Here is a 44,279-nt window from a genome sequence, read left to right as displayed (position 1 = left end):
TGCAGGGCGTGTTCACCGGAATGGTCCGGGCCTCCCTGTATCTGCTGCCAGCGGCCCTGTATCTGCTGACACTGGACTTCACGGCCCGCATGGGCATGGAGATGCTTGGCTCGATTTTCCGGCTGACCGGCCTGATGGCCCTGGCCCTGATCCCGCCTCTGATCTTCGGCGTGGCCGTGTTGCGATTCAGGCTGCACCAACCCTTCAAGACCCTGGTCAACCGATTTCTGCCCATGATCCTGCTGGCCTTTTCCACCCGGAGCAGCGTCGTGGCCATGCCTCTGGGCATGGACGCGCTGCGTGGGCTTGCCGACAGGCAGCCCGGGATGCCGCCCGGACTCGATCAGGACCAGGCCATGGCCGCCTTCCCTCTGTTTTTAATGGCCTGTCATTGCGGGTTCACCATCTTCTTCTGCCTGGTTCCAATATTTATCGGCCAGGTCTTCCAGGTGGAGTTCACGCTTGCCCAGTACGCGTTCATCGTCTTCGGCGCGGCCCTCAGCGCCGTGGCCGCCACCGGGGCCCTGGCCATGTCCCATGTTCTGCTTCTGCCCATCATCTGCGACCCCCTGGGCCTTCCGGTGGAGCCCGCGATCCTAGTGGGCTACGCCCTGCTGACCGTCATGACTCCGTTCTCGGCCGCGGTCCAGACCTTGTTCAGCAGCGGCCTGACCGCCCTCGTCGTTGCAAACCAGACCGCATCAGTCGATTCCGCCAACAATGGCGGCAATGCCAATGAAATGGGCGCAAACAGTGAAGCTTGAAAAGGTTGGCTTTTTTCACAATATATTGGAATAACATTGTTTCTTGCATGGCATGGATCGTGCTATATAGGAAACATCATCACCCAATTCAACCATGGAGGAACGTCATGAGGAAAACGTGGAGAAAGCTTTATGGAACAGCGGCAATGGTCTTCCTGCTCTGCCTGACCGGACTGATCATGTCCGCAACAGCCTTTGCCCAGCAGTGCGTGGACAACGGGGATGGGACCGTGACGGATAAGGCCAATCGACTTGTTTGGCAAAAGGAGACGGCTGGACCAATGGATTGGAATGCTGCCATGAGTTATGCTCAAAGTCGTCCACAGGGTGGGTATTCAGACTGGAGATTGCCGACCAAGCAGGAATTGACGGGACTGTTTAATTCTCCATGCAAGGATTTATTGACCGTACTCAAAGACCCATACTGGTCGTCGACTACCGAAACCAATGCAATCAGCCGCCTCGTGGCCTGGCTCGTTCACTTCAGGGATGGACAATCCGACCTTATCTGGACTGAGTATTCGGTCTACTATGCCCGTGGCGTACGTACAGCGCGGTGAGGGATGCGGTATGTTATGCGGATGAGAATTTCGAAAGCCTACACCCTTTAACCATTCAAAGAGACAGGAAATGAGGAAACTGACCCTGACCGCCACCCTGGCCCTGCTGTTCATGGCAACGCCCAACCTTCATGCCGCGACCGGCACCTACATCGACTGCATCCACGGCTGTCCGGATCTGTTCGTCTGCATCGACTGCTGCAACGAGAAGTTCAGCAGCATTCTGGAGACCTGCGACGCAAACCAGGACAATTGCGAGGATCTGTGCCCTCCGGGGAACATGGACTGTCTCGACGCATGCATGACGGCCAGAAACTTATTGCCTCAAGCAGGACAACCGGGATTTCGACTGCCCGCACTGGAAGGCCGGCGGCCCGCCGCAGGGTATGACGAAGACATCAGAGTGCAAGGAATGTCATGAGGATGACCGTTAGAGTCATATCGATATTTGAAAGACATTCTTCGGCATCGCCTCGCGATCGAATGAAAAGCATCATGGCGTGACATCGTGTTTCAGTACTGGGGGCCTACCCAGGGCATTCAAACAATTAAAAAGTGGTGGTTCAACCACTGAACCGGAGGAAATGATGGGAGAAAAAAAACTGATTAACGGTATCTTTTGTTTTGTGTCAGGTATGCTCTTTGCCTCAATTGTCTTGTTCTGTGTGCTCACTGTGCCAAAGGCCGATGCCGATTCCGGAATGGACTGCATGAGAACTGACCTGCGTGCCTGGGGATGCAGAAACGCAATACCCAACCCGACCGTTGATATTGCTTATGAGATTCCAGGCTGTATAAGAAGCTATGGTTACACTATAAATAATGTTTATATCCAAAATGGCATGGTCGTGGTTAACTACACAATGCCGAGTACCAAATCGAAAGACATGGGTACCGGAGATACGACGAGCGGCATTGTACCCTTTTAAGAGGTCAGTGCATTTTTTTTGATCCGAACCAAATGCCTTATGGACTTCCGGCAACATATTGTTTTACTAGGGCACTAGCCACTCAACACTGACCACTGCTTGGTGCAAAAAAACACTTTTTGCACCAAGCTCCTCAAACACTTGAATTTTTGCACTGACCTCAGTACCTGCTCAATAACTACGGGCAAGTGAACCACACCAAAACACCTGAACCCCGGCCTGCGCCGGGGCGACTACTGCGGTAAATCGCCAACACGGCAATCCATTCCGTCATACCGGCGAAGGCCGATATCCAGGCAGCACAGTATCCTGATGCCATGGTGCCCGTGCTTATTGAGCAATTACTGACCTCATTCAACAACGATATAGCGATTATTACAGCTACCCGTTGCTATAACAGACGAGCTCTCTTGCGCTAAAAAACCATCCGGAGATGACGGAGTGATCAACTTCCCTGCTTCCCAGGCGCACATGATGAACCTGGTGGACCTGTCCGGCATTCCCGTGCCTGAAGACACGCCGGAGCAACGCTCGGTTCAGGCCCGGCTCGCCCCGCATGTCGGCGTCAGCGCGTTCGTGCCTCAGTCGGGGGATTCAGTCGCGGAACTGATGCCCCTGGCGATTGCCCGGCACGGCGACGCTCGCGGCGGACCGGGCAATACCAGCGGTCGCCATGTACCGCGCTTTGCATCTCCGGTGCCGTCTGCCCGGTGTCATCTGGTCCTCCGCGGCTAGTACGGCACACGGGAGGAGCCGCGCTGGTGTCCCTGCCAAAGCCTTTTCGGCGGCAGGGCCGGTCGGCATAGGGGCGTGGATCTGGCGGCCCCGGCGGGTACGGTCGTGCACGTGCCACTGGACGGTCTGGCGGAGTTCAACCCGCTGTGAGACGATACGTCGCGGGGCAATCATCTGTTCGCATTCATCCCGGCCAATCCTCCCCTGGGCCAGCCGGGCCGGGATCAAAAGACAAACTCATTTCCAGGCATGAAGGTGAAAACGTGTCGCCACGCTGTTTCATCACCGCCATCTATCCTGCTGGCAAGTTTCGTGACGGCCACGCCGCCCTGGTCGGTGCAAGCCGGACCGTGCCAGCCGGACCGTGCCAGCCGACCCCGCCAGTAATGTTGGCACTGCCAACGCAATAGGCGCAAACAGTGCGCTGTGAACTGGTTGGCAACTTTTTGCAACATACTGGAATTATGCTTTTTTGTTGTGGCTTGGATCGTGCATTATATACAGAAGAACATCAACAACAAACCACGGAGGTTTCTCCTGAACATCTGGAGCAGAAAGATTTGGGCGATAACGGCTATGGCGGCGCTGGGTTGCCTGCTGACCGTCGGGCAGGCCGGGGCGTGGGATCACGCGGATCTGAAAAAGCTGCGGGATACGAATGCCTGCAGTGGCTGCGAACTGGCCGGGGCCCCACTGAGTGATGCCAACCTGATCGGAGCCGACCTGTCCGGGGCCAACCTGGCCGGGACCAACCTGAAAGGAGCCAACCTGTCCGGGGCCACATGGACCGACGGCAGGCAGTGCGCCCAGGGCTCCATCAGCGAATGCAAGTAATTGCATCTTAAGGACTTTTCAACACCCAAACAGGAGAAAACGAACATGCAACACAGCATCAAAACGTACACGAAAATCGTGGCCATCACATTGACGCTCTGCCTGGTCGGGATGGGCATGTCCGGCACGGCTTTTGCCGAGCGATGTGTGGACAATGGAAACGGGACCGTGACGGACAACGGCGCTGGACTGGTATGGCAAAAGAATACGGACCAAACCCATGACTGGTGGGGCGCTGAGAAGACTGCATCTCATTTTGCACCGGACGGGCACACCGGGTGGCGCCTGCCGGACGGACAGGAATTGCTGGGCCTGTACGATTCACCGTGCAAGAATTTAATGACGGTGGCGCCTTATTGGTATTGGTCATCTACTATCTACGCACACGAGACAGGCGTTGCACTTGCCGTAAATTTTTCAGGCGGAAATTTTTGGCAGCCTCGTGGGAATGGGTACTATGTACGGGCCGTGCGTCAAGCGAAGTGATGTGCTTGTTTTCTTCATTTTCATAAGAATGAAACGGATATATAACACTACAGCGAAAGTTATCCGGAGTACGCGATTTTTTCGTAACATATTCGTTATTATTTGCATATTGTAATTGTATATTTTTTGTTTTGGAATGGATAGTGATTTTATAGCAGAATAATATTAAAATCAACAACGGAGGAATATCATGAAAATGTGGAGACTATTTTTCGGAAAAGCAGCACTGGCCTTTATGCTTTGCCTGACAGGGCTGGTCATGTCCGGCGAGGCGTATAGCCAGCACTGGTCTGGCGGACCTGACAACACAATCAACTGCGAGGTCATCGTGAATGATACGTATGGCTTTGGTCTGAATTGGGGCGAGTGGTATAAGATCACGGTCAATTACTGGATAGCGGACCAAAGAGCTAATGACTTGCGGTATATATGCGAATCAATGCTTCATCAAAATGATATAGGTGCCAAATTTTTGTGCAAAAAGGAAATAAACGGCACAGGGATCAACTCGCCATTGCACGGCTTTCCTTTAGTAGGCCTCGACCTATATGCCGGGGTGAGTCAAGGACAGGCCTGCGCAATGCTCTTCGAAAAAGGAAAAATTGAGTACCGCTGAAGCGTTGTCTCGCCAATATTGTTGATATTGTTGACGTAGCTACCAAACACAACCCAACATGTTAAATCATAAAATTTTTATTACCAGCGCCAACAAAATGAGTGCAAACAGTGGAGCTTAAACTGGCTGGCGCTTTTTACAAAAATACTGGAATTATTTATTTTTTTAGCATGGATCGTGCATTATAACAGAAGAACATCATCATTCAACCACGGAGGTTTCTCATGAACATCTGGAGCAGAAAGATTTGGGCGGTAACGGCTATGGCGGCGCTGGGTTGCCTGCTGACCATCGGGTCGGCCGGGGCGTGGAAGCAAGAGGATCTGGACAAGCTGCTGGACACGAATGCGTGCAGTGGCTGCGACCTGTCCGGAGCATTGCTGTATGGGGCGGATTTGTCCGGGGCGAATTTGGCGGGGGCCAATTTGTTCGGGGCGCAGTTGCCTGGGGCAAACCTCTCCGGGGCCAACCTGACCCGCGCAAATCTGCATCAGGCCAACCTGGACGGCGCAAACCTCTCCGGAGCCAACCTGACCGGCGCAAACCTGGTATGGGCCACGTGGACCGACGGCAGACAGTGCACCAATGAGTCCATCGGCGAGTGCAAGTGAGTGGAACTTGTCGTCAACAAGCAAACCATGGGAGAAAACGAACATGCAGCGCAACATCAAAACACACACGACAATCGCGGCCATCACATTGACGCTTTGCCTGGTCGGGATGGTCATGTCCGGGACGGCTTTCGCCCAGGGGTGCGTGAATAATGGAGACGGGACACTGACGGATGCAAAAAACAGGATCATGGTTCGGGAAGCATGCTGGCCGGATATCTGGGAAAGCTGCATGCAAGTTACTTCCAGCCTGGTCATTGCCGGGTATAGCGACTGGCGAGTCCCAAGCAATGATGATTACTATGCCCTGGTTAAATCTCCCTGCTTAAAAGAGTATCCATTGAATGTGCCAGTATGGACATGGTCTTCGACTACAGACCCTCATGATGATACTTATGCCTATACAATAGATCTTAAAAATCCTGGACCTATGCCGATTGAACGTAAAAATGATACTAATCAATGCATAGCCATTCGCAACTTTTGATTGATGACTGGATACTTTTTTCACGTGATAATATAATTTTTCCATAAAGGATACATGCCATGATCAAGTTGAATACATCCCTGCTTGCAATTATTGTAATGGCTATACTGCTTTGCCTGCCAAACTCCTTCATCCATGCGCAAAATGCGGATTCACCACAGGAAAGGACCCATTGTGAACTGTGTTACGAGTCTTGTTATTTGGTGTGGCCAAATGATCGCAAAAAATGCAAGAATTCGTGCGAGCGCTTCTGTTCCGCTCCCCAGTCCGACCTGACCAAGAGTGTAACCATTCCACCGGAAGACCCGTGCCAGACCTGCATGTGGGCATGCAAGCAAAAGTCGCCTTTACACATGCCGCAGCCAGGAGACAAAAATTGTATGGAAGAATGCTTTAGGAACGCCTGCAGCGAATAACACGAGACCTGGTGCAAAAGACATTTTGCACCAGGCAATTGCAAACAAAAATTGGTTGGCAGCCAGTGTTTAGAGGCCGGGAAGTTAAATTTGTGGTTTGGAGTTCAAAAGATACTTTATTCAGCAGACGGTATTTTTGCACTGACATCATCAACAATTGTATTATATAAAGGATACTCTTATGCGGACAACTGCATCTATTACATTTGTACTATTATTATTTTTTTTCACTCATAGTTTGGCGATTGCCTTGAGCGATGAAGACAACGAATACTGCTCTAAAATTTGCGGTTTAAGTGTGCATAGTTTCGAGTGCCAACGTTGCTGTAAGGCGGAAACTTGTGAACAGGTTTGCTTCGAACTTAAAAGGATGAAATTATATCCAGGGAGCAACGATGATTGCATTCGTGAATGCTCTGATCAACCAAGACCAAGACATTTCAGACTTCAATACTGTACGGGTAGATCCACCGGTCCGTGGTGATCTGATTTTCCCTGGTGTATGTAATCACCGCGTAAACAATCCGTTGAAAAACTCCCAAGGCAAGGATTGAGCCCGGCATGCTCTAATGGCCGGACATCATCAATCTTCAACACTTTCGAGATGAAACCGAAAGGAGAACCATCGTGAATACGTGGAGCAGAAAAATTTGGGCAATAACGGCACTGGCGGCATTGGTCTGTCTGCTGTCCATGGGCCAGGCCGGGGCGTGGGTCGAAGAGGATCTGGCAAGGTTGCTGAACACGAAGGAGTGCGAGGAGTGCGACCTGTCCGGAGCCGACCTGTCTGGCACGAACTTGCACTACGCCAAGCTTTCCCGGGCCAATCTGTCCGGGACGAACCTGTCCCGCGCCAAACTCTACCGCGCCAATCTGTATAACGCCGACCTGAGCGGAGCTGATCTTGGAAGTGCGGAGCTGATCCACGCAAGCCTGCTCGCCGCAAACCTGCGGGACGCAAAAAACGTGGACAGCGCGAATTTCGCGAACGCCGACCTGAGCGCAGCCACATGGACGGACGGCAGACGATGCAAGCCGAAGTCTATGGGTGAGTGCAAGTGAACATATTTTATCGACAACAATCAAGCCACGGGGAGGTTAAGCGCGCACGGCATCATCAAAACATCCATGACAATCCTGACCATTACATTCATGCTCTGCCTGGCGGGGTTGCCTGTTAAAGGTGTAGAGCCAACATTGGCCTGAGAGAAACGACAACACCAAACAAAAATGAGGAATACCATCATGCGCTTTTTCACACCAATTCTATCAATCATTTTTTACAATCTTCGTCTATTCTGCAGCAATTGCATACAGTGATCAAGAAAAAAATGCTTGTCTTGCTCAATGCAGCACAAGACCATATTGCAATTTATGCTGCACAAGCGAAAATTGTGAGGAAATTTGCAAAGATCTTATAAGGCATTCTGCATATGAAAACTCTCGACACTCTCAAGATGTAATGTATTCTTGCATATTTGATTGTCAAAAAGCTTCTTCGCACTTTAGATATATGAATTGCAGATAATATTTTTTATATATTTTGATTTTTTTTTGCACAAGGAGATTTATATGCGAACCATTATGATTATTTTCGCGGCCCTATTTCTCACGTTCACCCTTGCTTCACCATCTTCAGCCATGACGGAAAAACAGAAAGCTGAATGCCGATTAGCATGTGGAATGTCCGTCGCGTGCAAAGAATGCTGTGAGGGCGGATGCGAGCATTATTGCGGATATCTTGTGAATGTTTTGAAAAAATATAATGGCGACCTTGAAGGATGCATCAGATCTTGTGGATACAATCCAGCATATTTTTACATGGATGCTTGTGTGAAAACGCCGAAAAACTAGGCCCGTGAAGACCACATTGTTCCCAAACCCAATCTCGAAAGCAGGAAGGATACAACCACCATGCCCGACAGCAAAAAATCCGTAATAGTCCATGAACTCAAGGAAATCGGAAAATTTATTCTCGGCTTCCTACCTTGGATACTTTTCCTCCTCTTACCCACGGACGGCTGGGAACCGTTACGCAGAGCCGTTCTTGTTTGTCTGGTCGTCGCAACGGTGACCTCATTGAAAGATCTACGTAAAGGCTTCATATTAACCTGGGGAACGTGGCTCTTTTTCCTTTTTTGCGTGGTATCCTTCTACGGGTTCAACTGGTATTGGCTGGCCACGCACATGGCTGTCATCGCCAACGCCTTCCTGGCCGGCATTGTCTGGTTCACCATTATTATCGGCAAACCCTTCACGTTACAGTACGCACGAGCCGAATTGCCGAAAGAACGATGGAATGATCAGGGGCTTATCCGTACTTGCCGATCCATAGCTATTTTCTGGGGCATCCTGCTCCTTGTGCCGACTTTCCTGAATGCCTTTCGACTCTACTATCCATCCTTGCTTCCGGATTATTTCTATTTTGATATGAGTCTGCTCTGCATTGCCGTCGGAACAGCGTATACAACATATTTCAAACACAAAAAGCGTAAAGAGCGTGAAGCAGCAATCAATAACTGAATTTGAGTTGTTCGCCAGAAATAATTTCCTCATACAGGAAATACGGGATTTCCGTTTCCCGCAGTGGAATGATGGTGGTCCGCAGCCGGGCCTGACAAAGTCCGGCAGGTGTAGTCGCAATTGCCACGAATAGGCTCTTGGCATCAACTTTACGAAAAAAGACCTACGCCAGCCACGTGCCCCGTCCGTGCCGGGTAGTGAGGTGAGACGCTCCCTGGGGCCGCACCAGTTCGTGGCCGCGATGAATGCGGGCCAACCCCCAACGCTCAGAGCTTATGACCCACATTCGCTCAGATAAACTGACCCATACACGATGAGCACCGATAGCCTTGCTCCCTTGCGGGAAATGACCGTTCTCCTGGCCGAGGATGATGCGGAAGCACGGGCGTCGCTGACGCGAACCTTGGGCATGTTCTTCAGCAGGGTGCTGGAAGCCGGGGACGGCAGCCAGGCCTTGGCCCTGTTCGCGGCCCAGGCCGTGCATCTGGCCATCCTGGACATCACCATGCCCGGACCGAGCGGCCTGGAGGTGGCCGCCTTGATCCGAAAGACCGACCCGGACCTGCCCGTGCTGATCCTGACCGGTCACGCGGAACCGGCCTTCATGCGCCAGGCCGTGCAATTGCGGCTGATGGACTACCTGATCAAGCCGGTGGAACTGGACGCTTTACAGGATGCCCTGATTCGATGCGTTGAAGAGATGCGCAACCGGGATCGCCTGGAGGTGCGTCTGGCCGGGGGAGTCGTTCTCAATCCAGCCACAGGAGTGGCCCTGGTCCGGGAAAACGCCGTGCAATTGACCTCCAAGGAGCGGCAGTTCCTCAACTATCTGCTACGCCGCCGCGGCATACCCGTTGAGCCGTATCGGATCTGCCACGAAATGGCCCCGGGTGAGGAACTCAGTCTGGACGCCCTGCGCAATCTGGTCAGCCGGTTGCGGGCCAAGATCGGGCATCAGACCGTGGTCAGCTCCAGGGATTTGGGCTACATGCTGCCGCAAGCTGAAGAGGAATCGACATGATCGGACGGCCTTCGCTCCACCGCGCCGCATCGAGGCGGCTTTCCTTTTTTTCGCGAAGCTGCCTGGACTGCTTCCTGGGCAGCTTCCGGCCCTACATTCTGGCCGTTGCCGCAACCGTTCTCATGAATATTGTTCCAGCCAGCGGCACGGCCCTGGCCGCGCCCCCTGGCTTTGATCTGGCCGACCTGGAAGACACGGCCCCTTTGCTGAACTGGATGGATACCTTGCCGGACCCCGAATCCGGACGGACCTGGCAGACCGCCCTGACCGCCGAAGAGTGGCAACCATTGACCATGCCCCGGCCGGGGTATCTCCAGCATCCGATCTGGACTCGGCTGGAACTGGTCAATTCCGGCCCGCTGCCCAGGACGGTCATCCTGTACAACCAGCGGCCGCTGCTCGCGCATCTGACCGTGTTCGTCCTGGTCGGAAACGAACTCCTGGAACATCGGGATCTGGGCTTTTTCGAGCCAAGGGATCCGCGCCGGGACATCATCCACCGCCTGGCCAACATGCCCGTCACCCTGGCTCCGGGGGAAACCCGGACCATTCTCGCCCGCCTGGAAACCGCGGGATTGATGGAGGCGGACTGGATCGCGGCCACCGAGGCCGCTTTTGCCCGCAAGACCCTGCGCGAATTCATGATCCTGGGGCTGTACTGCGGCGTCATGCTGGCCCTGATGGGCCAGATGCTGTTCTTCTGGCTGACCTACCGCAAGCCGTGGTTCCTGATCCTGGCGGCCTACGCCCTGTGCTTTCTGCTCTATATGCTCATCGTCCACGGTAGCCCCCGGATCGCCGACCTGGGGATTCCGGCCCAGGTATGGGTCGCCGCGGCCGGAACGTTCGTTTTCCTGGCCGTCGTGTGCCTGATTTCCTTTTCCATCTCCTTTCTGGACATGGCCCGGACCATGCCGTGGGTCCACCGCTGGCTGCGCGGGTTGCAAGGCGTGCTGGTCGTCGCGGTGGCAACCAATGTCCTGGCGGCGTGGTGGCCGGAACTGATCCGATTCAGCCCGTTCTGGGGCGCCGTGGGCAGAGCCGCGGGCGCCACGTTCCTGGTGGCGGGCATTCTGGCCGTGATCCGCAAGCTCGATCACGCCTGGCTCTACCTCCTGGGTCATGTCGTTTTTTTCCTTGCCTCCGCCACGCTGGCCTCGATGTTCCATAAAAACTACATCCACGACCTATCCTCCATCATCCTGCTGCATCCCCTGGTAGTGATTCTGCATATGACGGTCCTGGTCCTGTCCCTGGGCATGCTGGCCCGTCATGATGTGCAGCGACTGGCCCGGCTTGATTTGCTGCTGCTGGAACAGTCCCGCTTTGCCGCGATAGGTCGTACCATCGGCATGTTGGCCCACCAATGGCGCGCTCCGTTGGCTCGTCTGGGAGCCCAGCTGACCGAGCTGCGCACGTACTTTCGCTTTGCCCCGGACATCCGGGACCATGCCCCCGTGATCCGTGATGACCTCTTGCCCGCCATGCAGAACGGCCTGCGGCACATGACGGACACGGTGCGCGATTTTCAGGATTTTTTCTCTGCCGACCACCCTGGCGAAGACTATGACCCAAGCCGTGTGCTGGACCAGGTTCTGGACATGCTCAACGGGCAGATCGTGTCCACATGTGCAACGGTTGATCGCCACGACCACCCCGGACCGCTCTCGCTCACCGGGCACCCGTCGGCCCTGGCCCACGTGCTGATGGTTCTCACCGGCAACGCCCTGGAGATGTTCAGCCTGCGCGACATCCAAAAGCCCCGAATGGCCATCACCCTGGAACACGACGCCACCGCGGACCAGATCGTGCTGCGGGTCGAAGACAATGCCGGCGGCATAACCGCCCGGCCCCTGGAACGGATCTTCGTTGACTTCTACAGCGAAAAAGGCCGCTACCATACGGGCATGGGCCTGGGCATCGCCAAAAAGCTGGTGGAAGAGCGCATGGGCGGGAGCATCGACGTGAAGAACATTGAACAGGGAGCCCGGTTCACCGTCAGGATCCCACGCAAAGGTGGTCCGCCACATAAAGCCCCAACGTTTCTCTCCTCCGGTCTCTGAGCCTGCCCGGCGAAGACCAGTGCCTCATCCCTCATCCCTCTCACCCATCTCCCCATCCAACATCTCCCTTCCTCAATCCCAATACCTCAATTCCAGTATTCCAGCATCTCCCTTCTTCAACCCCATTTCCTCAATTCCTCAATTCCTCAATCCCCCCATCCCAGCATCATCTTTTACCTTCCCACTTTCCCACCTTCCCCCCAAAATTTTTTTTCACATTTCCCTGTTTTGATATGTTCGTGACATTTTCGCCTGATACAGACAGTACTCTATCTCGTACGAATTTCATCTCCGTCAGCCCAGTGTTCTTCGGCTACCGAACTGCCAATCGACGAAGGAGTTTCCCATGCGACAAGTCCTGCTCGCCATCCTGCTGTCCCTGTCTTTCCTGTTGTCCGCGGCCCCGTCCATGGCCCAGACCGCCACGCCGCCGGCGCCGGGGGGTGAAGGTACGGAGAGGTTTCCGTACGAGATCGCCACGCTGGAAAATCTTTACTGGATTGCGGCTCCTGAGTCGGTGGTGCCCACGCCAAGCCTCGCCTGGAGAATGAACGCGCACTACATCCAGACCGCGGACATTGACGCAGCACCCACGCAAGGCTGGGTTGACGGGGGCGGCATCGGAGGCTGGACGCCCATCGGCGCCACTGTCCCGTTCGTTGGCCACTACGATGGCCAGGGGCACACCATCAGCAATCTCTTCATCCATCGGCCCGGCGCGGATAATCAAGGCCTTTTCGGAAGCACGGCCGGCATTCGATACGCCTCGGGGATCGGCATAACGGATTATTATGCCGGTCACGGCCGCATCGAGAACCTTGGACTGATCGATGTCGACATCACCGGCAGAGATTATGTCGGGGGGCTCATCGGATTGAATGTTGGCAGCTATGGCGCTGATGTCGTCAACAACTACACCACGGGCCGGGTGCACGGCCGAAATATCGTGGGAGGGCTGATTGGAAAGAATGACGGTCTTGTAATGCAATGTCACTCCTCCGCCCACGTAACCGGAGACAATGCACTGGGCGGGCTGGTGGGAGACAATGACCGCGGGTCAATCATCAACAGCTATGCCACGGGCGCGGTGAGCGGCGGAGCCGCGATCGGGGGACTGGTGGCCAGGAATGCCTACAATTTGACCAACGTTTATGCCACCGGTGCGGTGAGTGGAACCAGCATGGTCGGCGGTCTGGTGGGGCTTAGTGAAGCAGCAACTCCGGAAGGGACAGTGTTGGAAAATGCCTATGCCACCGGAGCGGTGACGGAAGGCACCAACGTCGGCGGTCTGATCGGACTTGTTCACCATCCTCATAAAACCAGAATAAACAACACATTCTATGATCAATCGACCACGGGACAGAGCGATACCGGCAAGGGAACGCCCAAAACCACAGCGCAGTTGAATCAAATCTCCACCTTCAACGACACGGGAACGGATGGGCTTGCCACCTCCTGGCTTATTGTCGATGGATGGTGGGAGGAGCACAACAGTGAATTCCTTCGTTGGGGAGACTGGTGGGTGGAGGAGCCATCCAAGTTCGTGAGGACCAGATGGACAGGTGGTCGAGTCCTGCTTGGTCATGAAGGCTGGTGGGTGGGGCAAACCAGTAATGTCTGGGGCATCTGCGAAGGCGTTAACAACGGCTATCCCTTTTTGTTGTGGCAGTTCGAGGAGTCGCCGTGTTCAGGGGACCTCCCCGCCGTGTCCACCCAGGCGGTGCAAGACAGCGTTGCCGATGGCGGCCGGGCGCACGGGAGCATTGATGGGCTGGGCAAATCAGCCATTGCTTCTCACGGGTTCTGCTGGGCAACTTCGCAGGAATCGACCCTGCCGACCCTCGAGAATACCTGCCACGATCTTGGTCCGGCCGGGGGCGCCGTGAGCTTCTCGGCGCAGATGACGGGTTTGTACCCGGACACGCCCTACCATGTCCGCGCCTTTGCCCGTAACAAGGCAGGCGTCCAATATGGCCCGGCCGTCAGTTTCACCACGGCCTCGGGCTATACGGTCAGCTATCACGCCAATGGGGCCACCAGCGGCACGGCGCCTGCGAATCAGACCAGCTCCCCCGGCCAGGATCTGACCCTGGCCACGAACAGCGGCGATCTGGCCAGACACGGATTCAGCTTTGCCGGGTGGAATACGCAGCCGGACGGCACCGGCGTCCAATATGCCGCGGGCGCGACCTATACGGCACAGACTTCAATCACGCTTTATGCCGAATGGACGTTTACAGCCCCCACCTACACCGTGACCTTTGACCTGCAAGGCGGCCGAAGCGACAGCAACAGCGTCACCGCAGTGGCCGGTTCGCCCATGCCTGCCGCCGCCCCGCCGGTGCGCTTCAACCATGTTTTTGGCGGCTACTTCACGCAACCCCATGGTCGCGGCACGCAATACTACACCTCGGGCATGAAGAGCATCAGGGATTGGGATCTGAACGCGAATGCCACCTTCTATGCCTATTGGCTGAACAAGCACACCGGCGAGCCGCCGTCAGCAGGGGACGGCACTCCGGAAAATCCCTATCAGATAGCCACGCTGGGCAATCTATACTGGATAGCAGCCGACGATTACCATGTGCCCACTCCGAACCGTGACGCGAGATGGTCGGCACACTACGTCCAGACGGCCGACATCGATGCCTCGCCCACCAGGACGGACGTCACCCTCCTCTGGAGGGAAAAATGGATTGATAATTTCAAGGACGGCTGGCGGCCCATCGCAAATTTTACCGGCGTTTACGACGGAGGTGGACACACCATAAGCGAGCTGTTCATCAACCGCGCCAATTTTTGGTATCATAAATATAGATCCGATGACATAGAAAATACCTTTTATACACCCCAAGGCATGTTCGGAACCCTGTGGAACAACGCCAGCATCAAAAACCTCGGCCTGATTGATGTAGATATTGAAGCAGAATCAGATATTGGCGCACTGGCGGGTAGAATTGTAACTGATAGTACGGATAGAACAGAAGGCATGATAACAAACTGTTACGCAACAGGTAAAATTTGGGCAAATCCACGATACGACCGCAGTTTTAGTAAAAGCATTGGTGGGCTTGTGGGAAATATAGAGAATTTATATCAATACCCCCCATTAGTTTCTGTGAATCGTTTAATGATCAGCGATAGCCATGCCGATGTAACGGTGAGTGCTCCTGATAGCCTTTTTGTAGGCGGATTGATCGGTTCTTCATACATGGCATTTGTAAAAAACAGCTATGCCACAGGTGATGTTACTGGTTTTCAAAACGTCGGTGGCCTGCTTGGTCATGCTGATTACTCCGTTTTTTTAAGGACACATGCAACGGGTTCAGTGACAGGGAAAAGTAGGGTTGGTGGTTTGGTTGGAATTTGGGAATCCCATTTGTTGATAAACAGCTATGCTACCGGTCATGTTACTGGATATTACCGGGTTGGTGGATTGGTAGGAGAAAATTTTAGGAACACCCGTTCCAGAGTGTTTGCAAGCTACGCTACTGGGAACGTGACAGGTATTGATGACCCTGATGATTTATACAGTAGGCCAATTCTAGATGGACTGTCACCTTCACAATTTACTCCGGGTGTGGGCGGATTGTTAGGTTACGGTGAAGGCTGGGCGGATAGTTGCTATGCCACCGGTGCAGTCACTGGGCAAGAATCTGTAGGTGGTTTGCATGGTGGTTTTGATACTGGTGGTTGGCAACATCCAACGCATAGCTACGCTATTGGCCGAGTCATAGGACAAGCAGATTCTACCGGCGCGATTCATGGCCGACACGCCCTCATTCCTTGGCTTGATTTCTTTCCTCCCAATAACATCTGGAGTGTGGAAGACAGCGGTACGAGCGACACACTTGGTTTTGCAAAAAGTCCGGAAGATATGCGCAAATTCAGTACATACAGCAATGCCGGATGGAAAATTGTCGAAGGATGGACTGAAGGTCCTGAGATCACCATTGAGCTTTTGAATGATTTTCCGTACCTTCTTTGGAGACAACATTATGCACAAATGCCCGAAGGCCCCTACTGGGGCATCTGTCCTGGCGTCAATGACGGGCTTCCCTTTCTGTTGTGGCAGTTCGATGAGAATCCGTGCCTCACTCCCGGCGTAGCGACCCGGCCCGTGCAGAATATCCTCTCGAATCGGGCCGGAGGTCGCGGCCGGATCGACGGCTTAGGCTCCAGCAATCCCACGGACCACGGCGTGTGCTGGGCAACCACGGAAAATCCTACTGTGGCGGATACCTGCAATCGCCTGGGGCCAATCACGCAACTCGGGAACTTCACGGCCCCCATGTTGGAGTTGGAGCCGGGCACGACCTACCATGTCCGGGCCTTTGCCACCAATGAGCAGGGCACCGGGTACGGCCAGAACAGGACCTTCACCACGGCCTACCGGGTCAGCTATGACGCCAACGGAGCGACCAGCGGCACGCCGCCGGAGGACCAGCCCAAGGTTCAGGGTGTTGACCTGACTTTGGCCGGAAACACCGGCAACCTGGCCAGAACCGGCCACACCTTTGCCGGCTGGAACACCATGGCCGATGGGAGCGGCACGCAGTATGACGCCAGTGCGAGCTATGCCGAGGATGTTTCCCTGTTCCTGTATGGCAGGTGGATCGCCAACCAGTACACCGTAACCCTGGACCATCAGGGCGGCAGCAGCGACGGTAACAGCGTCACGGCCGTTTACGACGCAGCCATGCCCGCAGCCGCCATCCCCACGCGGCCCTGGCACACCTTTCACGGCTACTTCACGGCCCCCAACGGGGGTGGCACCCAATACTACACCGCAAGCATGGCCAGCGCCCGAAACTGGGACCTGACCGAAGGCGCCACCCTGTATGCCTGGTGGACACGCGGCGCCTCACCGGCCGAAGGTAACGGGACGGCCGAAAATCCCTACCGCATTGCCGGACTGGAAAACCTGTTCTGGATCGCCGCGGATGCAGGCAGGTGGGATAAGCACTACCGGCAGACGGACGATATCGACGCCACTCCCACCTTCGAGTGGGAGAACGGCGGGTGGACGCCCATCGGCAACAGCACGACGCCTTTCACCGGCGTCTACGACGGTCAGGGATATGCCATCGACGGACTGTTCATCAACCGTCCCGACTCCAATCCCGACTCCAATAATCAGGGGTTGTTCGGTGTTGCGGGAGCGAGCGCAGAGCTCCGCAACCTCGGCCTGACCCATGTCAACATCACCGGCAATGAACGTGTCGGCGGGCTGGTGGGCATCAATGAGGGCACTGTCAAAAACAGCCTCGTCACCGGTGCAGTGGCAGGAAATTCTGCTGTCGGCGGACTGGTGGGACGAAATGCAGGCACCGTCGAAAACAGCCATGCCACTGCGACGACCAAAGGGAACAACAGGGTCGGCGGATTGGTGGGCAACAATTTGGCCGGCGTCGTGACCAACAGCTACGCCGTCGGCAATGTCACCCGAACCAGCGGCAGCACCCAAACAATGATTGGCGCATTCTGCGGCCTGAATAATGGCGGCACGATCCGAAACAGCTACAGTACCGGAAGCGTGTCTGTACAGGACGGCGAGGCCCTGACGGCAAGCGGTTTTGTCGGCAGCACGGAGGGTTCCGTCACCTGTGCCGATAATTTCTGGGACAGCGAGGCGTCGAACCAGACCAGCGCCATCTGCGCCACGGCCAAGCTCGGCGATGCGATGAAAAACATCGCCACCTATGACGACACGGCCACGGAAGGGCTTGACGCGGCCTGGCCCATTGTTCTTGGCTGGAATGCGTTCAATCCCCCCGCCGCAATCTGGGGCATCTGCCTGCAGGCCAACGGCGGCTATCCCTTCCTGTTGTGGCAGTTCGATGAAAATCCATGCGAAGATAAGCCCATCGTGGCAACCCGGTTCGTGCGAAACATCGGCCCGGACTGGGCCGGCGGGCGCGGCAGGATCGACAACCTGGGCGTGGACTCCCCCACCCAGCACGGGCTGTGCTGGGCGACTTCGGAAGATCCCACTGTGGATGATACCTGCAGCAGACAGGGGCCGGTCTCCGAAACTGGGCTTTTTTTCCACCGAATGGAGCCATTGGAGCCGGGCACGACCTATCATGTCCGGGCCTATGCCACCAATACGGCGGGCACAGGGTACGGCCAGAACTCGTCCTTCACCACGCTTCACGAATATACGATCAGCTATAACCCCAACAACGCGACCAGCGGCACGGCGCCCGATAACCAGACCAAGGTCGAGGGTCAAAACCTGACCTTGGCCGCCAACACCGGCAGCCTGGCCAGAACCGGCCACACCTTTGCCGGCTGGAACACGCAGGCCAATGGGAGCGGCACGGATCATGCCGCCGGCGAAGTCTATACAACGGATGCCTCATTAACCCTGTATGCCAGGTGGATTGCCAACAGCCACACCCTGAGCTTTGACAGCGCGGGCGGTAGCGAGATCTCCCCCATTACCCAGGATTATGGCACAGCGGTAACCGCACCTGCCAATCCGACCAGAGTGGGCTACACCTTCACGCACTGGAACCCGACGGTTCCGGCCACCATGCCGGCGGAAGACCTGACCCTGGTGGCGCAGTGGACTGCCATCACCTCCACCGTGACCTTCGACCGTCAAGGCGGCAGCGGCGGCAGCGCCGGCGTCACCGCCACCTTCGATGCAGCCATGCCGGCAGCCACGGCCCCCACCTGGGTCGGACACACCTTTGGCGGCTACTTCCTCGATCTCAACGACGAGGACACCCAATACTACACGGCGGCCATGGCCAGCGCCCGAACCTGGGATCGGACCGAAGCCACCACGCTCCTGGCCAAATGGACGACCAACATCACGCAACCCGCTGGGGCTGGCACGTCGGAAGAGCCCTACCTGATCGCCACGCTGGAAGACCTCAACTGGATCACGGCTTCCAATGACAAGGTGCCGTCTCCGGACCAGAATGAACGCTGGGCCGCGCACTACCGGCAGACTGCCAACATCAACGCCGCTGCCACCAACGGCTGGGCCGACGGCGACTGGACGCCCATCGGAAACATCTCGATCCCGTTCAGCGGCCTCTACGACGGCGACGGTCATACCATCGACGCGTTGTTCATCAACCGGCCCGACGACCATGAGCGGGGGCTGTTCGGAGTCACGCAAAACTCCCTCATCAGGAATCTCGGCCTGACCAACGTGAATGTCACCGGGAATCAGCGGGTCGGCGGCCTGGTGGGACAGAACCAAGGATCCATTGCCAACAGCTTCGTCACCGGAACAGTAACAGGATCCACTGCCGTCGGCGGTCTGGTGGGCCGCAATTTCAGCGCCATCGCGGACAGCCACGCCACCGCGACGATTACGGGAACCAGCCGGGTCGGCGGGCTGGTGGGAAGGAGTTCGGGCGACATTACAAGCAGCTACGCCACTGGGACGGTTACGGCAAACAGCCGGGCCGGCGGCCTGCTGGGCAACAGCGACGGGGGCTCCGTGACCGACAGCTACGCCACCGGCGATGTCACCCGGGCGAGCGACTTCACCGGAACGACGTTTGGCGGATTTTTCGGCCAGAACCTGGGTGGCACAATCACAACCAGTTTCAGCATCGGCAGGGTGCTTGTAGAGGACGGCGACGCCCTGACGGCCAACGGTTTTGTCGGTGCTGACGGCAATGATCCGACCTATGCGGATAATTTCTGGGACAGCGAGGCATCGAACCAGGTTTCGGGCATCGGCGCCACCGGAAAAGTCACCGCAATGATGCAAAGCATTGCCACCTTCACGGATACTGCCACCGAGGGGCTGACAACCGCGTGGGATTTTGACGGCATCTGGGCCATGGACGGGGTCACCAACAGCGGCTACCCGTATCTCAGGGGCGGAACGCGGACTGACGTTCCCCTGGTGACCACCCAGGCAGTGACCGACGTCACCCCGACCACGGCCACGGGCCATGGCAACATCACCAGCCTGGGTGCTCCCGATCCCAGCCAGCACGGCGTGTGCTGGAGCACAACCAGGAACCCTGCCATTGGCAGCGCCACGTGCACGGAAGGCGGGGAGGCCACGGCCACCGGGGCCTTCACGGCCGGCATTACCGGATTGACCTCGGGCACGACCTATTACGTCCGGGCCTATGCCACCAATGACGCGGGCACGGGATACGGGGGCGAGGTGGAGTTCGTCGCACGCGAAACCTTCACCGTGACCGGCACCACCGAAGAAGGCGGGAGCATCAGTCCCACAACCCATACCGCGGACTATCTGGAGGAGGTCAGCTTTACGGTCACCGCCGACGCCGGACACTCCATTGCAGAGGTCACCGGTTGCGAGGGATTACGGCTCGGAAACATCTATCGCACTGGGGCGATTACCGAATCGTGTACTGTAACCGCCACGTTCAGCGCAAACCAGTACACCATTTCCTTTCTCAGCGCCGGCGGCACCCTGATCGACTCCATCACCCAGACCCCCGGCACACCGGTGACCGCACCCGCCGACCCAACCCGCACCGGCTACACCTTCGCCGGCTGGCACCCGGCCGTTCCGGCAACCATGCCGGAGGAAAACATAGCCCTGGTGGCGCAGTGGACGGCCATCACCTCCACCGTGACCACCGGCGTCGTAACGGACATCGGCTCAACCACGGCAACGGGCAACGGGAACATGACCAGCCTGGGCAGTTTCAACCCCACGGCCCACGGTGTGTGCTGGTCCACCACGGAAAACCCGACCACGGCAGACACCTGCGACGATAAGGGCGCAGCAACGGCCACCGGGGCCTTCACTGCCAGTATTACCGGATTGACTCCGGGCACGACCTATTATGTGCGTGCCTTTGCCACGAATGCGGCAGGGACGGCGTATGGAGAGAATCAGCAGTTTTCAACGCTTCAAACGTACACAGTATCCGGCACCGCCGGCACGGGTGGAAACATCGATCCGGCCAGCCGGACCGTCGCCCACGGAACTGTCACCACGTTCACCGTGACACCAAATGCCGGGTTCAGGATCCGTGCTGTTTCCGGATGTAATGGGAGCCTGGCCGAGAACATCTATACCACGGGTTCCATAACCTCGAACTGCACGGTGCAAGCCGTATTTGATCAGGAATACACCATTACGCCAACGGCTTCTCCAGTGGAGGGTGGTACGGTCAGCGGCGGCGGAGTACATGTCCATGGCAGCCAAGCCATGGTTCGGGCCAATGCGGCAACTGGCTGGGTGTTTACGCACTGGCTGGCAGGTTCGGTCGTGATTTCGCTGGACCCAATGTACACCTTCACGGTTACGGGCAATCTCAACCCCGTGGCCATGTTCAGCGAGGCCCAGGAGACCTACGAGATCTTGGTCCTGGCGGACCCGGAACAGGGCGGCACGGTAAGCGGCGGCGGAGAATACGACCATGACCAGCCCGTGACGGTTCATGCAACAGCCCGGAATGGCTACATCTTCACCAGATGGACCGAGGCCGGCATACCTGTCTCCACCAACGCCCAATACACCTTCCCGGCCCATCGCGACCGGAACCTGACCGCCCACTTCCGCAAGGCGGCCGGCCTTCCCGGCGTGTTGATGCTGCTGTTGAGCGATGAGTAGTTCACGTCGCCCCGTTATCGGGGCCATGAAACGTCAAAGGACGGAGAACGGGCAGAACTGTCCCCTGCAATGATACCACATGGAGCGGTCTCCGCACACCGCACGGAGGCCGCTCACTTTTTTGGCAGCAGTCAAATGCGGGGATTGTTCGCAATTGGTTGACAATTTTCAGCATGGGAAAACCAGCCCAACCCCATTTTTACGGAAAAAAAGTGTCAACCTGTTTCGCCAGCAATATGAACCATCCCGGCCCCTGGAACAGATTTTTGTGGACTTCTATAGCGAAAAGGGCCGCTACCACACGGGCATGGGCCTGGGTATCGCCAAAAAGCTGGTGGAAGAGCGGATGGGCGGGAGCATCGAAGTGGAGAACATTGAACAGGGAGCCCGGTTCACGGTCAGGATTCCGCGCAAAGGCGGTCCGCGGAAATAACGGCCCTGGTCCATATCGCATGTGCATGGGGGGTGGCTCGACTGAATCGAGCCGTCCCCATTTTTTTCGCATTTTCCCGTTTTAATATGTTTGTGATATGTTGGCTTGCTATGCTACTCTTGCTGCATGGGTAATCGGCCACGCAGCCCAGGCCTGAAAGGCTGATTTATTGGATCATTCCAACATCAAAGAGACATCAAGGGGGGGGCGACATGATTTCCGTCGTTTTGGCTCGTGGAACACGTCTTCTGGTTTTGACGATTGGTTCCCTCTTTTTCATCAGCGGCTGTCTAACCAGCGATAGCTCCTCGGAACACCGGAATCTCCCTGATTTCATTGAAAACAAGGCCCAGCTTCTGATATCTGATCTGACGGAGCAAGGATATGAAGTGCAGCGTGGCTACCTCAAGCTGTATACCATTGACGACTGCAAATATTCATATCGCGTGATGGAAAACTGTTATGGAAACAATCCGGCGGCCCCGTATGTGCTGCCCGCTGTTCCGTATTGGGAAAATGAGTTCAGAGACGCGGCGACGTATAATGCATTCGGTCCAAGCAAGGATGGATATGGGGCGACATTTCGCTTCGACAGGTCGGAAGCAATCCTCATCTTTGGCATTCTTCCTCCACCAGCCGCCTATTTCGGATTTCAGACCTATCTTTTTTCACGCCAAGGAACGTATAACACGAACAGCTTTCCGTACAAATTTTTGGCATCGACTGCACCTTTTCGACTTCCAACCTTCTTTGGGACCATCCCCAAGAACCCCAAGCGTGTTCAGATTTTTTCCAGTCTGAGCAACAGCATCAACCACGTCGTGATTGAAAGACAGTCCGGCGCTGCTTTTGATCAGGAGCGCTATTTCATCGTCACCCCGGACAGGAACATGGACGCCGCGGTCCGGGCGGCCCTGGGGCGCGGCGCAACGGACAACGCGCACGTCTTTACCGAGCCGCTGCCACCCACGGTCCGGACGGGGGTCCACGAACAGGCCGACGATTTCATGATCCTGCTGCGCTATTCCATGCCGTTCGATACCGGTAGACCCGGTACGCGTTCGGATACCTGGAGAAACAGTCCACCTCTCGCCGTGCTCCGTATCCGGGACGCCAACCAGACCCGGAACCCCGCCCCCTACCCGCCGGTGGTCCTTCAAAACAGAACCGCGAATCGCGAGGACTGGTTGAAGCCTGAGATGAACAGGCTTATGGCCGAGGTCGGCCATAAGTGGGGCCAGCCCTGCGCCGCGGCCGACTGTTCGGATCGTTCAGCGACTATTCAGGATTTACAGGTTCCTCCCATGAATCTTGTCGGGCCGCTGTGCACCGAGATCGGAATGAATTGTCTCGGTGATACGCAGGACACCACATATCATTTGGGCCCCCCCCTTACTTTGGACAATGGAGAGGTTTACGCCGTCGTGGGGACGTTGGGCACGCGAACCGGAAACGCATCATATACGGGGGTGTCGATCAACGATTCCCTTTTCAAGAAAGGCATCGCAAACATCAACGACGCCCAGCTTCGGGACACGGCTCAGGAGTACGCGGGCAAGGTCAGGAATGCCGACAAGCTCTACGTCTACTACATCACGCGGAATTGTTCCGGCCTGGAAGCTCTGACCGGTGGGCATTGCCTGTCGGTCAAAGAAAGCATGATCCCCCCCTGCTCGCCGGAAGCCGCCGCAGCCTGTGGTTACGCCGTAGTCGTGCAACGGAATTACATTCGCCCCGGCACCCAACGCGGGCCGGATTCAACGCTGGTTCTGGCGCCAAAAAATCTCAGGCTGCAAAGACCGTAATTGGAGCGAACCGGCACTTTTAATGGTTTCTGACCGTTGACCAGAAGGAGCAACGTATGCAAATTTTCTGGAAATGCCTCTTGTTGGTGTTGGCCATGGGCATGGCGGCTGCCCAGGCGTGTGGACCTGCTTTTGCGCGCGTCCCTCCCAAGCCGGCCACCGAGGTCACCCGGGCGGCCAATGCCGCAGTGTACCAACAATTGCCTTTTGCCGACACGCAGGACTTTGAGGATGCCCAACGCGGGTTCATTGGCCGCCCGGAGACGTTGACCATCCGGGACGCCACCGGAAAACTGGTCTGGGATCTGGAGAGCTACAAGCAGTTCATCACGCTGGAAGCCGAAGCTCCCGACACCGTCAATCCAAGCCTGTGGCGCATGTCCCAGCTGAACATGCTCTACGGGCTGTTCCAGGTTACGGATCGCATCTACCAGGTCCGGGGCTACGACATTTCCAACATTACCTTCATCCAGGGCGATACGGGCTGGATCGTCATGGATCCGCTGATCACCACCGAGATGGCCCGCGCCGCGTTGGAGCTGGTTACCACCCATCTGGGAGAACGCCCCATTACCGGCATCATCTACAGCCACCCCCATGTGGATCACTACGGCGGGGCGCGAGGCATCGTGGACGAGGCCACCGCGGCGCGGATTCCCATTGTGGCCCCGGAAGGGTTTATGGAACATGCGATCAGCGAGAACGTGATCGCCGGCAACGCCATGAGCCGCCGGGCCATGTACATGTTCGGGCCGTTTCTGCCGCGTAATGCCCAGGGCGGGGTAGGGTCCGGACTGGGGATGACCACTTCCACCGGTTCCCAAAGTCTGATCCCCCCTACGATTTCCATCGGGACAACGGGCCAGGAACTGGTCATCGACGGGGTGCGCATGGTCTTCCAGATGACCCCGGACACCGAGGCCCCGGTGGAAATGAACACGTGGTTTCCGGATCAGAAGGCCATGTGGATGGCCGAAAACGTGACCTCCACCATGCACAACATCCTCACTCTGCGCGGCGCGCAGGTCCGGGACGCCCTGGGCTGGGCCTGGTATCTCAACGAGGCCATTGAGCTATTCGGTTCGGAAATGGAGGTTGTCTTCCAAAGCCACCACTGGCCGGTCTGGGGCAACGCCCGAGCCGTGGACAAGCTCAGGAAGCACCGGGATGTTTACAAATACATGCACGACCAGACGCTCAACCTGATGAACAAGGGCTATACGGGCGAGGAAATTGCCGAGATGCTGGAATTGCCTCCGGAGTTGGAACAAAACTGGTCCACCCGCGGCTATTACGGAACCCTCAGACATAATGTCCGGGCCATTTACCAACGCTATATGGGCTGGTACGACGGCAACCCGGCTAATCTGAACAACCTACCGCCGGTCCCGGCAGCCCGCAAATACGTCGAGTACATGGGGGGCGAGGCGGCTATTGTGCAGCGGGCCCGGGCCGACTTTGCGCGAGGGGAATACCGCTGGGTGGCCGAGGTTCTGAAGCACGTCGTCTTCGCCAACCCGGACAACCAGGAGGCCAGGGAGCTGCAGGCCGACGCCTTTGAGCAGATGGGCTACCAGGCTGAATCCGGTCCCTGGCGCTCCGTGTACCTGCAAGCCGCCCAGGAGTTGCGCGACGGCATTCCGAACATTCCCGGCGGCAGCGCCACAAGAGGCCCGGACGTACTCCGGGCCATGACGCCAAATATGCTTTTCGACTACCTGGCCGTGCGGCTCAACGGGCAGCAAGCCATGGGCAAGACCATCGGCCTGAACATCACCTTCACCGACATGGCTCCGGGAAGCCAGGCCGCCTTCGGGCTGACCGTGAACAACGCGGTCCTCAACTACGGTCAGCCCCTGGGCGCTCCCGACGCCTGTCTGACGCTGAACAAGTCCACCCTGGCCGCCATCATGCTGGGCCTGATGACCATGGAACAAGCCAAGGACCGGGGCCTGCTCGTCTTTACCGGACGTCTCGAAGCCTTTGTCGATTTCATGTCCCTGCTGGACACCTTTGCCCCGTTATTTCCCATCGTCACGCCCCGGGATGAGGACTGTGGATAAGGACTTTTTCAACACTCAGGTAAGTCGACCTGGTGGGTCGGTTGATGATTTCGTCAACAAACTCCCTCTCACAGCCACCATAAGGAGAACAATCATGCTTTGGCTCAAAAATTCGCTTGCAACCTCGGCTTTGGCCATATTTCTTTTGCTGGGCTTGAGTGCGCAGTCTAACGCGATGGACAACCTGGAGGCCATCGACACGGTCCGAATGAACTTCAATGCCGCCTCCATGGCGTCCGACGCCTTGGCCGTGGCGGATCTGTTGGACAAAGACGCTGTCTGGGTGCCGGCCGGCCAGGTAGCCATTCTCGGGAGAGAGGCCATCAAGGCCTTTTACGTCAATCGTTTCACGGACAAGAGAACGGTCATCACCCTGCATCCGGGCGCGATCCAGTTGATGGGCGACTGGGCCGTGCTGCACTCGACCTTTTCCAGGCTCGACGCCGACCGCCTGAACCGGGAAGAGCAGACATACTCGGGCAACTACCTGTGGGTCCTGCGAAAACAGCCGGACGGCAACTGGAAAGTGGCTTATGATATCTGGAATGAGGTTGCTGACGAGTAGCAGTTGGTTGTATGCGTTTCGGGCAGCTGGCTCGCCAATGTTTTTTCCATTCTGTTCCTGCCTAAACCATACCTATGAAATTCGCCATGATCGTTTTCTCAAGCCCCACTATCCAGCCCCGCGCCCTGAACCGACGCGTCTTTGTCGGGCAGGGCTCTTCGCTCTTGCATCGTCCCCTCGTCCAGCTCTTCCCGGTCCTTTCCTCGGTGCCGTTCCGGGCTCTCGCGGCACTGCTGTGCTGCCTGTTGTGCGCAATCGTGCCGGAGGCGGCGAGGGCTGAAGAGACGGCTTCACGCCTTGTCCGGTTCATCCCCCACTGGTCGCCCCAAGCCCAATTCGCCGGGTACTACGTGGCCAAGGACAAGGGGTTTTACGCTCGCCGGGGGCTGGAGGTGGAGCTGCTGCGCGGCGGTCCGGACAATCCCGCCGGCCCGGCACTGGCCCAGGGCCGGGCCGAGTTCGCCTCCATGTTCCTGTCCGGGGGGCTGGAATTGCGTTCCCGAGGTGTTCCGGCAGTCAACATCGGGCAGATCGTCCAGCGTTCCGCCCTGATGCTGGTGGCCAAAAAAAGCAGCGGCATCCTTTCGCCCATTGACCTGGACGGCAAACGCGTCTCGGTCTGGCCGGACTTCCAGGCCCAACCCCTGGCTTTTTTCCGGCGCTACCACATGAACGTGACCGTCATCCCCCAAGGCTACACCCTGGATTTGTTCCTGCTGGGCGGCGTGGATGCGGCCTCGGCCATGTGGTACAACGAATACAACACCCTCATCCATGCCGGGATCAATGAAAACGAGCTGAGCGTGTTCTTCCTGGCCGACTACGGGGCCAATTTTCCGGAGGACGGGCTGTACTGCCTGGAGAGCCTAGTGCGCGCCGATCCGGACCTGGTCCGGGATTTCGTCCGGGCCTCCCTTGAAGGCTGGCTGTACGCCTTCGACCACCCGGAAGAGGCCCTGGACGCGGTCATGCGGCGCGTCGAGGAGGCCAATCTGCCCACCAACCGGGTGCATCAGCGCTGGATGCTGGCCCGGATGCGGGACATCATCCTGCCCGAGGGCGGGAACATCCCCCTGGGCCGGCTGGAAGAGCAGGATTACGAGCTGGTGGCGACCGAGCTGTTCGAGACCGGTGTGATCACGCATATCGCGCCCTTCAGGAGTTTTTATGACCCGCGTTTCTCCGCCGAGTAGAAAACAGCGCCTGTCCTTTCGCCTGGCCCTGTTCATCCTGACCAGCACGACCCTGATTTTCCTGGTCGCCTTTGGCTACAACTACAATTATTCCAAACAACTGGTGCTGAAGAACGTCCAGGAGAACGCCGCCAACCTGACCCGCTCCCTGGTGCACCAACTGGAAACCACGCTCAGCGGGGTGGAGCGCATGCCCCGCTTTCTGTCCCTGCGCCTGGAACACGGCCAGTTCACGGAAACCGAACTGCTGGCCATGCTTCGGGACGCCATGGAGGCCAACCCGGATATCTTCGGGACCACGGCGGCCTTTGAGCCCCACGCCATGGACCCGGACGAACGGTATTTCGCCCCTTATGCGTATCGGGACGAGTTCGGCGAGTTGGTGCTCACCAGCCTGGGTGGAGAGTCTTACCAGTATTTTGACTGGGACTGGTACAGCATCCCCCGACATCTTGAACGACCGGTGTGGAGCGAACCCTACTTTGACGAAGGCGGCGGCAATGTCCTGATGTCCACCTTCTCGGCTCCGTTTTACCGGCAAACCGAAGCCAGCCGGGAGTTTCGCGGCGTGGTCACCGCGGACGTCTCCCTGGAAGCCCTGGTGGAACGGATCTCCAGCGTCTCCCTGTACGACACCGGGTATGCCTTTCTGATCAGCCGCAACGGCCGGTTCGTGGCCCATCCGGATCAGCACCGGATCATGCGTCAGAGCGTGTTCAGCGTGGCCGAGGAAATGAACCTGCCCGAGCTGCGCCTGATCGGGCGGGATATGATTCAGGGCCGGGAGGGATTCGCGGATTTCACCAGCGTGCATACGGGCCGGATCTCACTGCTGTATTACGCGCCGGTGCCGTCCAGCGGCTGGTCCGTGGGGGTGATGATTCCCAGGGACGAGCTGTACGCGGACATCCTTTCCCTGAACCATGTGGTGCTGCTCATCGGCGCGGCGGGGTTTTCCATCCTTCTGCTGGTGGTGGTGGCCATTTCCCGGAGCATCACCAAGCCGCTGCGCACCCTGGTCGGGGCGACCAGGGAAATCGCCAAGGGCAATCTGGACGTGCCCCTGCCCAAGGCCCGGGTCAACGACGAGGTGGGTCAGCTTTCCGGCTCCGTGGACGCCATGCGCGTGGCGCTCAAGGAGTACATCACCAACCTGACCGAAACCACCAAGGCCCAGGAGCGCATCGAGAGCGAGCTGAAGATCGCCCGCAACATCCAGATGAACTTCCTGCCCAAGCAGTTTCCGCCGTTCCCGGACCGTCACGAGATGGACCTCTACGCGATCCTGGATTCGGCCAAGCACGTGGGCGGAGATCTCTATGACTTTTTCCTTTTGGACGAGGACCACCTGTTCTTCTCCGTGGGCGACGTCTCGGACAAGGGCGTGCCCGCGGCCCTGTTCATGGCCGTGACCAAAACACTGATGAAAGGCATCGCCGAACAGGAGCCCGATCCCTCCAAGGTTCTGGCCCGAGTGAACAACGAGCTGTGCCTGGGCAACGACGCGGGCATGTTCGTGACCCTGTTCTGCGCGGTCCTGAATCTGCGCACCGGCCTGATGCGCTACTCCAATGCAGGCCACAACCGGCCGATTCTGCTGCCCTCCGGGCAGCCGCCCCAGTGGCTGGACCTGCCTCCGGGACTCGTCCTGGGCGGCATGGAAGACATGCCGTTCCAGACCCGGGAAATCCGACTCCAGCCCGGTGACGTCCTGCTGGCCTACACCGACGGGGTGACCGAAGCCTTTAATCCGGACCAGGAACTCTATTCCGACGACCGCCTGCTCCAGGAAACCAGTGCCAGAAGCGGGAAGTCTCCCAAGGAACTGGTGGGCGAACTCCTGGAAACCATCCGCGTCTTCTCCAGCACCGCTCCTCAGTCCGACGACATCACCCTGCTGGCGGTCCTGTACCGGGGGGCGTCCGGGTAGGTTTCCTGACGGGCTCAGGGGATTTTTGCTCTCTGCAGAATTTCAATGATTTCAGGGTTGTAGGTTGCAGGGTGCTCATGAGGACTCCCCAGGGAAGGGCGACACCCATCGAAATCGAAATCGCTATCGAAATCGGAAAGTTGCCAGAAATCGATTTCGATCACGATTTCGATTTCGATTTCGATACAGAGCTTCCGCGGTTCGAGAACAAAAATGCCCTGCCTGATGGGCTGGCAGGGCTTGACGATTGAGGACAGGCCTGGAAAACGACTCGCTGGTTTGGCAATTGATGGGTCGCGAATCCTGTTCGCGATTCTCCCCTATCCAAGTGAAAGAGCGAGGAACCAAAGATTCCCATGAGCCAAAAGCAAGGCCCGTTCAGGCCTGATGGAATTACATACTGGGTTGATGAGCGCCCGCCCCTGGGCATGACCATTATGGTTGCGCTCCAGCAGTTGGCGTTTCTGGGGTCCATAATGACCTTGCCGGTGCTCCTGGCCCGACAGGCCGGACTTGACGCCGCCGGTGCCGCCGGGCTGGTTGCCCTGACCATGGTGGCCGCCGGTTGCGGCGTTATTTTGCAGGCCCTGAACCGAGGCGGAGTCGGGGTCGGACTGTTCAGTCCCATGCATACATCCGCCATTGCCTTTCCGGCATCCCTCGCCGCCGTCAAGATGGGGGGGCTTGGCTTGGCTTTCGGCATGATGACCATTGCCGCCCTGGTCCAGATGGTCGCTTCACGGCTCATCACCAGGCTGCGCCCCCTGTTTCCCGTTGAGATTGCCGGGCTCATCGTTCTGATGCTCGGCCTTGGCCTCGGCCTCATCGGCATGAGGGCTTTCCTGGCCATTGACACCCCTTTTCATGGCGAAACCCGCGCACTGGCGACCGGGGTCCTCACCCTCGCGGTTATCGTGACCATCAACGTATGGGGCCGTGGGAAAATCAGAGCCTTCGCGGTTTTTGGCGGCCTGCTCGTCGGGCAGATGTTCGCCGTTTGGCAGGGCGTTGTCGATGCATCGCTTATCAAGGATATCCGCCAGGTTCCCCTTTTCGCATTGCCTCCGGTGGGCCAATTCGGCTGGTCGCTTGCATGGGAGATGGTGCCTCATTTCGCACTGCTCGGGCTGGCTCTTTCCTTCAACTGCTTCGGCGTTCTAACCGTTGCCCAGAGGGCCAACGACTCTTCTTGGAAGCGACCGGACATGGAGGGGATCAAAAGAGGTCTTCTGGCCGAGGGCATGACAAACGCTCTCGGCTCCATGATCAACGGAATGGCCCAGACCGCCAGCGGCGGAGCCGTCGGTCTTGCGCAGGCCAGCGGCGTTACCAGCCGCATCGTGGCCTACGTGCTGGGAGGGCTGTTCATCGCCCTGGCTTTTTTCCCTCCCTTCGCGGCGTTCTGGATTTCCCTGGCAATGCCTGTAATCGGCGCGGTACTGATGTTTGTGGCCTCCTTCATCATTGTGGGCGGCATCAAGATCATCACGTCACGCCTTCTTGACTCGCGCAAAGTCATCACAATAGGCCTTGCGCTCATCGTCGGCATAGGCCACGACCTGCTGCACATGGGACATGAAGATCAGCAAAGCCTGCTGTTTTCGCCCCTATCCACCACCGTTGCGGCAGCCTTGCTGGTAGCCATCGGACTCAATGCGCTTTTCCGCCTGAACATCCACACAACAGTGAGCAAATATATTGTCATGGATGAGGCCTGGCAGGAAAAACTGAACCAGCTGCTTTGGAGTCTTGGGCACCAATGGGGAGCCAGGACAGAGGTTGTCCGTCGTCTCAATCATGCCGCGCATGAACTTCTTGAAGCAATTTACGCTTACGATCTCATGGACTCGAAGGGCGAGAAGCCAGTTGTGGAACTCAGAGCCGTATTTGATGAGTATCTTTGCCAGATAGACGTGATTTATACCGGACGCCCGCTGACAATACCGCGGAAGCGGCCCGACCCTGAAGAGTTGCTGAATGGTAGCGAAGGTGGACAGGCCATGGCGGGCTTTCTGGTGAATCATCTGGCGGACGAGGTCCAGGTTGGGCGCAAGAACGGCAAATGCACGGTGACGTTGAAATTCAGGGATTAACAACACTACAGCGACACTTCCATTTTCATCGTCTGGCCAGGTTTTATTTACCACGGGGCACACGGGGAACACAGGGAAAAGAGTTTTGGTTTAATGGAATATGTTCCCCGTGCCCTCCGTGATCCCCGTGGTTAAAACATCGGCGGTGTCAATTGGTGCATCAAAATGTCGTTGTAGTGATAATGTGTTGAGAAAAAGAGGGATGCCCAAGGATGCTTCAATGAAGACGGTCCATGGAGATGCTCCACGGACCCCGCCGAACCTGCTGTACGGGGTCAACGACCGCCCCTCGGTCTGGACCTTGGCGATTCTCGGCGTGCAGCACGGTGCGCTGCTGATCTCCAGCCTGATGGCCACCGTGTTTTTCGCCCAGGCCCTGGGCGCGGACGCGGCCCAAACCCGGTCCCTGGTCAGCGTGGGCCTGATCGCCGGAGGCTTGGCCAGCATCCTGCAGGCCACCAGAAAATGGGGGCTCGGCTCGGGTTATTTTTGCCTGCACACCAGCTCCTTCATCTATTTTCAGGCCTCCATCAGCGCGGCCCAAGCCGGTGGCCTGGCCCTGGTCTGCGGCATGACCGTCGCCGCCGGGGTCATGCAGACCCTGTTGGCCCGCGTTGTCGGCAGGCTGCGCACCCTGTTTCCCCCGGAGGTGGCCGGGCTGGTGGTGGCCATGGTCGGTCTGGCACTGGCTCCGTACGCCGTCAAGTCCCTGTTCGGCCTGGGCCGGGAGGATACGGTGGTCGAGTTGAAGGAGGTCCTGGTGGGCCTGGGCACCCTGGCGACCATTGTTGGGTTCACGGTCTGGGGTAAACGGGGCTTCAAGCTCTACGCCATCCTTTTGGGCGTGGTCTTCGGCTTTGGCTCGGCCTATGCCCTGGGGGTACTGCCCGTCGGGATGCGCGACCGGCTGAGCGAGCTGCCCCTGGTGGCCCTGCCTCAGATCGTGCATCCGGGGCTGGCTTTTGATCCCGCGTTCATCCTGCCCTTTCTCATCGCCGCCATCTGCTCATCCCTGAAGCTGACCGGAGACGTGATCACCTGCCAAAAAATCAACGACCTGGACTGGAAGCGGGTGGACATCCAGTCCGTGCAACGCGGAATCAATGCGGAGGGGCTGGGAACAGCCGCGGCCGGACTGTTGGGCGGCACCGGGCTGGCCGCATCCTCCTCCAACATCGGGATGTCGTACGCCACCGGGGCCACCAGCCGCTACATCGGCTACGCCACGGGCATCTTTTTCATCGCCTTGGCCTTCTTGCCCCAGCCTGCCTATGTTTTGAGCCACATGCCCGTTCCGGTGATCGGCGCGATCATCGTCTACGCAGCCTGCTTCATGATCGTCACCGGGTGGTCCATCGTCATGACCCGAATGATCGATCCCAGGAAGACCTTTGTGGTCGGCATTTCCCTGATCATGGGCATGAGCGTACTTGTCGCCCCGGAGATCTACGCCCCTTTGCCCGATCACTTCAAACCCATCTTCGGCTCGTCCATCGCCCTGACCGCGGTGACCGGGGTGCTCTTGAACCTGCTGTTCCGCATCGGCATCGGCGAGCGGGCCGAGTTGCTCCTGAGCGCAGCCACGGCCTCGGGGCGAATAATCAACGACTTTTTTCTGGACCTGGGCGGCAAGTGGGGAGCCCGGCCCGAGGTGATCCGCAAAGCCGCGGCCGCGGCCGCGGAGCTGCACGAGTCCCTGGCTGGACAAGGACTGTCCCGGGGCGAAGAACTGCTCTTGGAGGCGTACTTTGACGAGTTTCAGGTCCAAGTTGACATGACGTATCAGGGAGAGCCGGTCATCCTGAGCCACCACCGGCCCAGCCCCGAGCAACTTCTCAAGGACGACCAAGCCTTTGCCAGGCTCTCCGGCTATCTGATCAGTCAGTACGCGGACACGGTACGCCTGGAAACCACCGGGGACACGCATCGGGTGCGGATGGTTTTCGAACACTGAGGAATACATTGCAAGGGAGGCAGGTTAAAAGGTATGATGGTGGTATCTATCCAGTATAATTCAATTGGATACTGCCCGGTTTTGCCGGGGGTGCTGTCATTTTGTGACTGAGTATCGCACCCTATGTCGAGAACCCTTATTAAAACAGGCCAAGTTGAGAGGAAAACGAGATGAGCGACACTTTGCAAGACGTATCCCCACCTGCCCTCGTGAACGGCATCGAGAAGAACCTGTTTGACTTTCTGCCGCTGTTCGGCCTGTTGCCCCAGGCTGAAGTGCATGATGGCCCCGACCTGCTCTGGTCGTTGACCAATGTCCCTTTTCCGATATGCAACAGCATCCTCCGTGCGAATCTGGCTCCCGAAGCCGTGGACGGCGCTATTGAAGCAGCCATGACCCGCTGCAAGGCCAGGAACGTGCCCATGCTGTGGTGGACCGGGCCGGCCACGCGACCCGCTGATCTAGGGGTGTTTCTGGAAGCCCATGGTTTCCAGCGCCAGGAGGACGTGCCCGGCATGGCGATGGACTTGCGGCTCCTGCAATCGGACATTCCGGTCCCGCCCGGCTTTACTCTTGAGAAAGTCAACAATGTTGAAGCACTGAACCAGTGGCGTCACCCGTTTGCCGTGGGCTTTGGCATGCCCGGTTTCGCGGTGCAAGCCCTGATGGATCTCTTCGAGCGGATCAGTTTTCAAGAACAACTGCCGCTCCACCACTATCTCGGTCGGCTGCATGGCGAACCCGTTGCCGCGGGTTCGGTGTATTTGGGGGCAGGCGTGGCCGGCGTATACAATGTCGTCACTGTCCCGCAAGCGCGACGGCAAGGCATTGGCACGCTGATCACCCTGGCCCTCTTGCGCGACGCCCTGACCGCGGGATACCGGGTCGGAATTCTGCATACGTCCAAGATGGGGCTCAATGTGTATCGGCAACTGGGATTCCAGGAATACTGCACCATGAGTCAATATCTGTGGTCGCCTGAGCCTCAGATTGACGCGAACATATGATTATCCGCCAGCAATTGTTGCTGACCAAGACAGGGAGATAAAAACCATGTTCAAGAAAGCTTTGTTTCCAGGCAAGTACATCCAGGGCCAAGGCGCTCTGGTTGAGCTGCCCGCGGTGATGGAGGGCCTGGGGCGGCGGGGGCTGATCCTGGCTTCGCCCACGTCCCGGGCCAATATCCTTCCGGCCCGCGGCCTTGATGCGTCATCCAACTCCAACATCATCGAAACCTTTGGCGGCGAATGCAGCGAGAGGGAGCTGACCCGCGTCTCGGAGATCATCCAACAGGTGAACGTGGACGTGGTGGCCGCCGTGGGTGGAGGCAAGACCATCGACACGGCCAAGATCGCGGCGGACCGGGCCGGGGTTCCGGTGGTGGTCGCCCCGACCATCGCCTCCACGGACGCGCCGTGCAGCGGATGCGCGGTGATCTACTCCGACGACAATGTGTTCGAGTCCGTCTGTTACCAGAAGATGAACCCGGCCGCGGTGATCGTGGACGAGACCGTCATTGTCCAGGCCCCGGTCCGCTTCCTGGTGTCCGGGATGGGCGACGCCCTGGCCACCTGGTTCGAGGCCGACTCCTGCCGCCGCACCCAGTCCGCCAACGCCTGCGGCGGGCTGAGCACCACCGTGGGGCTGCATGTCGCCAGGCTGTGCTACGACATCCTCTTGGAATACGGTCTGGCCGCGAAAATCGCCTGCGAGAACCAGGCCGTCACCCCGGCCTTTTCGCGCATCGTGGAAGCCAACACCCTGCTCAGCGGCATCGGCTTTGAAAGCGGCGGTCTGGCCGCGGCCCACTCCATCCACAACGGCCTGACCGCGCTGGAAGAAACCCACGCATTCTTTCACGGCGAAAAGGTCGCCTTCGGCGTCCTGGCCGGGCTGCAGCTCAGCGACGCGCCACCCGCCGTCATGGACACGGTCTACGGCTTCTGCGAAGCCGTCGGCCTGCCCACCACCCTGGCCGACCTCGACCTCGCGAACGTCGATCGGGCCAGGTTGACGCTGGTGGCGCAAAAGGCCTGCGCGCCCGAGGAATGCATCCACCATGAAGCCGGGGAAATCACCCCCGAAAACGTCCTCCACGCCCTCCTCGCCGCGGACGCCCTGGGCCGGGCCAGGAAGACGTCATCGCGGTAAGTGGCATTATTCATGTGCCCGTATCCCTCCATTTCTGCTTTGAAGACATGCTGGGTACGGATCTATGGTGGCGCACAACCCTCGTGTTGCCGACGGCGGCATACTACAACCCTTTCCCGCCAAATGTCCGGATGAACGCGTGGCCAAAGGTACATTGTAGGGGCAGGCCTCACGCCTGCCCTGCCCAAGGCGACCGCAAGTGTCCGCCCCTAAAATATGTAAACAATCCAGCACAGCCCTCATGAGATCATTCAATCACAGTTCAAGACAATCCGGCTGAAAAGAGAGTAATCCAGATCATTGCCATTGGCCCCCGTGACCGGATCTCTGAGGAAGCGGCTCGCATTGAGAAGAGAGGCTGAAATTCTTGGGTGAGTTTCGGGAAGTCAGAGTTCGGAAATTGCAGATGAATCTTAAAGTTTTTGCTTTCAACATTTGGAAAAGAGATGACCTGATCCTTCTCCAACAACCTTGGCATCGCCAACGAAATTGGCGCGAACATATTTACCAAGCGTCGCGGCATGCTTTTTCAACATATTGATAAAACAAACATTCGTGTTTGGCATATTTCATTTATGGTTACATGGATTGGTCCACGCAACGCGCAAGTGACGAGTTTTAAGCTGTTCGGAATTTTGCCCTGCGTACATCTCCTTTTCCATTGACGGCTGAGCCTGAAAAACACGCAACAAAGGACATCCCATGCGACTTCGTTTGACCAGTATTTTTGTCATCGGTTGGTTTACCTTCCTTGGTCTTGGTTCTGTCGCCGCCAAAGACACGGGCGTTATGGTCCGGGAACTGGCCAGGACGGAAACGAGCTGGGATGGCGTATTGCTGCCGTCCTATCCGGAAGGACAGCCGGAGGTCCGCATTTTGAGCATCACAATTGCGCCTGGAACAAAGCTGCCCGTGCACCAGCACCCGGTCATCAACGCGGGCATCCTGCTCAGCGGCCACTTGCGGGTGCATACCCTGGACGGCCAGGTCCTGGACTTGAAAGCCGGGGAGGCCATTGTCGAGGTGGTCGGCACCTGGCACTGGGGCGAAAGCGTGGGTGACGAACCCGCGCACATCGTGGTCTTCTATGCCGGGACAACGGACCTGCCCATCACGCAGATTCGGGAATAGGTCGCGATCCTTCCGGCAAAAACCGGATGGAGGCCATTATCGGTAACTACTCAACTCCAAAAGGAGGTTCAGTCATGCAAACCTTGAGATGCCGTATGGTCAAGGCTTTCATCTGTCTTCTGATGGCAGCCGTTTTTCAGGCGTGGGCCGGAACAGCCGCCGCATTTGATCAGTCGCTTGAGGTCTCGGACATGCACGCCACGGCCTTCAGCTACTTTTTCCAGGACGAGGATATGGATTTCCACTTCGGCAACCTGGTTCTGGGGTCGGCGGTCAACGGGGGCGTGGAAATAGGGGAGGCCTTTTACGCGGCCTCGCATATTGAGGACGGCGACGCCGCGAGCTGGCAGCGGGAATGGTCCGAACTGGCCGGTCGGGTCCAGGCCCGTGGGGAGAAGTCCCTGGCCGCGGGGCATACTGTCAGCGCCAGGGATCAGCTCCTGCGGGCCGCATATTACTATCGCATCTCCCTGATTTCCATGCTGCCGGACAATCCGGCCTTTCAGGAGCAGGGGAACAAGCTGCGGGAGCTGTTCCAGAAGGCCGGGGCTCTTTTTGATCCGCCGGTGGAATATTTCGAGGTTCCCTTCGAAGGCTCCGTGCTCCCCGGGTATTTTTGGAAAGCCGCGTCCGGCCCCGAACCAACCAAAACCCTGCTGATGATTGGCGGAGGCGAGACCTTTGCCGAAGATCTTTTCTACTACATCGCCCCCCAGGCCCATGCCCGGGGCTACAACTTCGCCACCGTGGACCTGCCCGGCCAGGGCATGCTTCCGCTACAGGGCATGGTCTTCCGCACGGACACCAACGTGGCCATGAAGGCCGTGGTGGATTATCTCGTCGCTAGGCCGGACGTCGATCCCGGTCGGCTGGCCGCCTATGGCTTCAGCGGCGGCGGGCTGTTCGTGCCTCAGGCGGCCATGCACGATGCGCGCATCAAGGCCATTGCCATGAACTCCGCGGTTGTGGACGCCCACGCCCTGTTCGCCACCATGCCCGCGGCCCTGGACACGCCGGAGCAGCAAGCAGCCTGGTCCTCGTTCCATGACGGCGTGGTCAGGTCCATCTGCTGGCGCTACGGCGTGCCCATGGACCAGCCGGAGAAATTGATCGACGCCAACAAGGGCAACACCTTCGACCCGGCCAGGATTGCCATTCCGGCGCTGATCATGGTCGGCGAGGGCGAGTACAAGAGCCAGGAAGTGCAGCGGCAACAGAAGATCGCCCTGGACAATTTTTCCAACCCCGCCACAAAGATGGTCATCACGCCAGCCGACGAGGGGGCGAGCAACCATTGCGTCATGGAAAACCGAAGCCTCATCGGCCATGTGCTCTTCGACTGGCTGGATGAGGTCTTTACCCAGCAGTAGTTGGAGAGAAGCAGGCTTTGCCGGAAGTACGCTGGGGACTGCGACTGAACGGACTGGTTTTGAAGTCGCGCTGCGATAAAGGTGTTTCATGCGTTTTCTTTTCTTGCTACTGTTGTGCGCGGTGATGTGCTCCTGCACCTCGGATGTGTTTCATCTGCACCAGACAGAAACCATGAGTCCGCAAGCCCTGCGGTTTTTGAAGCAGAACACGCCTCCTGTTTTCGACAGCCCGCTTACTTCGGCCACGGTTGCCCCGATCCGGGAGGAACAACGGGCCGCAAGTGATGCGGAACGAGAGCATTTGCGCAAGACGCTTCTTTCTTCCATGCAGTGGGAAACGATTGGCGGTGTACCCGTCGTCGTGCTGGTTCCCAAGCGGATATCCGGGGAAAGCCAGGGCAAAGCGGCCATGTACGTGCATGGCGGCGGCTTTGCCCTGGGCAATCCCGACGATGCCTACTCCATGCGCCTGGCCGACCTTTTGCGGCTTCCCGTGTATGCGGTCCAATACCGTCTGGCCCCGGAGCACCCCTTTCCCGCGGCCCTGGATGACTGTCTGGCCGTTTACGCGAAGCTGATGGAGTCGCATGGCCCGAAAAATGTGGTCGTGTTTGGGGGCTCGGCCGGCGGCAACCTGGCCCTGGCCATGCTGCTCAAGGCGAAAGCCGAGGGGCTGCCCATGCCCGCGGCCCTGGGCCTCTCCTCTCCGGCTTCGGACCTGACCCGTACCGGCGACAGCTATTTTTCCAACCATGGCCGGGATCCCGTGTTGCAATGGGATCGTCTCATGGAATACTTTGCCCTGGCCTACGCCCAGGGCAATAATCCCAGGGATCCGCTGCTTTCGCCCGTGTATGCCGACTATTGGCCCGGCTTCCCGCGGACCCTGATCACGACCGGAACCCGCGACCTCTTTTTGAGCAACTGCGTCAGACTCAGCCGGGTCATGCGGCGAGCCGGGGTGGATGTGGAGCTTCGGGTCTGGGAAGGCATGTTTCATGGCTTTGAACTGATCCCGGACCTGCCTGAAAGCGAGGAAGCCCGCGAGGAAATGGCGGCGTTTTTGCTGGGTGCGTGGCCGTGACAAGACTCAGCGGATCGGATGCAATGCTTTTCATGGGATACTGACTTCAAGGCAAATCCGTTCTCATCGAAATCCAAAGCGCAATCGAGATCGCAATCGGAAAATACTGTGCGTCACCCCATGATTACGCCGTCTTCTTGGACATGAAGTTCGATCACGATTTCGATTCAGAGAGCAGGTGAGGGTCGAGAACAAGCTTGACCTGATACCGACTTCCCTCACGCATCGACATAACCGGCGGATGGAAGTAAGGGGAGCATGATTTTGCTCCTTATCACTTGCCCGAAAAGGAACGGATATGAAGCATCCGATGCGGTCTCACGCCAAGGTTCGACTTACGTTAAGCGCTCTTGTTCCGGGAAATTCCAGCCTGTTCGACGAACTGCCCCTGTCTTCGCCCCACACCGAATCCCATGCCATGACTTTGGCCGATGTTCCCGGCACCGAATCCGCTGAACTGATCATCGACAATGTACGCCTGATGGGCGATCGGGAAGGTTTGGCCTCCGTCGCGGTTTCCGGCGGGGTGATCACGGCTGTGCGTTTACCGGGCGAGACCCAGGCGCTTGCCGACGAGCGGACGGTGGTGCTCGATGGGCGAGGGAACCTCTTGTTGCCGGGGTTTTGCGACAGCCATGTGCATCTGCTCGTGGGTGCCGAGCGGTTGGATGGCTGCGACCTGGAAGGCGCGACCACGTTGGACGAGGTTGCCGCGCAGCTACGAGACTTTATCCGCACGCATCCCCATCGGCAACTGTACCACGCCTATGGCCTGGCCTACACCACCCCGCCGATCCTACCGCCCGCCGAAGCCAGAACATCTCTCGACGCCATCGAAGCGGATCGACCCGTGCTTATTTACGCCCACGATCTGCACACCGGATGGGCGAACACCAAAGCAATTTAGGAAGCGGACCTTCTGCATCCCATGCCGCCCTTTCCCCCGCTGCTTTCAGCCCTGGACATGGAAGCTAACATCGAATTCGGCCCGGATGGCTTGCCGGGCGGAGAATTCCGGGAGCCGGAGACCTATTTCCTGGTGGAATGCCCGCTCTGGGCTAGGTATCCCGTGCCCGTACCGAGAAAATTGGAGTTCCTCGCCCGGTCCATGCAAGATCTTCAGGCAATGGGCCTGACGGCGCTGCACACCATGGGCCTGGGGTTGCCGGAAGAGGATCTGGAAACGCTGATCCTGCTTTTGGAGCTGGAACAGACCGGCCAGTTGGGGATACGGGTCAGCGGGTCCATGTCCGTGATTCCGGACGAGCACATGCACGGGGATCTGGAACGGGCGGTTCAGGTTCGGGATCTCCTTGCTGATGGGCGACAGGGGCGCAAAACCTACGCGCAGGTCCATGCCGCGCTGCTGGAACTGCTTGACGCCGCGTCCGCGCCGCGCGGCGTGCATCGGACGTCGGCCCACCTGAAGGATGTGTTCGAGCATGTCGTCCATGGCCTGCATCAGCGCCTGCAACGAGCGCACTACCGCGAGCACGAAAAGCATCATGAGCGGCTGGGCAACGATCCGTCCCGGACCGGCTTCATGGCCCCGGACGGGATGATCGCATGGAATACCGTCAAGTTGTTCATGGATGGCGTGGTGGAGAAGGATACGTCGTTCCGCTTTGATACGCCCGCTTGCGCGGGAATTCCCGCCTATTCCCCCGAACGGCTGACCGCGGTGCTTGAGTATGCCGACCGCGCTGGCATGCAGGTGGCCGCGCACTGCATCGGCAACGCTTCCGTGGCGCGATTTCTCGACGCAGTGGAGGTCGTCCGGGCCAGACATGCCAACCTGGACGCCAAACGCGGCCACCGTATCCGGCACCGCATCGAGCATATCGAAACATGCCGCGCCCGAGATATTCCCCGTTTTACCCGGCTGGGCGTGGTCGCCTCCATGCAGCCGCTGCATGAGCGCGAACCCGTGCGCCTGTGGCACCAGAAAGTGCCTGAACACGAATGGGCTACCGCCTTTCCCTGGAAGCTGATCCTGGAATCCGGCGGCATGCTGACCTTTGGCAGCGACTGGCCCATCGTTTCCTGCAACGCCCTGGAAAGCATTGCCCACGCCACGACACGCCAGCCCTGGAGACCCGGTTATCCGCAAGCGGCTCTGTCCCCGGCCGAAGCCCTGGCCGGGTTCACCAGCGGGCCGGCCCTGACCCGGCACGCCGAGGCCCGGCGCGGCAAGATCAAGCCGGGGATGGCCGCGGATCTGGTGCTGCTGAAAGCCACGGAGCTGTCCGAGCAAGTCCGGGTCCAGGCCACCATTTCCAAAGGCAAGGTCGTGTATGATGCGGGCCGGGCGAAGCAGCCGACTCGTCAAGAGTTGGAAACACTACAAATCAGCAAGGAGTTTCCGTGATAATTCGGACATTGTTCGTCACGGATTCAGGGTTGATTATTTTCGCGCAGGGAGGGTTTGCGAGGGATGCTGAGGCAGCAAAAGTTCCGAGAAGCCGGATTATTCGCAAGCAAAAAGCCGGGCCGCGCAACCGGACAGCATCACCCATCCGGTGGATGTCTTCTACGTTATCCCCACTATCTACTCCGAACAAACGCCGCTGAACATGGACATCATGAATCGTCCGGATCTCCAGGCCAAGGCCCGCGGGCTGATTCCGATCGCATCCTGCATGCCGTGGACAACAAGCCGGTCTGGGAACGGGTGCCCCTGGCCGGGTATTTCGACGGCAGGTAATGAGGATTGTGCCGACCACCGTGAAAAGTGTTTTTTGTCCGCGGTCCGCAACGTGGGCAGTGCCAACTAAATGGGCGCAAGCAGTGATGCCTGGTCTGGTTGGCACTTTCTGCAACATAACTGAATTATGTAATTTTCCTTATGGCATGGATCGTGCTATATCGCAGAAGAACATCAACATCCAACCAGGGAGGTTCCACATGAACATCTGGAGCAGAAAAATTTGGGCAATAACGGCAATGGCGGCGCTGGGTTGCCTGCTGACCATCGGGGCGGCCGGGGCGTATGATCAAGACGATCTGGACAAGCTGCTGCAGACAAATGAGTGCAGAAAATGCGACCTGTCCGGAGTCAGACTGAACGGGGCTGACTTGTCCAGGGCCGACCTGACTGGAGTCGACCTGACCGGAGCCATGATGACCGGGGTCGTTCTATGGAAAGCCGCCATGGGTGGTGCCAAATTGTCAGGAGCAACCCTGGTCGCTGCCGACCTGGCCGAGGCCAATCTGAACGGCGCCAATCTGTCCGGGGCCTATATGTCCAAGGCATATCTAGATAAGACCAATTTTGTCACCGCCAACTTGTCAGGGACCGATCTGTACGGTGCTGAGTTGTACAAGACCAACCTGTCCGGAGCCAACCTCAGCGGAGCTGACCTGTTTAGAGCCTTCATGCACTCCATCAATCTGTCCGGGGCCATTCTGTCCGGGGCCAAATGGACCAACGGCAAAATATGCGCCGAAGGGTCCATCGGCGAATGCAAGTGAGAACTTGTCTTGTGCAGTGCAGTCAATAGCCTGGGGTGTCTTTCCGGAATTACTTTTATTTACGGCACGAATCGTGCTGAAAGAGGTGCAAGACCATTACGGTCCAACCTCAACAGGAGGAAAAAACATGAAGAAGCTTCTCGCGGTTGCAACCATGGCTGTCATGCTCTGCCTGACTGGACTGCTCATCTCCGATGAGGCCCATGCCCAGAGGTTTGTGGACAACGGGGACGGTACGGTTACGGATACGCAGACCAACCTGATGTGGACCAAGGATGCAAATCTGTTCGGAAAATTGTTCTGGGATGATGCCATGTCCAGATGCGGTTCTTTCAACATCTCCGGCAAATCCGGCTGGAGATTGCCGAGCAGGGACGAGCTCAAAACCCAATACAACGCCATTCAGGGCAGCCAGCCTTTCACCGGGATCCAACAAGCCGACACCGGGCCTTCCTCTTCCTATTTCTGGTCCGGCACGGCGACTGGCGCAGACTACGCATGGGGTGTAAGCATGAGCGACGGCGGGGTCAACGACGCTAAAAAGGAACATCCCCTTAGCGTGTGGTGCGCCAGCCCAGCGCATTAAAATAATCAAGCTGTCTTTATAAGTATCTGATTTTTTAATTTTTTCCTCCTTCATCTGTCCTCTTGTGAGAGCAAAATTGTCCCCACGCTGTCTGATCTCCGCCATGCTCCTGCTGGCAAGTATCGCGACGGCCACGCCGTCCTGGTCCATGCCCGCGGATCTGGAGCGATTGCGTACCCAAAGAACCCTGCGTGTGGCAGTCGTGGACATGGACATTGCGCCTTTCGTCTTCCGGATGAATGGGGAATTGCGTGGCGCGGACGTGGACCTGGCACGGGGCTTTGCGCAAAGCATCGGCCTGGAGGCCGTGTTCGTGCCGGTCGGCGACACCTATAGCCAGGTCGTCCGGGCAGTGGCCGAGGGTCACGCGGATATCGGGATCAGCGAGCTGAGCAAGACCATGGAGCGGGCTCAGACCGTGCTTTTCAGCCGTCCCTATTTCATTTCCGGAATCACCCTCGTCGTGAACCGGCTCAGCGAGGCTCGTCTGCGCGGCCTCCGGCCTCGCGACGGCAGGGAGGCGGACAAGGGCGGCCGCGAGGATTTGCCGGGGCTTTTGAACGACCCGCGCCATGTCGTGGCCGCCATGGGCGGGTCAATCCAGGACCAACTGATGCTCACCTTTTTCCCGTCGGCCGTCCTGCGCACGACCAAGACCTGGCATCAGGCCGCGGAGCTGGTGGTTGCCGGGAAAGTGGACGCAGCCATCGTGCCGGACCGCGTCCACCGGCTCATGGTCCATCAAAACCCGGAAACGGACTACAAGGCCCGGGCCGTTCCCTTGCTTGCCGACCCCCTGGTGATCGCCGTCCACCCCGGCGCACCTGACCTGCT

Annotated in this window: 34 protein-coding genes; all 34 read left to right on the top strand. The window is 57.9% G+C overall.

Going from position 1 to position 44,279, the window contains the following annotated elements; genetic code table 11:
* The coding region (locus tag C6366_RS15515) for a cation:dicarboxylase symporter family transporter (RefSeq protein ID WP_146164882.1) at positions 1–764 on the top strand (764 nt) is incomplete at its 5' end.
* Positions 765–871: 107 nt separating this feature from the next.
* Entirely contained in the window at positions 872–1,324 is a 453-nt protein-coding gene (locus tag C6366_RS15510; protein WP_158269819.1) for a DUF1566 domain-containing protein, read from the top strand.
* A gap of 70 nt (positions 1,325–1,394) precedes the next feature.
* Positions 1,395–1,745: a hypothetical protein gene (locus C6366_RS15505; RefSeq protein ID WP_107739535.1), complete on the top strand. Its 351-nt coding sequence runs from the start codon at positions 1,395–1,397 to the stop codon at positions 1,743–1,745.
* 163 nt (positions 1,746–1,908) lie between these two features.
* On the top strand, positions 1,909–2,253 hold the full coding sequence (locus tag C6366_RS15500) for a hypothetical protein (RefSeq protein ID WP_146164880.1): 345 nt from the start codon (positions 1,909–1,911) through the stop codon (positions 2,251–2,253).
* Between the two features lie 441 nt (positions 2,254–2,694).
* Entirely contained in the window at positions 2,695–2,988 is a 294-nt protein-coding gene (locus C6366_RS15495) for a hypothetical protein (RefSeq protein WP_107739531.1), read from the top strand.
* Between the two features lie 576 nt (positions 2,989–3,564).
* Positions 3,565–3,822 (top strand): pentapeptide repeat-containing protein, encoded by a 258-nt coding sequence (locus C6366_RS15490; RefSeq protein ID WP_107739529.1) that lies wholly within the window; start codon positions 3,565–3,567, stop codon positions 3,820–3,822.
* A gap of 45 nt (positions 3,823–3,867) precedes the next feature.
* Complete coding sequence (locus C6366_RS15485) at positions 3,868–4,308, top strand: DUF1566 domain-containing protein (protein WP_107739527.1); 441 nt, start codon at positions 3,868–3,870, stop codon at positions 4,306–4,308.
* Positions 4,309–4,498: 190 nt separating this feature from the next.
* Positions 4,499–4,924, top strand: coding sequence for a hypothetical protein (locus C6366_RS15480; RefSeq protein ID WP_107739525.1), 426 nt, complete (start codon positions 4,499–4,501; stop codon positions 4,922–4,924).
* Between the two features lie 224 nt (positions 4,925–5,148).
* Positions 5,149–5,535, top strand: coding sequence for a pentapeptide repeat-containing protein (locus tag C6366_RS15475; RefSeq protein WP_199221532.1), 387 nt, complete (start codon positions 5,149–5,151; stop codon positions 5,533–5,535).
* A gap of 43 nt (positions 5,536–5,578) precedes the next feature.
* Entirely contained in the window at positions 5,579–6,022 is a 444-nt protein-coding gene (locus C6366_RS15470; protein WP_158269818.1) for a DUF1566 domain-containing protein, read from the top strand.
* A 1,043-nt stretch (positions 6,023–7,065) separates the two neighbouring features.
* The gene (locus C6366_RS15465; protein ID WP_199221531.1) at positions 7,066–7,500 is read left to right on the top strand and encodes a pentapeptide repeat-containing protein; all 435 of its coding nucleotides are present in this window, start codon (positions 7,066–7,068) and stop codon (positions 7,498–7,500) included.
* An 852-nt stretch (positions 7,501–8,352) separates the two neighbouring features.
* Entirely contained in the window at positions 8,353–8,961 is a 609-nt protein-coding gene (locus C6366_RS15460) for a hypothetical protein (RefSeq protein ID WP_107739521.1), read from the top strand.
* 313 nt (positions 8,962–9,274) lie between these two features.
* Entirely contained in the window at positions 9,275–9,982 is a 708-nt protein-coding gene (locus C6366_RS15455) for a response regulator transcription factor (RefSeq protein ID WP_107739519.1), read from the top strand.
* Positions 9,979–12,045, top strand: coding sequence for a sensor histidine kinase (locus C6366_RS15450; RefSeq protein ID WP_107739517.1), 2,067 nt, complete (start codon positions 9,979–9,981; stop codon positions 12,043–12,045). Before C6366_RS15455 ends, C6366_RS15450 begins: the two co-directional genes overlap by 4 nt.
* Before the next feature lie 346 nt (positions 12,046–12,391).
* Positions 12,392–21,616, top strand: a complete 9,225-nt coding sequence (locus C6366_RS15445) for an InlB B-repeat-containing protein (RefSeq protein WP_107739515.1) — start codon at positions 12,392–12,394, stop codon at positions 21,614–21,616.
* Between the two features lie 79 nt (positions 21,617–21,695).
* Complete coding sequence (locus C6366_RS20520) at positions 21,696–22,049, top strand: ATP-binding protein (RefSeq protein WP_107739513.1); 354 nt, start codon at positions 21,696–21,698, stop codon at positions 22,047–22,049.
* Between the two features lie 821 nt (positions 22,050–22,870).
* Positions 22,871–23,854 (top strand): hypothetical protein, encoded by a 984-nt coding sequence (locus C6366_RS19380; RefSeq protein ID WP_146164879.1) that lies wholly within the window; start codon positions 22,871–22,873, stop codon positions 23,852–23,854.
* Between the two features lie 56 nt (positions 23,855–23,910).
* Complete coding sequence (locus tag C6366_RS15430; protein ID WP_107739509.1) at positions 23,911–25,917, top strand: alkyl/aryl-sulfatase; 2,007 nt, start codon at positions 23,911–23,913, stop codon at positions 25,915–25,917.
* Between the two features lie 94 nt (positions 25,918–26,011).
* Entirely contained in the window at positions 26,012–26,482 is a 471-nt protein-coding gene (locus tag C6366_RS15425; protein WP_158269816.1) for an SgcJ/EcaC family oxidoreductase, read from the top strand.
* A gap of 86 nt (positions 26,483–26,568) precedes the next feature.
* Complete coding sequence (locus C6366_RS15420) at positions 26,569–27,675, top strand: ABC transporter substrate-binding protein (protein WP_107739504.1); 1,107 nt, start codon at positions 26,569–26,571, stop codon at positions 27,673–27,675.
* Positions 27,650–29,605 (top strand): SpoIIE family protein phosphatase, encoded by a 1,956-nt coding sequence (locus C6366_RS15415; RefSeq protein ID WP_107739502.1) that lies wholly within the window; start codon positions 27,650–27,652, stop codon positions 29,603–29,605. Before C6366_RS15420 ends, C6366_RS15415 begins: the two co-directional genes overlap by 26 nt.
* A 77-nt stretch (positions 29,606–29,682) precedes the next feature.
* Positions 29,683–29,856: a hypothetical protein gene (locus C6366_RS19700; protein ID WP_158269815.1), complete on the top strand. Its 174-nt coding sequence runs from the start codon at positions 29,683–29,685 to the stop codon at positions 29,854–29,856.
* Between the two features lie 105 nt (positions 29,857–29,961).
* Entirely contained in the window at positions 29,962–31,698 is a 1,737-nt protein-coding gene (locus C6366_RS15410; protein ID WP_107739500.1) for a solute carrier family 23 protein, read from the top strand.
* A 220-nt stretch (positions 31,699–31,918) separates the two neighbouring features.
* Positions 31,919–33,652, top strand: coding sequence for a uracil-xanthine permease family protein (locus C6366_RS15405; RefSeq protein WP_158269814.1), 1,734 nt, complete (start codon positions 31,919–31,921; stop codon positions 33,650–33,652).
* 170 nt (positions 33,653–33,822) lie between these two features.
* Positions 33,823–34,659 carry a GNAT family N-acetyltransferase gene (locus C6366_RS15400; protein WP_107739496.1) on the top strand — a complete coding sequence of 279 codons (837 nt, stop codon included), beginning with the start codon at positions 33,823–33,825 and terminating at the stop codon, positions 34,657–34,659.
* A 46-nt stretch (positions 34,660–34,705) separates the two neighbouring features.
* Complete coding sequence (locus C6366_RS15395; protein WP_107739494.1) at positions 34,706–35,803, top strand: glycerol dehydrogenase; 1,098 nt, start codon at positions 34,706–34,708, stop codon at positions 35,801–35,803.
* Between the two features lie 702 nt (positions 35,804–36,505).
* A complete protein-coding gene (locus C6366_RS15385) occupies positions 36,506–36,934 on the top strand; it encodes a cupin domain-containing protein (RefSeq protein ID WP_107739490.1) in 429 nt (142 codons plus the stop codon).
* A 74-nt stretch (positions 36,935–37,008) separates the two neighbouring features.
* Positions 37,009–38,304: a S9 family peptidase gene (locus C6366_RS15380; RefSeq protein ID WP_233248531.1), complete on the top strand. Its 1,296-nt coding sequence runs from the start codon at positions 37,009–37,011 to the stop codon at positions 38,302–38,304.
* An 88-nt stretch (positions 38,305–38,392) separates the two neighbouring features.
* The gene (locus C6366_RS15375; RefSeq protein ID WP_107739488.1) at positions 38,393–39,388 is read left to right on the top strand and encodes an alpha/beta hydrolase; all 996 of its coding nucleotides are present in this window, start codon (positions 38,393–38,395) and stop codon (positions 39,386–39,388) included.
* Between the two features lie 298 nt (positions 39,389–39,686).
* Positions 39,687–40,295: an amidohydrolase family protein gene (locus C6366_RS15370; RefSeq protein ID WP_107739486.1), complete on the top strand. Its 609-nt coding sequence runs from the start codon at positions 39,687–39,689 to the stop codon at positions 40,293–40,295.
* 21 nt (positions 40,296–40,316) lie between these two features.
* On the top strand, positions 40,317–41,756 hold the full coding sequence (locus C6366_RS15365) for an amidohydrolase family protein (protein WP_107739484.1): 1,440 nt from the start codon (positions 40,317–40,319) through the stop codon (positions 41,754–41,756).
* A gap of 536 nt (positions 41,757–42,292) precedes the next feature.
* Entirely contained in the window at positions 42,293–42,859 is a 567-nt protein-coding gene (locus C6366_RS15355) for a pentapeptide repeat-containing protein (RefSeq protein WP_158269813.1), read from the top strand.
* Between the two features lie 127 nt (positions 42,860–42,986).
* The gene (locus tag C6366_RS15350; RefSeq protein WP_107739478.1) at positions 42,987–43,445 is read left to right on the top strand and encodes a DUF1566 domain-containing protein; all 459 of its coding nucleotides are present in this window, start codon (positions 42,987–42,989) and stop codon (positions 43,443–43,445) included.
* Between the two features lie 76 nt (positions 43,446–43,521).
* The coding region (locus C6366_RS15345; protein ID WP_146164878.1) for an ABC transporter substrate-binding protein at positions 43,522–44,279 on the top strand (758 nt) is incomplete at its 3' end.

Origin of the sequence: Desulfonatronum sp. SC1 (assembly GCF_003046795.1) — a bacterium.
Taxonomy (GTDB): domain Bacteria; phylum Desulfobacterota; class Desulfovibrionia; order Desulfovibrionales; family Desulfonatronaceae; genus Desulfonatronum.
The sequence above is the reverse complement of the archived record's forward strand: the minus strand, read 5'-3'. Positions and strand labels throughout refer to the sequence as shown.

Coding starts and splice junctions, on each gene's coding strand:
- C6366_RS15510 (WP_158269819.1), top strand. CDS start 872: ATGAGGAAAACGTGGAGAAAGCTTTATGGAACAGCGGCAATGGTCTTC.
- C6366_RS15505 (WP_107739535.1), top strand. CDS start 1,395: ATGAGGAAACTGACCCTGACCGCCACCCTGGCCCTGCTGTTCATGGCA.
- C6366_RS15500 (WP_146164880.1), top strand. CDS start 1,909: ATGATGGGAGAAAAAAAACTGATTAACGGTATCTTTTGTTTTGTGTCA.
- C6366_RS15490 (WP_107739529.1), top strand. CDS start 3,565: ATGGCGGCGCTGGGTTGCCTGCTGACCGTCGGGCAGGCCGGGGCGTGG.
- C6366_RS15485 (WP_107739527.1), top strand. CDS start 3,868: ATGCAACACAGCATCAAAACGTACACGAAAATCGTGGCCATCACATTG.
- C6366_RS15480 (WP_107739525.1), top strand. CDS start 4,499: ATGAAAATGTGGAGACTATTTTTCGGAAAAGCAGCACTGGCCTTTATG.
- C6366_RS15475 (WP_199221532.1), top strand. CDS start 5,149: ATGAACATCTGGAGCAGAAAGATTTGGGCGGTAACGGCTATGGCGGCG.
- C6366_RS15470 (WP_158269818.1), top strand. CDS start 5,579: ATGCAGCGCAACATCAAAACACACACGACAATCGCGGCCATCACATTG.
- C6366_RS15460 (WP_107739521.1), top strand. CDS start 8,353: ATGCCCGACAGCAAAAAATCCGTAATAGTCCATGAACTCAAGGAAATC.
- C6366_RS15455 (WP_107739519.1), top strand. CDS start 9,275: ATGAGCACCGATAGCCTTGCTCCCTTGCGGGAAATGACCGTTCTCCTG.
- C6366_RS15450 (WP_107739517.1), top strand. CDS start 9,979: ATGATCGGACGGCCTTCGCTCCACCGCGCCGCATCGAGGCGGCTTTCC.
- C6366_RS15445 (WP_107739515.1), top strand. CDS start 12,392: ATGCGACAAGTCCTGCTCGCCATCCTGCTGTCCCTGTCTTTCCTGTTG.
- C6366_RS20520 (WP_107739513.1), top strand. CDS start 21,696: ATGGAGCGGTCTCCGCACACCGCACGGAGGCCGCTCACTTTTTTGGCA.
- C6366_RS15430 (WP_107739509.1), top strand. CDS start 23,911: ATGCAAATTTTCTGGAAATGCCTCTTGTTGGTGTTGGCCATGGGCATG.
- C6366_RS15425 (WP_158269816.1), top strand. CDS start 26,012: ATGCTTTGGCTCAAAAATTCGCTTGCAACCTCGGCTTTGGCCATATTT.
- C6366_RS15420 (WP_107739504.1), top strand. CDS start 26,569: ATGATCGTTTTCTCAAGCCCCACTATCCAGCCCCGCGCCCTGAACCGA.
- C6366_RS15415 (WP_107739502.1), top strand. CDS start 27,650: ATGACCCGCGTTTCTCCGCCGAGTAGAAAACAGCGCCTGTCCTTTCGC.
- C6366_RS19700 (WP_158269815.1), top strand. CDS start 29,683: ATGAGGACTCCCCAGGGAAGGGCGACACCCATCGAAATCGAAATCGCT.
- C6366_RS15410 (WP_107739500.1), top strand. CDS start 29,962: ATGAGCCAAAAGCAAGGCCCGTTCAGGCCTGATGGAATTACATACTGG.
- C6366_RS15405 (WP_158269814.1), top strand. CDS start 31,919: ATGAAGACGGTCCATGGAGATGCTCCACGGACCCCGCCGAACCTGCTG.
- C6366_RS15400 (WP_107739496.1), top strand. CDS start 33,823: ATGAGCGACACTTTGCAAGACGTATCCCCACCTGCCCTCGTGAACGGC.
- C6366_RS15395 (WP_107739494.1), top strand. CDS start 34,706: ATGTTCAAGAAAGCTTTGTTTCCAGGCAAGTACATCCAGGGCCAAGGC.
- C6366_RS15385 (WP_107739490.1), top strand. CDS start 36,506: ATGCGACTTCGTTTGACCAGTATTTTTGTCATCGGTTGGTTTACCTTC.
- C6366_RS15380 (WP_233248531.1), top strand. CDS start 37,009: ATGCAAACCTTGAGATGCCGTATGGTCAAGGCTTTCATCTGTCTTCTG.
- C6366_RS15375 (WP_107739488.1), top strand. CDS start 38,393: ATGCGTTTTCTTTTCTTGCTACTGTTGTGCGCGGTGATGTGCTCCTGC.
- C6366_RS15370 (WP_107739486.1), top strand. CDS start 39,687: ATGAAGCATCCGATGCGGTCTCACGCCAAGGTTCGACTTACGTTAAGC.
- C6366_RS15365 (WP_107739484.1), top strand. CDS start 40,317: ATGCCGCCCTTTCCCCCGCTGCTTTCAGCCCTGGACATGGAAGCTAAC.
- C6366_RS15355 (WP_158269813.1), top strand. CDS start 42,293: ATGAACATCTGGAGCAGAAAAATTTGGGCAATAACGGCAATGGCGGCG.
- C6366_RS15350 (WP_107739478.1), top strand. CDS start 42,987: ATGAAGAAGCTTCTCGCGGTTGCAACCATGGCTGTCATGCTCTGCCTG.